The organism is Edaphobacter paludis (assembly GCF_039993895.1).
GTDB classification, from domain to species: Bacteria; Acidobacteriota; Terriglobia; order Terriglobales; family Acidobacteriaceae; genus Edaphobacter; species Edaphobacter paludis.
In genome coordinates, this window is sequence record NZ_CP121194.1 from 2990920 (window position 1) to 3048590 (window position 57671).

General features: G+C 57.8%; 49 protein-coding genes (2 of these 49 only partly in view). 31 read left to right on the plus strand and 18 right to left on the minus strand.

What is annotated here, in order from left to right:
• Together P4G45_RS12435 and P4G45_RS12440 are read right to left on the minus strand one after the other, a co-directional pair.
• On the minus strand, positions 1-540 hold the 5' portion of the coding sequence (locus P4G45_RS12435; RefSeq protein ID WP_348266799.1) for a deoxyribonuclease IV. It extends 330 nt beyond the left edge of the window; only the first 540 of its 870 coding nucleotides appear in the window; the start codon lies at positions 538-540; its stop codon lies beyond the left edge, outside the window.
• A gap of 30 nt (positions 541-570) precedes the next feature.
• On the minus strand, positions 571-2361 hold the full coding sequence (locus P4G45_RS12440; RefSeq protein ID WP_348266800.1) for a long-chain fatty acid--CoA ligase: 1791 nt from the start codon (positions 2359-2361) through the stop codon (positions 571-573).
• Positions 2362-2593: 232 nt separating this feature from the next.
• On the opposite strand from P4G45_RS12440, the gene P4G45_RS12445 reads away from it, so the two are divergent.
• Entirely contained in the window at positions 2594-3466 is an 873-nt protein-coding gene (locus P4G45_RS12445; protein WP_348266801.1) for a hypothetical protein, read from the plus strand.
• Positions 3467-3502: 36 nt separating this feature from the next.
• Here the strand turns inward: P4G45_RS12445 and P4G45_RS12450 are convergent, their stop codons facing one another.
• Both P4G45_RS12450 and P4G45_RS12455 read right to left on the minus strand, forming a co-directional pair.
• The gene (locus P4G45_RS12450; protein WP_348266802.1) at positions 3503-4108 is read right to left on the minus strand and encodes a TetR/AcrR family transcriptional regulator; all 606 of its coding nucleotides are present in this window, start codon (positions 4106-4108) and stop codon (positions 3503-3505) included.
• Between the two features lie 216 nt (positions 4109-4324).
• Positions 4325-8875 (minus strand): glutamate synthase-related protein, encoded by a 4551-nt coding sequence (locus P4G45_RS12455; RefSeq protein WP_373694111.1) that lies wholly within the window; start codon positions 8873-8875, stop codon positions 4325-4327.
• A gap of 190 nt (positions 8876-9065) precedes the next feature.
• On the opposite strand from P4G45_RS12455, the gene P4G45_RS12460 reads away from it, so the two are divergent.
• From P4G45_RS12460 to P4G45_RS12505, 10 genes are all read left to right on the plus strand, one after another.
• Positions 9066-9506 (plus strand): ArgR family transcriptional regulator, encoded by a 441-nt coding sequence (locus P4G45_RS12460; RefSeq protein WP_348266803.1) that lies wholly within the window; start codon positions 9066-9068, stop codon positions 9504-9506.
• 1 nt (position 9507) lies between these two features.
• Positions 9508-10620, plus strand: coding sequence for an N-acetyl-gamma-glutamyl-phosphate reductase (gene argC / locus P4G45_RS12465; RefSeq protein WP_348269257.1), 1113 nt, complete (start codon positions 9508-9510; stop codon positions 10618-10620).
• Complete coding sequence (argB, locus tag P4G45_RS12470; RefSeq protein ID WP_348266804.1) at positions 10617-11399, plus strand: acetylglutamate kinase; 783 nt, start codon at positions 10617-10619, stop codon at positions 11397-11399. The genes argC and argB overlap by 4 nt, the downstream gene beginning before the upstream one ends.
• The gene (locus tag P4G45_RS12475; RefSeq protein WP_348266805.1) at positions 11396-12649 is read left to right on the plus strand and encodes an aspartate aminotransferase family protein; all 1254 of its coding nucleotides are present in this window, start codon (positions 11396-11398) and stop codon (positions 12647-12649) included. The genes argB and P4G45_RS12475 overlap by 4 nt, the downstream gene beginning before the upstream one ends.
• Positions 12642-13739: an ornithine carbamoyltransferase gene (gene argF, locus P4G45_RS12480; RefSeq protein ID WP_348266806.1), complete on the plus strand. Its 1098-nt coding sequence runs from the start codon at positions 12642-12644 to the stop codon at positions 13737-13739. The genes P4G45_RS12475 and argF overlap by 8 nt, the downstream gene beginning before the upstream one ends.
• A 34-nt stretch (positions 13740-13773) precedes the next feature.
• Entirely contained in the window at positions 13774-15117 is a 1344-nt protein-coding gene (gene argG, locus P4G45_RS12485; RefSeq protein WP_348266807.1) for an argininosuccinate synthase, read from the plus strand.
• An 83-nt stretch (positions 15118-15200) separates the two neighbouring features.
• Entirely contained in the window at positions 15201-15542 is a 342-nt protein-coding gene (locus P4G45_RS12490) for a GIY-YIG nuclease family protein (RefSeq protein WP_348266808.1), read from the plus strand.
• Positions 15543-15645: 103 nt separating this feature from the next.
• Complete coding sequence (locus P4G45_RS12495; protein ID WP_348266809.1) at positions 15646-16050, plus strand: hypothetical protein; 405 nt, start codon at positions 15646-15648, stop codon at positions 16048-16050.
• A gap of 3 nt (positions 16051-16053) precedes the next feature.
• Positions 16054-17493: an argininosuccinate lyase gene (gene argH, locus P4G45_RS12500; protein ID WP_348266810.1), complete on the plus strand. Its 1440-nt coding sequence runs from the start codon at positions 16054-16056 to the stop codon at positions 17491-17493.
• On the plus strand, positions 17480-18097 hold the full coding sequence (locus tag P4G45_RS12505; protein ID WP_348266811.1) for a GNAT family N-acetyltransferase: 618 nt from the start codon (positions 17480-17482) through the stop codon (positions 18095-18097). The genes argH and P4G45_RS12505 overlap by 14 nt, the downstream gene beginning before the upstream one ends.
• A gap of 129 nt (positions 18098-18226) precedes the next feature.
• Here P4G45_RS12505 and P4G45_RS12510 read toward each other — a convergent pair whose 3' ends face one another.
• Positions 18227-19147 (minus strand): hypothetical protein, encoded by a 921-nt coding sequence (locus P4G45_RS12510; protein WP_348266812.1) that lies wholly within the window; start codon positions 19145-19147, stop codon positions 18227-18229.
• 731 nt (positions 19148-19878) lie between these two features.
• Here P4G45_RS12510 and P4G45_RS12515 point away from each other — a divergent pair.
• Positions 19879-22224, plus strand: a complete 2346-nt coding sequence (locus P4G45_RS12515; RefSeq protein WP_348266813.1) for an EAL domain-containing protein — start codon at positions 19879-19881, stop codon at positions 22222-22224.
• A 52-nt stretch (positions 22225-22276) separates the two neighbouring features.
• Here the strand turns inward: P4G45_RS12515 and P4G45_RS12520 are convergent, their stop codons facing one another.
• The gene (locus P4G45_RS12520) at positions 22277-22534 is read right to left on the minus strand and encodes a GlsB/YeaQ/YmgE family stress response membrane protein (protein ID WP_348266814.1); all 258 of its coding nucleotides are present in this window, start codon (positions 22532-22534) and stop codon (positions 22277-22279) included.
• 235 nt (positions 22535-22769) lie between these two features.
• Between P4G45_RS12520 and P4G45_RS12525 the strand changes: the two genes are divergently transcribed.
• Positions 22770-23633 (plus strand): hypothetical protein, encoded by an 864-nt coding sequence (locus P4G45_RS12525; RefSeq protein WP_348266815.1) that lies wholly within the window; start codon positions 22770-22772, stop codon positions 23631-23633.
• Between the two features lie 129 nt (positions 23634-23762).
• Complete coding sequence (locus P4G45_RS12530) at positions 23763-23966, plus strand: hypothetical protein (RefSeq protein ID WP_348266816.1); 204 nt, start codon at positions 23763-23765, stop codon at positions 23964-23966.
• Between the two features lie 71 nt (positions 23967-24037).
• Here the strand turns inward: P4G45_RS12530 and P4G45_RS12535 are convergent, their stop codons facing one another.
• Entirely contained in the window at positions 24038-25252 is a 1215-nt protein-coding gene (locus P4G45_RS12535) for a DUF763 domain-containing protein (protein WP_348266817.1), read from the minus strand.
• 287 nt (positions 25253-25539) lie between these two features.
• Between P4G45_RS12535 and P4G45_RS12540 the strand changes: the two genes are divergently transcribed.
• The 5 genes from P4G45_RS12540 (at position 25540) to P4G45_RS12560 (ending at position 29729) form a co-directional block, all read left to right on the plus strand.
• Positions 25540-25926, plus strand: coding sequence for a group III truncated hemoglobin (locus P4G45_RS12540; RefSeq protein WP_348266818.1), 387 nt, complete (start codon positions 25540-25542; stop codon positions 25924-25926).
• A gap of 75 nt (positions 25927-26001) precedes the next feature.
• Positions 26002-26145: a DUF3309 family protein gene (locus tag P4G45_RS12545; protein ID WP_325383055.1), complete on the plus strand. Its 144-nt coding sequence runs from the start codon at positions 26002-26004 to the stop codon at positions 26143-26145.
• Positions 26146-26307: 162 nt separating this feature from the next.
• Entirely contained in the window at positions 26308-27483 is a 1176-nt protein-coding gene (gene ribD, locus P4G45_RS12550) for a bifunctional diaminohydroxyphosphoribosylaminopyrimidine deaminase/5-amino-6-(5-phosphoribosylamino)uracil reductase RibD (RefSeq protein WP_348266819.1), read from the plus strand.
• A gap of 25 nt (positions 27484-27508) precedes the next feature.
• Entirely contained in the window at positions 27509-28171 is a 663-nt protein-coding gene (locus P4G45_RS12555) for a riboflavin synthase (RefSeq protein ID WP_348266820.1), read from the plus strand.
• Between the two features lie 199 nt (positions 28172-28370).
• On the plus strand, positions 28371-29729 hold the full coding sequence (locus tag P4G45_RS12560) for a diguanylate cyclase (protein ID WP_348266821.1): 1359 nt from the start codon (positions 28371-28373) through the stop codon (positions 29727-29729).
• 52 nt (positions 29730-29781) lie between these two features.
• Here the strand turns inward: P4G45_RS12560 and rho are convergent, their stop codons facing one another.
• The 3 genes from rho to P4G45_RS12575 form a co-directional block, all read right to left on the minus strand.
• Positions 29782-31032, minus strand: a complete 1251-nt coding sequence (gene rho, locus P4G45_RS12565) for a transcription termination factor Rho (protein ID WP_158910633.1) — start codon at positions 31030-31032, stop codon at positions 29782-29784.
• 166 nt (positions 31033-31198) lie between these two features.
• Positions 31199-31420: a DNA-directed RNA polymerase subunit omega gene (locus P4G45_RS12570; protein ID WP_348266822.1), complete on the minus strand. Its 222-nt coding sequence runs from the start codon at positions 31418-31420 to the stop codon at positions 31199-31201.
• A 446-nt stretch (positions 31421-31866) separates the two neighbouring features.
• Positions 31867-33459: a YifB family Mg chelatase-like AAA ATPase gene (locus P4G45_RS12575; RefSeq protein ID WP_348266823.1), complete on the minus strand. Its 1593-nt coding sequence runs from the start codon at positions 33457-33459 to the stop codon at positions 31867-31869.
• A gap of 107 nt (positions 33460-33566) precedes the next feature.
• Here P4G45_RS12575 and P4G45_RS12580 point away from each other — a divergent pair, with 107 nt between their 5' ends.
• The 4 genes from P4G45_RS12580 (at position 33567) to P4G45_RS12595 (ending at position 38413) form a co-directional block, all read left to right on the plus strand.
• Positions 33567-34535, plus strand: coding sequence for a HEAT repeat domain-containing protein (locus tag P4G45_RS12580; RefSeq protein WP_348266824.1), 969 nt, complete (start codon positions 33567-33569; stop codon positions 34533-34535).
• Positions 34536-35299: 764 nt separating this feature from the next.
• Positions 35300-35683, plus strand: a complete 384-nt coding sequence (locus P4G45_RS12585) for an MmcQ/YjbR family DNA-binding protein (protein WP_348266825.1) — start codon at positions 35300-35302, stop codon at positions 35681-35683.
• Between the two features lie 7 nt (positions 35684-35690).
• Positions 35691-37145 carry an L-serine ammonia-lyase gene (locus tag P4G45_RS12590; RefSeq protein ID WP_348266826.1) on the plus strand — a complete coding sequence of 485 codons (1455 nt, stop codon included), beginning with the start codon at positions 35691-35693 and terminating at the stop codon, positions 37143-37145.
• A gap of 89 nt (positions 37146-37234) precedes the next feature.
• Positions 37235-38413 carry an alpha/beta hydrolase gene (locus tag P4G45_RS12595; protein ID WP_348266827.1) on the plus strand — a complete coding sequence of 393 codons (1179 nt, stop codon included), beginning with the start codon at positions 37235-37237 and terminating at the stop codon, positions 38411-38413.
• A gap of 15 nt (positions 38414-38428) precedes the next feature.
• Here P4G45_RS12595 and P4G45_RS12600 read toward each other — a convergent pair whose 3' ends face one another.
• A complete protein-coding gene (locus P4G45_RS12600; protein ID WP_348266828.1) occupies positions 38429-39613 on the minus strand; it encodes an acetyl-CoA C-acetyltransferase in 1185 nt (394 codons plus the stop codon).
• 412 nt (positions 39614-40025) lie between these two features.
• Complete coding sequence (locus tag P4G45_RS12605) at positions 40026-40844, minus strand: hypothetical protein (protein ID WP_348266829.1); 819 nt, start codon at positions 40842-40844, stop codon at positions 40026-40028.
• A 127-nt stretch (positions 40845-40971) separates the two neighbouring features.
• Between P4G45_RS12605 and P4G45_RS12610 the strand changes: the two genes are divergently transcribed.
• Together P4G45_RS12610 and P4G45_RS12615 are read left to right on the plus strand one after the other, a co-directional pair.
• On the plus strand, positions 40972-42048 hold the full coding sequence (locus tag P4G45_RS12610) for an FAD-dependent oxidoreductase (RefSeq protein WP_348266830.1): 1077 nt from the start codon (positions 40972-40974) through the stop codon (positions 42046-42048).
• An 87-nt stretch (positions 42049-42135) separates the two neighbouring features.
• On the plus strand, positions 42136-43269 hold the full coding sequence (locus P4G45_RS12615) for a citrate synthase (RefSeq protein ID WP_348266831.1): 1134 nt from the start codon (positions 42136-42138) through the stop codon (positions 43267-43269).
• A gap of 57 nt (positions 43270-43326) precedes the next feature.
• Here the strand turns inward: P4G45_RS12615 and P4G45_RS12620 are convergent, their stop codons facing one another.
• The gene (locus P4G45_RS12620; RefSeq protein WP_348266832.1) at positions 43327-43929 is read right to left on the minus strand and encodes a DinB family protein; all 603 of its coding nucleotides are present in this window, start codon (positions 43927-43929) and stop codon (positions 43327-43329) included.
• Between the two features lie 125 nt (positions 43930-44054).
• On the opposite strand from P4G45_RS12620, the gene P4G45_RS12625 reads away from it, so the two are divergent.
• Positions 44055-45236 carry an aminotransferase class V-fold PLP-dependent enzyme gene (locus tag P4G45_RS12625; protein WP_348266833.1) on the plus strand — a complete coding sequence of 394 codons (1182 nt, stop codon included), beginning with the start codon at positions 44055-44057 and terminating at the stop codon, positions 45234-45236.
• Positions 45237-45238: 2 nt separating this feature from the next.
• Here the strand turns inward: P4G45_RS12625 and P4G45_RS12630 are convergent, their stop codons facing one another.
• Positions 45239-47113: an APC family permease gene (locus P4G45_RS12630; RefSeq protein ID WP_348266834.1), complete on the minus strand. Its 1875-nt coding sequence runs from the start codon at positions 47111-47113 to the stop codon at positions 45239-45241.
• A 130-nt stretch (positions 47114-47243) separates the two neighbouring features.
• Between P4G45_RS12630 and P4G45_RS12635 the strand changes: the two genes are divergently transcribed.
• The 4 genes from P4G45_RS12635 (at position 47244) to P4G45_RS12650 (ending at position 51375) form a co-directional block, all read left to right on the plus strand.
• Complete coding sequence (locus P4G45_RS12635; protein WP_348266835.1) at positions 47244-47810, plus strand: glutathione peroxidase; 567 nt, start codon at positions 47244-47246, stop codon at positions 47808-47810.
• A 115-nt stretch (positions 47811-47925) separates the two neighbouring features.
• Positions 47926-49035 carry an alpha/beta fold hydrolase gene (locus tag P4G45_RS12640; RefSeq protein ID WP_348266836.1) on the plus strand — a complete coding sequence of 370 codons (1110 nt, stop codon included), beginning with the start codon at positions 47926-47928 and terminating at the stop codon, positions 49033-49035.
• 24 nt (positions 49036-49059) lie between these two features.
• On the plus strand, positions 49060-50334 hold the full coding sequence (locus P4G45_RS12645) for a cation:proton antiporter (protein WP_348266837.1): 1275 nt from the start codon (positions 49060-49062) through the stop codon (positions 50332-50334).
• Positions 50335-50745: 411 nt separating this feature from the next.
• A complete protein-coding gene (locus P4G45_RS12650; RefSeq protein WP_348266838.1) occupies positions 50746-51375 on the plus strand; it encodes a PEP-CTERM sorting domain-containing protein in 630 nt (209 codons plus the stop codon).
• A 97-nt stretch (positions 51376-51472) separates the two neighbouring features.
• Here P4G45_RS12650 and P4G45_RS12655 read toward each other — a convergent pair whose 3' ends face one another.
• Positions 51473-53962: a 2-oxoglutarate dehydrogenase E1 component gene (locus P4G45_RS12655; RefSeq protein WP_348266839.1), complete on the minus strand. Its 2490-nt coding sequence runs from the start codon at positions 53960-53962 to the stop codon at positions 51473-51475.
• Positions 53963-54067: 105 nt separating this feature from the next.
• Entirely contained in the window at positions 54068-55579 is a 1512-nt protein-coding gene (locus tag P4G45_RS12660; RefSeq protein ID WP_348266840.1) for an altronate dehydratase family protein, read from the minus strand.
• 167 nt (positions 55580-55746) lie between these two features.
• On the opposite strand from P4G45_RS12660, the gene P4G45_RS12665 reads away from it, so the two are divergent.
• Positions 55747-56610 (plus strand): hypothetical protein, encoded by an 864-nt coding sequence (locus P4G45_RS12665; protein WP_348266841.1) that lies wholly within the window; start codon positions 55747-55749, stop codon positions 56608-56610.
• A 100-nt stretch (positions 56611-56710) separates the two neighbouring features.
• On the opposite strand, the gene P4G45_RS12670 is transcribed toward P4G45_RS12665, so the two are convergent.
• Together P4G45_RS12670 and cmk are read right to left on the minus strand one after the other, a co-directional pair.
• A complete protein-coding gene (locus P4G45_RS12670) occupies positions 56711-56911 on the minus strand; it encodes a cold-shock protein (RefSeq protein WP_013581125.1) in 201 nt (66 codons plus the stop codon).
• Positions 56912-57106: 195 nt separating this feature from the next.
• Positions 57107-57671: the 3' portion of a (d)CMP kinase gene (gene cmk, locus P4G45_RS12675; RefSeq protein WP_348266842.1), read on the minus strand. It continues 218 nt past the right edge of the window; 565 of the gene's 783 nt are visible here — the last part of the coding sequence; its start codon lies beyond the right edge, outside the window — the gene reads right to left on this strand; the stop codon is at positions 57107-57109.

Below are 57671 nucleotides of genomic sequence, written 5' to 3' on the forward strand. Positions count from 1 at the left end.
CACCGGAGCACACGCCTTCAGGCACTCCACCAACTCCGCCACCTGCTCCAGTTTCCCACCCAGCGAAAACTCCGCGCCGGCCGTATTTTCGATCAGAATCCGGAAGTTTTTCCCGGTGAAGTCGATGCCATCGATCGATCGCTCAATCGACTGCGCCGCCAGACGCAATCCTTCCTCTCGCGTCAGCCCCTTCCAGCTTCCCGGATGCAGTACGAGATACTCCGCCCCCAGCGCCAGCGCGCGCTCCACCTCTCCGCGAAATGCCGCCGTAGAGTTCTGCCGCACACTCTCCGTCTGGCTGCACAGATTAATTAAATAGCTTGCATGGATCGACACCGGCCCCACATCATGCGCCGCGCGTAGCGCCAGCATCTTCGCTGCATCCTCCGGCTTCACCGGAGAAGCCTTCCACATCCGGGGACTGGCGGAAAACATCTGGAACGTATTCGCTCCCGCCGCCGCCGCTCGTTCCACCGCCGTCCAACACCCGCCAGACGTCCCTACATGCACCCCAATCCGCTTCTTCACTGAATCTGCCATCCTTCAAGCCTACCCCACCCGCAGGCATGCCTACTTTACCTTCGAGGTCGCCTCATCGGCATAGAACGCGCCGATCTCTTTCTCATACTTCTTCTCCACCACGCGCCGCTTCAGCTTCATACTCGGAGTCAACTCACCCTCCTCCACGGACCACTCATCCGGCACCACAAACATCCGTTTCATGCTTTCATAGCTCGACAGTCCGGCATTTACCTTGTCCACAATCTCTTGATAGGCCTTCACTACCTTAGGATCTTTCACCAGGGCAGCATGATCTCCAGCCGTAACACCCTGTCCCTTCGCCCACCCTTCCAGCGCAGCAAAATTAGGCGAAATCAAGACGCAGGCAAACTTATGTCTGTCACCCACCATCGCTGCCTGGGCCACCAGCGTATTCGCCTTCAATTTATTCTCAATCGGCTGCGGTGCAATCAGCTTTCCTCCGCTGGTCTTCAGCAACTCCTTCTTCCTGTCCGTGATCGACAGAAACCCTTGCTCATCCAGCTTCCCGATATCACCCGTCTTAAACCACCCATCCGGCGTAAATGACTCCGCTGTCTCCTTCTCTTTCTTCCAATATCCAGGAAATATCGAAGGCCCCTTCACCTCCAGCTCGCCATCGGCGGCAAACCGGCACTGCACATTCGACAGCGCCTTTCCCACCGTCCCAATCCTGTGCGCGTTCGGATAATTCAGCGCGATCACCGGCGACGTCTCCGTCAACCCATACCCCTCGAATATCACAATTCCCGCATCCGCAAACCACCCAGCCGTATCCATTCCCAGCGGAGCGCCGCCCGAAATAAACACGTTCACCTCCCCGCCAAACGCCTCACGAATCTTGCCAAATACCAACTTGTTCGCCAGCTTCCATCCCATCCCTGCCGGGGTCTTCCCCTCCAGCGTCTCCTGTCGATGCCCCTTGCCTGTCGCCAGCGCCCAACTCAAAATCTTCGACTTCACCGGCGATGCAGCCGACTTCCCTTCCACCGCCTGACGAATCTTTTCGTAAACACGCGGCACCGCCACAAAGATCGTCGGCTTCAAAGCCTTCATCGCTGCTGGCAACAGATCGAACTTCGGACAATAGGCCACCGTTGCCCCATTGCACATCATCGCGTAGTCCAGGTGCCTGGCGGTCACATGAGACAGCGGCAAAAACGAGATACAGCTGTCCTTCTCCGTGAATCCAAAAGGATCGGTCGACAGATTCAAATTGCTGGCAAGGTTCCCATGGGTCAACATCGCCCCCTTCGGCTCGCCCGTCGTTCCCGAGGTATAGATGATCGTCGCCACGTCGTCTGCCCGTGCTCCCTTCACCATCGCATCGAACTCGACATCGCGCTGCTGCTTCCCCTCCGCGCCTTTCATCAACGCAGCAAAGCTCTCCGCATTACCGAAGTCGCCCTTATCCATCACGACCACGTGCTGCAGATCAGGCAGATCTCCCGCCGCCGCCAATTTCTCATACTGCTCCTTCGACGACACCACCGCCACCTTTGCCCCTGAATCCCGCAGCATGTACCCAATCTGCTCTGCAGTCAGCGTCGGATAAAGCGGCACGTCCACCCCGCCAATCGCCAGCGCGGCAAAGTCCGTCACCGCCCACTCCCAGCGGTTCTCCGACAGAATCACTACGCGGTCACCCTTACCCAATCCCCATCCACGAAGCACATCCGCCAAGGCCCGCACCCGCCCATAAAGCTCAACTGAGGAGATCGGTTTCCACTCCCCCGCGGCATCCTGCCACCTCATCACCGCGCCTTCGCCCCGCCCTGTAACCCGCGCCAAAACATCATTCAGAGTCGTCAGATCAAACATAAACCGTCCACCTCGGCCGCTAAAAGTCACTCCCCACGATAACCTACGCAAGCCTCAAATGGCATAGGGCCGCATGGATGCTGCTGCCGTACAAAGTGACCAGGCTGTTGGCATGAGTTCAATTGCTTCCGGTTTGCCATCATCCAGGAAATAGATTTTTTGGTATGCTCCAGAGTTACTCATTCACGGTTCCCAGGATGTTGCCGCTAAATTTGCTCCCCTAAGGACAACTGTGATGGATGAATACAATCTAAGCGAGATTCAGGAGCGCGTGAACGCCGCCAGGGATAATTTCATAGGCGCTCTCGAGAGTTACCGGTCTTATGACGGTCGACAAATCATTGATAGGTTCTTAGCGAAATTTAAGCATCGATCCGAAGCGACCGAAGCTATAGAGCGCGAGACTGAACAGCTCATCAGCGGCTTCAACTCGACAAGCGCATCCCTCGCGATGGACATCGACATCCTGCTTATGAGGATGCAGAATACCGCGCTCGGACTTACCGTCTACGTCATGAGGGGAGGAATCGAAAAAATGGGCGAGGCGGTTGAGGTTCCGCCAGGTACGTCTGCTTTGGATCTGGTTGTCGCCCAGATGGCAGGATTCAAAGAAGCGCAAAAAGCCTTTGTGGAATCCGGTGAGTGGGCGAAGAAGAAGGCATACCTGATAGGCGTGCACGCCGAGAGAGTTCAATTGATGGCCGCAGACATCATCCGCCTTCGCACGTTAACGCTACGTGGATTCAAGGACGAGAACGTCGGCACCTCATTCAAAGACCTGATTGAGCAGATCCGTGATAAGCAATATGCCCGGACCGGTATCGTTCTTTTTGACGCTGCTTTTGACCGAATACTAGACGTGATGAAAGAACTCGCACTATATGTGGCGGAAAAGAACCCCATGGTTGAGCTATGGAATCTGGCCAAAAAAATTGGAAAAGCTATCAAAGGGAAAGCCCCGGATACAAGTGGGGGAGGAACCGAACTGATGAATGAGCTGCTCAGCCAGTTGCGCCGTGAATCGACGATCCTTCAGGATCTAATGAATACGTTTAATGATGCGATGAAGGAGTTAGATAGCGTGGATCAGGCACTTCGCGCCTGACCGCTGCTCGCCGATTTTGCGTCATCAGGAAGCAGTTTAAGCCCCCGCAGTAATCCCATTCAGCAGCACATCCATCACCTGCGCCGCCGTCGACTTCGCATCGTAAACGCGCCCCGTAAACACAGCGGAGCTCAGCAGTTCATCGATCGCCCCGAACATGCAGTGCGCCACTACGCCATCGGAGACATCCCGCCGAAAGATCCCCTCATCCTGCCCCCGCCGAACCACCTCGCGGACCATCTGAATGTACTTCACCAGATGATGGTGCGAGAACTCCGCAATGAACTTCGCGCTCTGCCGCATCTCCGTCTGCATCAACACAGCCATGCTGCGGTTCACCGTACAACTCTCCAGATGCACCAGCGCAATATACTCAAGCTGCTCTCGCGGCCCCGCCAGCGTCACAAACGCATCCGCAATCTGCTTGTAGAACTTCTCGAACGTCCTGTCGATCGCCGTCCGCAGAACATCGTCCTTGCTCTTGAAGTAGAGATAGACGGTCCCATCGGCCACCCCGGCCCGCTTCGCGATCTCGCTCACCGGCGACTTGAAGTATCCCCGCTCGGCGATCACCTCCACCGCCGCATCGAGAATGCGCTGATACTTCTCGCATGTTGCCAACTCTTCTTCAGTCTTCTTCAAGGCGTCTCCTACTTTAATCCGCACTTCCTGTCAGGCATGGCAACAATGCTTTTTCAAAATTCAGATGCATTTTTATGCATTTATCTGTTTTCCACAGTTCCATCTCAAAAATGAAAGCCAGTCCCCCGGAGAGAACTGGCCCAATATTCACGAAAACAACATTATGACCATGGTCGTGCGGGACTATGATCGATCATCCCATTCGAAACTCCGACTTCAAGCCTGGGGCACCGGAGTCAACCGGACAAACGCCGCCGCATGCTTCGACCAATCCGCCAGCATCGCCTTTGCCAATCCGCTGGCAGACTCCTCCGCATGGGCCACAATCATCGACTTCAAAGCTTCCTGCGATTCGACATCGACCGCGTTGAACTCTTCCGCAGCGATGAACTCCGGGTGATATCGCTTGCCGCTTACGAACGACCCATCCGCGTCATAAACCCACGCCAAGCCGCCCGTCATGCCCGCGCCAAAATTCATTCCAACCCGGCCTAGAACAGCCACAACACCGCCAGTCATGTATTCGCAACCGTGATCTCCAACTCCTTCTACAACAGCAGTGGCACCGGAGTTACGAACCGCAAACCGCTCTCCAGCGCGACCAGCCGCAAACAGTTTTCCGGACGTGGCACCATACAACGCCACATTGCCCAGAATGACATGCTGCCCACTGTCTTTCGCCGCCAGACCGCAGGCACGGATGACGATCTCGCCACCAGACAGACCCTTGCCGACGAAGTCATTAGCCTGTCCATCCAGCACCAACTTCATGCCATCGACCGTAAAAGCGCCAAACGATTGTCCGGCCGTTCCATTCAGATTGAAGGTCACATCCGACGGGAAATCAGCCTGCGCACGCCGCAGAACCAGCTCTCCGGCAAGGCGCGAGCCGATAGCCCGGTCGCAGTTAGCAATCTTGGAATCCACAACATAAGGAACGCCCTGCTCAGCCGCCTCGAGCGCAGGTTCAACCCACGCCTCATCGAGGGGCGCGCTGACCATAGGCTGGTCGTTGCGAATTCCCATCCACCGGCTCGCACCTTCGGACACCTTCGCCAGCATCGGCTGAAGGTCGAGATTTCCGTCGAACCGAACCTGCTCAAGCAGGTCCGTGCGTCCAATGGCTTCGTCCAGCGAAGCAAATCCATACTTCGCCAGCAACTGCTGCAAGTCAGCCGAAAGCTCCTCGAAGAATCGGACCACATGCTCCGGCTTGCCGCGGAACTTCGCCCGCAACTCCGGCTTCTGCGTCGCAATGCCCGTAGGACAGGTATTCAGATGGCACTGCCGGGCCATATCGCAACCCAGCACCACCAGCACCGCCGTTCCAAACGCATACTCGTCCGCGCCAAGCAAAGCCGCGATGAGAATGTCATGCGCCGTCGCCAGGCCGCCGTCGGTACGCAGCCGAACGCGTCCGCGCATTCCGTTCTGCATCAGCACCTGCTGCGCCTCGGCCAAACCAAGCTCCCACGGATTGCCGGCATACTTGATGCTCGACAAAGCCGCTGCTCCCGTTCCGCCCACATTGCCGGCGATCACGATAAAGTCCGCATAGGCCTTGGCAACGCCCGCCGCAACCGTACCGACACCGCAGCCTGAGACCAGCTTCACACCGACCGCAGCCTTCGGATTCACGCGCTTCAGATCATAGATAAGCTGCGCAAGATCCTCGATCGAGTAGATATCATGATGCGGCGGCGGCGAGATCAGCGGGACGCCCGGCTGAGCATGACGCAGCCTGGCAATCATTCCGCTCACCTTGTGACCGGGCAGCTGACCGCCTTCACCGGGCTTCGCACCCTGGGCCACTTTGATCTCAATCTCTTCCGCATGGGCCAGATACTCAGCAGTCACGCCAAAGCGCCCCGAGGCAATCTGCTTGATCTTGTTGTTCAACGAAGTATGCACAGCAGGAGCTTCAACGACTGGCTCAGCCACGGCCGTACCGCCGCCAGAGCGTGCGCGCATGATCAACTCTTCATCCTGATGAATCCTTCCTCCATCAACAGAGTTGAGTTTGTAAACAGCACGGTCTTCGCCGCCCTCGCCCGTATTCGAGCGTCCGCCAAACATGTTCATCCCGGCCGTAATCGTCTGATGGGCCTCCGGGCTCAACGAGCCCAGCGACATGGCGCTCGAGATAAACCGCTTGGCCAGACTCGACGCCGCTTCGACTTCACTCACGGCCAGTGCCTGCCCAGCCGAGCGAATCTTCAACAGGTCGCGCAGTACAGCCGGATCGTGTTCGAGAACATCATGCGTAAAGATGGCAAAGGCGCTCGCCGGATCAGTAGGCTGCGGAACATTACGCGCCGTACCGACGACCGACTGCAGTGCTTTTACATTGGGCGGCTGCCAGGCATGGGGCTCAGAGACATTCGCCTTGCGGAATCGTACCCAACCATAGTCGGGCAGGTCTGCCGCGGCAGCTACGCTTCCCTCACCCACCTGCCAGGTCTGCCGAAGCTGACGCTCCACCTCGGCAAATCCAACGCCCGAAAGAGGCGCAGGCGTATCGACGAAGCAACGGTCCACCACGCTCGAATGCAGGCCGAGAATATCGAACAGATGTCCACCACGATAGCTGTGCACGACGGAGATGCCCATCTTGGACATCACCTTCGCCAGACCGGCATCCAGCGCCTTCAGCATCTTGCGCTCGTAGACTTCAGCGTCCGTACCGGCAGGAGCCACACTCAAAGCCGTCTCCAAAGCCAGCCACGGACATACAACACCCGCGCCATAGCCAATCAGCACGGCGGCATGGTGAATATCGCGGCAATCACCCGCCTCGACCGCTATTCCCGCAAGGGTACGCAGCCCCGCCGCAACCAGCGCCTGGTGAACTGCACCGGTCGCCATGGCCATCGGAATTGGAAGCCGTTCCGGACTCGCCGAGCGATCCGAGAGCATCAGAATGCGCGCGCCGTTCCGCACCAGTTGTATCGCCTGCATGCAAATGTCATCGAGTCCCTGAAGCAGCGTGTTCTCGGGTTTAAAGACGCACTGCAACTCCGCAAAATTCAACTCCGCCGCATGAGGATATTGGCGGCTCCGCAGAGCCTGAACCTGTCCCAGCGAGATGAACGGCGAAGACAGCGAAAGCCCAGGCAACGGCGAATTCTTATCCAGCAGATGGGCCCATGGGCCAAGCCGCGTATGCAGCGAAACCACGCACGCCTCACGCAGAGGATCGATGGCAGGATTTGTCACCTGCGCGAAACGCTGCCGGAAATAGGCATAAATCGGTCTCGGCGACCGCGCGAGGAAGGCCAGCGGAGTGTCGTCACCCATCGACCAGACTGGGTCCTTACCCTCAGTCGCCATCGGCTGAAGAATCATCTTCACATCTTCACGCGTATAGCCAAACCCGCGATGCGTGGCCGCAAGCGTAGCCGCGTCAATAGGCTCGAACGGCACTGTATCGAGAGGAGTATCTTCCACCAGCTTTGCGTAAGTGGCCCCCTCGTCGAACAACTGCAGCAGCGCCTCATTCTCATAAATCTCGTGCTTTTCGAGATCGACCAGGAACATCTCACCCGGCCCAAGACGCCCGCTATGCACGACCTCTTCCGGATCGAGATCGACCAGCCCAATCTCCGAGCCGGCAACCACTAAACCATCCTTGGTCACTGCAAAGCGGCAGGGACGAAGACCATTGCGGTCGAGAGCAGCGCCAACAACTTTGCCGTCGCTGAATGCCAAGGCAGCCGGGCCATCCCATGGCTCGGCGCAATCGATGTGGTAACGCAGGAACGAGGAGGTCTGATGCCCCTCGGACGCAGGCGGCAGCAGCATGCGGACCGCCTCGGCCAAAGTCCTTCCATTCTGCGAAAGCAGTTCAATCGCCTCATCGAGACTTGTCGAATCGGTGCCACCCTCGGTCAGCACAGGCTTGCACTCGACGGGAAGCGTGGAATCGCGTGCCGTCATCCGGGCGCGATTGCCCCAGATCGTATTGATCTCGCCATTGTGTCCCAGCTTGCGGCCTGGCTGCGCACGGTGCCATGTAGGCAGCGTGTTGGTGGCATACCGCTGATGAAAGACCGCGAACGGCGTAACGAACTCTTCCGATGACAGATCGGGGAAGAACTGCGCCAGAAAACTTCCGGCAACCATCGCTTTATAGGTAATCGTTTGCGACGACAGCGAACAGATATACCCGGTCACATCCCCACGCTCATGCGACCGTTCAAACTGCTTCCGTGCCAGATAGAGCCTGCGCTCCATCGTTCCCGGCTCGGCATTGTCTGAATCCACTACCAGTACCTGCCGGATCTTCGGCATCGTACTCAGAGCCTCTTCACCCAGCCACTCCGTACAGATCGGAACGTCACGCCAACAAAGCACCTTAAAATCGTGAGAGAGCAGACACCGCTCCAGCAAAGCCTCCGCGCGCGTCTCCTCCAGGGGCAGCAGCAGCATCCCCACACCGAGCAATTGCTTGTCATCAAGCTCGATATTCGTGGCACGCAGCAAAAGAGCTCGCGGAACGGCGGTCAACACACCCACGCCATCGCTGCTCTTTCCATCCGCCGCAGTGGCGCCACGGTGCGCCAGGCGGCCAAGAGCAGTCAAGGCCTGCTCTAAAATTTTATGGGAAGGCACTGAATTGACAGCCGCTACAAAGCCGACGCCACACGAATCATGGTCAAATTTCTCGTCAATCAGGGAGGCCGGAACATTCGACAGGCGCTGAGTAGGCAGGGTGGTGGCAGAGGTCAGGGCAGCGGGGTTTAACCCATTTGTAAAAAACTGTTCCATGCTTCACTATACGTCCAGCGACACTCAAGTGTCTCCAGAGATACCTTCCGTTTGGGGCACGCTAATGCGTCTAAACAAGCGCGCTATGCATAAATATACATGATCATGTATATTTATGCATAGGCGTGAACTTCCCGCTATCTCTTGACCTCACGAAACATTGCAGGCATTTAACAGGGAAAACACCCGCATGAAACAACAGCGTCATACCGTAATTCGAGAGCTTCTGGTAAACACGTCCGTTGCCAGTCAGGACGCGTTGCAGAAAAAGCTCGCCGAACGAGGTTTTCATGTCACCCAGGCGACGCTGTCGCGGGACATCCACGAGTTGCGGCTTTCCAAAGGGCCAGCCGGCTATTCCCTGCCTGGCGGTGACGATGACGACGAAGATGCTCTGCCGGGGATTCGCGAAGTCCTTCACAGCTTTGGACTTGAAGTGCGTCCAGCGGCCAATCTTCTGGTCCTGGTTACGACCACAGGAAGCGCCCAGCCGGTGGCTGCCGGAATCGATTACGAAGACTGGCCGGAGGTCGTTGGCACCATTGCGGGGGATGACACTATCCTTATTATCTGTCCCGATGAACAGCAGGCAAAGACACTGAAATCTCGAATTGAAGGGTACATTGGCTAATCTGGAAACACTGCAACCATCGACTGAAATCGCGAACGCGCCCACCAAGCCCGTCGCGCCGCAGATTGCTGTAGCAGGCGTCAGCGGCTACGCTGGCGGAGAACTGGCGCGTCTGCTGCTGCACCATCCCGCCCTGAGCGGAACCAGACCGATCTTTCTGGGCCGCGCCGGTGAAGCCGAAGTGGGGCCGTCCACCTCGCTGGAGGCTCTTCATCCTTATCTGACGGCTCCGGGCCATCACGCATCGACCCCCGTATTCCCTTTCACGTGGAACCGGATCGTCGATGCAGGGACGAAAGTACTCTTCCTTGCAACGCCGCACGAGCAGTCCCGAGAGTGGGTGCCTGAAGCCATCGAGCGCGGCATCAAGGTCATCGACCTGAGCGGCGCCTGGCGGCTGCAGGAGACGCGCAATCGCGACGTCTACCGCTTGACGGATGCAAATCCTAAACTCGCAGCAGAATTGCAGGCAGAGGCGGTCTACGGTTGCCCTGAGCTGCACCGCGACGCAATCAGAAGCGCCCGTCTGGTAGCGAATCCCGGCTGTTACTCCACATCCATGATTCTCGCGCTCGCTCCTCTGGTTCAGGCCGGCCTGGTGGACATCGACCACGGCATCATCTGCGATGCGAAATCGGGAGTAAGCGGAGCCGGAAAAGCGGCAACAGCGAAGACCCACTTCATGTATGCCGCCGATAATCTGTCGGCCTATAACGTCTTCGGCCATCGCCACACCGGCGAGTTGCTCGAGCAACTTCACCTGAGCGCAGACCAGATTCAGTTCACGCCTCATCTGCTGCCCATCCCACGCGGCATTCTCGCGACCAACTATCTGCGGCTCAAGCAGTCGACCGATTCTTCGACGATCAGTGCCGTGTTCTCGAACTTTTACCGGCATAGTCCGATGGTCCGTCTCTATCCATCCCCGCAGTTGCCGCAGATTCAGCATGTCGTTCGTACCAACTTCTGCGATATCGGCTTCGAACTGGCGAGCGATGGAAAACGGCTGGTCATCGTCTCCTGCCTGGACAATCTGTTGAAGGGTGCATCCGGTCAGGCAGTTCAAAATCTAAACCTGATGTGCGGCTGGAACGAACAGGAGGGCTTGCTGTGAGATTTGTCATCAAACTAGGCGGTGCGGCCCTTGAAAACAAGGAGATTCTGCATGGCTGCGGCAAGGCAATTGCCGACCTCGTAGCCGATGGAAACCAGGTTGCCGTCGTCCACGGCGGCGGCGTTCAACTCACGCGTACCCTGGCGCTGATGGGCAAGAAGAGCGAGTTCATCTCCGGCCTGCGCGTCACCGACGCCGAAACCCGCGACGCCGCAATCATGGTTCTCGCCGGCCGCGTCAACAAGTCGCTGGTCGCAGCCATCGGATCGCACGGTCAGGCCGCAGTCGGCCTCTCCGGCGGTGACGGCCACGTCTTTCGCGCGCGCAAGAAGAAGACGAACCCTGACCTCGGCTTTGTAGGCGAGATCGCAGGAACCGACTCCCGTTGGCTCGAAGCCATCTGGACCATGGGCGCAGTTCCCGTCATCTCGTCCATTGCCCTGGGCTTCGATGGCGAGTACTACAACATCAACGCCGATGAGATGGCCGCTGCCTGCGCCATCTGTACCCACGCCGACACCCTTGTCTTTCTTACCGATGTCCCCGGCGTCAAAGGAGCGGACGGAAATGTCATGCGATGGCTCACCCTGTCGCAGATTCCCGCGCTCGAAAAGCAGCAGGTCGTCTCCGGCGGTATGTTGCCAAAACTCAACGCCTGCCGCAACGCCCTGACGCACGGCGTCAAACGTGTACGTATTCTGCCTGCGGAGTCCGCAGCACTGCTGCCCGATCTCTGCTCGACCCGGGTCAACGATGGAACGGAGGTAATGGTCGCATGAAGCTGGCATCCATACAGGCCGCGGAGAAAAAACTACTTCTCCAAACCTATGAGCGTAATCCCTATCTCTTCGTCGGCGGACAGGGCGTCTACCTGCACGATGAAGAAGGTCACGATTTTCTCGACCTGTTGAGCGGCATCGGCGTCTCCGCGCTCGGCTATGGGCATCCCGCCATCGAAGCGGCCATTCAGGACCAGAGCAAGCGCCTGCTGCACACGTCGAACCTCTTCTACCACGAGGGAACGGCGAACCTCGCGCTCCGTCTGACCGAGATCAGCGGCCTCGATCGCGTCTTCTTCTGCAACAGTGGTACGGAGGCATGGGAGGCCGCGCTGAAGCTCGCCCGCTCCCACGCGCGTCTGCTGCGCGAAAAGGGCCGGAAGATCGGCACAACGTTTCTGGCCATGGAACACAGCTTCCACGGACGCACCATGGGCTCGGTTGCGACAACGCACAAGGAAAAATATCGCGAGCCCTTTGCCCCGGTCATGCCTGGCGTCGAGTTCGTGCGCTTCAATGACATCGCCGATCTGCGCGCAAAGTTCTCACAGGACATCTGCGGCATCTGCATCGAGCCGCTTCAGGGCGAAGGCGGCATTCATCCCGTCTCACAGGAGTTCTTCGCCGCGGCACGCGAGCTCTGCGACTCCACCGGAGCCTTGCTGCTCGCCGACGAGATCCAGAGCGGCCTCGGTCGCACCGGAAAGTGGTTTGCCTATCAGCATTACGGCATCCTGCCCGACATCACCACGCTCGCCAAGCCCATCGCGGGCGGCATCCCCATGGGAGCGATGCTCTGCACCGACGAAGCCGCACTCGGCTTCACTCCCGGCCAGCACGGCACGACCTTCGGCGGTGGTCCCCTCGCCTGCGCCGTCGCCATTGCCGTTCTCGACACGATGCAGCGCGAGAACATGCTGAAACACATCCATGACATCGGAGAGTTTTTCAAATCAAAGCTGCAGACGCTGGCGACACATCATGACTGCATCGTCGACGTTCGCGGCATGGGCCTGATGCTTGGCATCGAACTCAATTCCGCCGAGTTGGCAAAGCAGGTGGCCGCAAAGATGATGGAACGCCGCATCATTATCAACCGCACCAGCGAGACGGTGCTTCGCTTCCTGCCGCCATACATCCTCGAACGGAAGCATGTCGAGATCGCCATCAACGCGCTCGACGAAATCTTGAAAGATCTTGCAGCAACATACGCCGGAACCGCATCGGCAGGAGAAAAATCCCATGGGTAGCAAAACTGTAATCATGAATCCGAAGCCCGCGGAGGGCGAAGAGATTTCGCCGCGTAAGCCGACAGCAACTCTGGGCATCCAGTCCGACACCGCCTTCAGCGAAGCGGTCAGACGCCTCTGTGGTCGCGACCTCTGTTCCATCGCCGATCTCACCGTGCAGGAGGTAGCTGCGATCATGGAGCTCTCCCATGCGGTCAAGGCCAATCCGGAAGACTTCCGGCACGCGCTCGACGCCCGCCAGATGGTGATGTTCTTCGAGAAGGCCTCGCTGCGGACACGCGTGACCTTTGAAGCCGCCATCAATACCCTCGGCGGCAATGCCATCTTCGTCGACCAGACGCAGTCCCCTCTCGGCGAACGCGAATCGCTCTCCGACATGGCCCGCAATCTCGAGCGCTGGATGAATATTCTCGTGCTTCGTACCTACTCGCACGAGACCATCACCGAGATGGCTGCCTGCTCGAAGGTTCCCGTCATCAATGCGCTATCGGACCTCGAACATCCCTGCCAGGCTATCGCCGATTTCTTCACCCTTGAAGAGCGCTTCGGTTCAGCCCAGGGGCTTCGCTTTGCTTATGTCGGCGATGGAAACAACGTCTGCCACTCGCTCATGCTGACCGCCGCACAACTTGGCGCGCACTGCATCGTGGCTTCGCCAAAGGGCTTCGCGCCCAAGCTCGAGATCATTCACAAGGCCATCGAGATCAGCGAATCGACCGGCGGCAGCATCACCTTGATGCACGATCCGATCAAAGCAGTCACTGGCGCCGATGCCGTCTATACCGACGTGTGCACCAGCATGGGCTTTGAGCACGAAGCCACCAAGCGCGCACCCATCTTCAAGCCCTACCAGGTCAACGAAGAGCTGATGTCTCACGCCCAGCCGGATGCGGTCTTCATGCATTGCCTCCCCGCGCACCGCAACGCCGAGGTCACCGACGCTGTGCTCGACGGTCCGCAGTCTGTCGTCTTCGATCAGGCAGAGAACCGTATGCACGCGCAGAAAGCGCTTCTGCTGATGCTGCTTGGCGGCGCCAAACGGACCACTCACAGCCGCAGCCGATCCACCCAGCCCCGCAAACGTTCTTAAGCATTCAAGCCCAACCATTGAGGTCTGCATCATTATGTCCGTAATTCTCGAATCCCTGCCCGTCGGCCAGAAGGTGGGTATAGCCTTCTCCGGCGGCCTGGACACCAGCGCGGCCCTCCACTGGATGAAGCAGAAGGGCGCTCTGCCCTACGCCTACACCGCCAACCTCGGCCAGCCCGACGAAGCCGACTACGACGAGATCCCCCGCAAGGCGCTCGAGTATGGCGCTGAGAAGGCCCGCCTCATCGACTGCCGCGGTCCGCTCGTGCGCGAAGGCATCGCCGCCCTCCAGGCGGGCGCGTTCCACATCACCACCGCGGGCGTCACCTACTTCAACACCACACCCATCGGCCGGGCCGTAACCGGAACGATGTTGGTGACGGCAATGAAGGAAGACGACGTCAACATCTGGGGCGACGGCTCCACCTTTAAGGGCAACGACATCGAGCGCTTCTATCGCTACGGCCTGCTCGTCAACCCCAACCTCAAGGTCTACAAGCCTTGGCTCGACGCCGCCTTTATCGACGAGCTGGGTGGCCGCGCCGAGATGTCGGCCTTCATGCAGAAGTCCGGCTTCGCCTACAAGATGTCCTCCGAGAAGGCCTACTCGACCGACTCAAACATCCTAGGCGGCACGCACGAAGCCAAGGACCTCGAGCATCTCTCGACCAGCATGAAGATCGTTGCTCCCATCATGGGCGTCGCCTTCTGGCGCGACGACGTTGAGATCAAGCGCGAAGAGATCACCATCCGTTTCGAGGAAGGCTTCCCCATCGCCCTCAACGGTAAGGACTATGCCGACCCCGTCGCCCTGATGCTCGAAGCCAACGCCATCGGCGGCCGTCACGGCCTCGGCATGAGCGACCAGATCGAAAACCGCATCATCGAGGCCAAGAGCCGTGGCATCTACGAGTCCCCCGGCCTCGCTCTGCTCTTCATCGCCTACGAGCGCCTCATTACCGGCATCCACAACGAGGACACCATCGAGCAGTACCGCGACAACGGCCGCAAACTCGGCCGCCTCCTCTATCAGGGCCGCTGGTTCGATCCTCAGGCCATCATGCTGCGCGAAGCCGCCCAGCGCTGGGTCGCCAAGCCCGTCACCGGCGAGGTCACGCTTGAGCTGCGCCGCGGCAACGACTACACCATCCTGAATACCGACTCGCCCAACCTCACCTTCCACCCCGAGCGCCTCAGCATGGAGAAGACCGAATCCAGCTTCTCCCCACGCGACCGCATCGGCCAGCTCACCATGCGCAACCTCGACATCACCGACACCCGCGCCAAGCTGATGACCTACGCCCAAACCGGCCTCATCACCCTAAGCAAAGGCTCCGAGATGCCCCAACTCAATAGTTCCACAGAGGACAAAAAGTAACCACGTACATTCCTTTTGTTGTCATTCCCGAAGGGAATCTGCGTTTCGCCAGAAAGCGGCACGAAAGCAATCGGAGAGCACCAGTGAAAAGACGCGACGACTACGAGTTCTTCGTCTACATCCTCTCCAATCGCTCGCACGTTCTCTACATTGGAGTCACGAACGACCTCCGCGTCCGCGTCACTCAGCACCGCAGGCAAACACCGGGCAGCTTTACCGCCCGCTACAAAATTACTCGGCTCGTATATTTCGAGCGCTACCAGTACATCAACAACGCGATCGCTCGCGAAAAGGAACTCAAACACTGGACACGAGCGCAGAAGATCGCGCTGATTGAATCAACGAACCCGACCTGGGAAGAACTGTTGGCCGATGAGTCATTGCCTCAACAGACGCCTTGCAACGCAGATTCCCTTCGGGAATGACAAACAAAGGGGCACAGGAAACTCGGAAGTCTTATTTTGTTGTCATTCCCGAAGGGAATCTGCGTTTCGCCAGTATGACCGACACAGTAACCGGAGAGCCACGATGCCAAGACGCACGCAGCAGTTAATGGTCAAAGTTGCAGCCATATTGCCATTGATGGCTACGATGACCGGATGTCTCTCCAAGCCCGATAGCGTGAAAACATTTCCTTCGCCGAATAAAGAAGTTTTTTACACCGTCGAGACGTATCGTGGAATCGGCCTCGCAACGGGCGACGATACACGCGTTTATGCGCACTTTTCTCACGGCGGAAAGAGTAGAAAACAAGTCGTGCTTGGCGGCGAGAACATAGAAAATTTAGCCATTATTTGGACTTCGCCAACAGATGTCGACATGTGCGTTATAGATGGTTTGACAGACACGTTTCGCAATCAAGTCACATTAATTACGGGTGACGATCCATCATCTTCCTACACAATTCACAATCACTTCAGAGAGCACTGTTAACAAATGCCGAACGAACAACAACCCGCAAAGATGTGGTCCGGCCGCTTCCGCGAGCCACTCAACAAGACCTTCGAAGAGTGGCAGCGCTCGTTTCCCTTTGACTGGCGTCTCCTCCCGCAGGAGGTCGCCGCCTCCAAGGCCCACGCTCGCGCCATCGCCGCCGCAGGCATCCTCACCGATGCCGAACTGGCCACCATGCTCGACGGTCTGGACCAAGTCCTCGCCCAAACCACCCTCACCCCAGCAGTCGTCGCTGAGGCACCCGAGGCCGAGGACATCCACCACTTTACCGAGCTTCAGCTCACAAAGGTCATCGGCGACCTCGCCCTCAAGCTCCACACCGGCCGCAGCCGCAATGAACAGATCGCCACCGACATGCGCCTCTTCGTGCGCGACGCCATCGACGCCACCCTCACCGGCCTGCGCGAATGGCGTTCCAGCCTCATCGACCTCGCCGAGAGCGCAGGCGAAGCCGTCATGCCCAGCTACACCCACCTCCAGCGCGCCGAGCCCGTCCTCGTAGCCCACTGGCTGCTCACCTATGTCAGCCAGCTCGAGCGCGACTCCAGCCGCCTCGTCGACGCTCGCAAGCGCATGAACCTCTGCCCTCTCGGCTCCGGAGCCATCGCCGGAGCTACGCTCGCTCTCGACCGCACCATCGCCGCAAAGGCCCTCGGCTTCGACGGCCCCACGCCCAACAGCATGGACGCCACCAGCGACCGCGATTTCGCCCTCGAGTTCACCCAGGCCCTCGCCACTCTCGGCATCCACATCTCGCGCTTCGCCGAAGAACTCACCCTCTACTCCACCGCCGAGTTCGGCTTCCTCGACCTGCCCGAAGCCTTCTCCACCGGCAGCTCCGCCATGCCGCAGAAGAAGAACCCCGACCTCACCGAACTCATCCGCGGCAAGTCCGGCCGCCTGCTCGGTGCGGCAACCACCCTCGCTACGCTCATCAAGGGTCTGCCTCTCGCCTACAACAAAGACCTCCAGGAAGGACAGGAGCCGGTCTTCGACGCAGCCGATACCATCGCCGGCATGCTCAGCGTCCTACCTCCCTTTACCAGCTCGCTACGCTTCCGCTACGACCGCATGCAAGCAGCCGCAACTACCGGCTATCTCAACGCCATGGCCGCCGCGACGTATCTCACCCACAAAGGTGTTCCCTTCCGCAAGGCGCACGAGAAGATCGGCAACGCGGTTCGTTTTGGTCTGGAGACCGGGCGCGAACTAGGTGACCTGACGCTGGATGAACTGAGAAAATTTGGCGAGGAGTTCAGCGAAGACTTCTACGAATCAATTACCCTAGAAGCAACGCTGGACTGCCATGACGTCATCGGCGGTACAGCGCGGCACCGGGTCAGCCAGGCCCTCGCGGATGCTCGCGAGCGCCTCAAGGTTGAAGCCGGAAAGGTTGGAGACAGTCGTTATGTCAGTGTTTAGTCCGCTCTCGCCAGTAAGTGAGTCGACTTCATCATCGCGCCCTCGTGTGGGCGGAGCGACGGTGCGTACGGCCAAGCTGCAGGATGCGGTGAACATCTACGATCTGGTGAACTCGCTCTCTGGTGACGGCACGCTGCTGCGCCGCAACTACTCCGAGATCTGCGAGAACGTCAGGGACTTCAAAGTTGCTGAGTCCGAGAGTGGCATCTTTCTGGGCTGTGGTGCGCTGCATCTGTATGGCCCGCACTTAGCCGAGGTACGGTCCATTGTCGTGAAGCCCGAGGCCAAGGGTCAGGGCGCAGGGGGCAAGCTACTGCGCGCGCTGCTCGAAGAGGCAGAGAACCAGGGCGTAAGTGGCGTAAGCCTGTTTACCCGGATTCCCGACTTCTTCTTTCACTTCGGCTTCCGTGTAGTCGACCGCACCGCTCTCCCGGACAAGATCTACAAGGACTGCCAGAACTGCCCGCGCCTTTACGCGTGCGATGAAGTGGCAATGGTGCGTGGTTCTCTGCCGAAGATCGCGGTCCTTGGCCCGAGCAAGTTCGACCAGCCTGAACTGGTCAAGTTGCAGGCTGGCTCGCTCACTTCTAACTCCGGACATTAGCGCTTCCTAGAGCAAAGTAGCAGTTCGCGTAGAGTCGGACCTGCCTCTTGGTTGTCATTCCCGAAGGGAATCTGCGGTTGCCTTCCTCCACACCAAAAGCGATCCGATCCAGCTGAACTCCCTTTACACTCATTGCTGCAGTTGAGTGCCGGGACGCACATACGTCGCCGCATGGACTTTTGTTTTCGGAAGTTTGGTAGATACCTTCAGCTGCACCATACCTTTGCCCCCGGGAGCGATGAAGCTCGCGACATACGTCTCGGAGATGGCTTGCTGAAACTGCTTGAGATAAGGCTCGATGGAGACGGGATTGCCCGTGCCCTGGTAATAGGCCGTTCCCCCCGTACCCTCCGCTATCTGCGATAGATAGCTCTGTCCACTGAAGCTGGCACGTCCACCACGGAAGCCTGCGTCAGAGTAGTAGATGGAGGAGACCGCGACGCCGGCACGCTGCGCATCCCTGACCGCCGCATCGACGTAGGGGCTGTTCTGATTCATGATGCTGGTGCTGCCGTTGTAGGGATCGACACCGTTGGTAATCAGCAGGACGAAGCGGGCCTTCGAGGCGGGGCCGGAGCTCGCTTCCTCCGGCCAATGCTTCACAAAGTCGGAGAGGCAGAAGTAGGGACTGGCGCTAACTCCGGGAGAGCCGACAGGCATGCGCAGGCTCTGGGCTGCGGCATCGAAGTCGGTGGTGAAGTTCTGGCCAGCGAGAACCCGGCCGTTCTGCATGTAGCCGACGAACACCTCGGTCCCCGGACGAAGGCTCTTAATAAAGCTGCGCAGAGTGTCGAGTTCGCGGCTTACGCTGATGCGGAGGCCGTCGTCGATCAGAATGGCCACTTCTGCTCCCGACGCGTGGACCGGGGACAGGCCGGTAAGTTCAGCTTTACGGTTGTTGACCTTAACCGTGAGGTCGGTGATGGTTGGGACAGTAGGATTCCTGGAGTCAACGGTTACTAGAGCCTGCGTGGGGATGGGGCCTTCGTGCTGGGCTTGTGCTGCAATGGTGGTGGCAAAAAGAGTCAGAGCCAGAAGATAGCGGGTCATTTATGTTTCCCTTCAGATCGTTAGACGGGGTGAGCGTCGCTGCGGATAAGTCCGCAGTCGGTTGAACGATTCATCTTAGAGCCTGGCTGACCACTGTGCGAGACCTCGTTATGTACCTCAAACAAAAAACACGGTAGCCCAAGGTAGCGGCGCTATACCTAACGAAAGATACCGATCGCTTCCGTTCAACTAACGGTGAGGTGGAATGACACAGTAACAATAACCCGGGCGAGTTACCTGGCCTGGGCATCTGGCTTGCTAAGTATATATGCTGCAATAAGATAGGCTTGATCTTCCAGCGTGAATCGACGCATGCAGAGCGTTCGCCATTGTTATCCGACCCGCATGGCCCGCTAAAATTCTCCTGATTTCTGTTCCGCTCTCTGTTGAGTCAACCGAGCACAAACTCTTTTTGCAGCTTTGCTGAATTTAGCTTTTTATGAGACAACTTGTTTGCCTGCAGCATTTAGGAAGAAAACGGATCAACCCAGAACTTGACAAGAATGAACGGGCTCGGAGAGAAAGGCTAGCTTATAAGAACGAGATTCCATAAAGCTCGGATTCTCCGCCTGCCGGTAGATGCACCGCCGCCCGAAATGAAGAGGTGCGGGGATTAAGAGAAATATGGGGAAAAATTTTGTTTGGAACTCAAATTAAACGTTACTCTCGTAACTGGAAGTAACTTGCTTGCGTTTTCCTTCGTTATCGAAGTGTTTGATTGAGGTTTTTACTTGAAGGCTCGGGTTTCCCCGCGACTGCGGACTTGGAAGATTGGACTGCTCGCAGTGGCATCGGGCCTGATGTTGACGGAGTTCCTGCGCTTAGCTCAATGCGGTTATTTGGGCACGGTCGTCGGAGTCACCCTCGCAATGGGTGGAACGATGTTCGCCCTGGGATTTCTATGGCGTGGGCAAGAACGCGAAATCCGGCGCAAAGCAACTGAAGAAGCACAATCGAAATTCCTGGCTGCAGCCGAGACCAGTATGGATGCGTTCGTCATCTTCGAATGTGTCCGGGATCTCTCAGACAAGATCACGGACTTCCGGTTCCAATACGTAAACGCTAACTTCGAACGAATGATGGGTAAGCGGAGATCGGAGCTGCTGGGCCAGTTGCGGTCCGAGATCACCTCCGTTCCGCAAAACAGCATGCTGTTCGAGCGGCTGTGTGTCGTTGCAACGACCGGCGAGCCAATGTGCGAAGAGTTTCTGATTGTAGATCCCGCCATCAAAGCCACATGGCTGCGGCTTCAGGTCACCCGCCTGGGAGATGGTCTGGCCATGACCTGCTGCGACATCAGCGGCATCAAGTCGGTGCAGGAGCGGTACAAACATCTGCTCGAGTTCACCGATTCCGTCTTCCAGAATGCCCCGTTCAGCATTGTCGCCACCGATCTGCAGGGAACCATTACAGCCATGAATGTTGCAGCGGAGAAGCTCACGGGCTATAGCCGTGATGAGCTGGTAGGCAAAGCTCCGCTGACGATACTGCACGACGAGACGGAGTTGCTCGCAAGATCGGGCAACAGCGATTCCGTAAAGTCAGAGAGCGACGGCTTCCATCTTTTAACCTCTACGGCTGTCCTGGGCGAAATGGAAGAGCAGGAGTGGACGCTCGTGCGCCGGGACGGGTCACGCATCCCGATCAGCCTCGCGATGAGGGCAGTGAAATCTGACACGGGCGATGTGACAGGTTTTGTCGGCATCACGGTGGACATCACGGAACGCCAACAGATGCTGAACTATGTGACGCATCTGGCGACCCACGACCCACTGACAGGACTGATGGGCCGGGCGCTGCTCCGAGATAAAACAATGGAAGCGGTAGAGCGGGCGCGGCGCTTTGGAACCAAGGTCGCCGTCTTCATGGTCGACCTGGATCACTTCAAACGCATCAACGACTCGCTGGGACATACTTCAGGAGACCAGATTCTAGTGGAGGGAGCCAATCGCCTTCGCCGGTCGGTGCGCAGCACCGACATCGTGGCGCGGGCCGGCGGCGACGAGTTCGTCGTGGTGATGCCGGACATCACCAGTGTTGCCGACGTGGACCTTTGCGCCGCCAACCTGGTGCTCAAACTGTCGCCCGAGATCTTCGTCGATGACCACCTGGTAAAAGTGACAGCGAGCGTAGGCGTCTGCATCTATCCCGACTTTGCGTCCGATGTAAAACATCTTTTCAAACGCGCCGATGCGGCGATGTATGTAGCCAAGGAGAGCGGCCGCAACCAGCACCAGATCTTCAGCGAAGACATGCTGAAGGAGACCGCGGACCGGCTGATGTTAGAGCATGCGCTGCGTCACGCAATTGCAAATGGTGAAATGGAAATGCACTACCAGCCACAGGTCTCCCTGACGACCGGGGCCATCACCGGTATGGAAGCGCTGCTGCGATGGACCCATCCGCGACTGGGCAAGATCTCTCCCGCCCAGTTCATCCCGCTGGCGGAAGAGACCGGACTGATCGTGTCCATTGGCGAATGGGCATTTATGAGGTCCTGCTGCGAGGGCAAGGCGCTGCAGGATGAACTCGGAATGGATTTGACCATATCGGTCAATCTATCGCCCCGTCAGTTTCAGCAGAAGAATCTGGTCCAGGTAATCGAACACTGTCTTGCGAAGAGTGGATTGGCGGCATCTGACCTCGAGATCGAGATCACCGAGGGAATCCTCATGGTCAACTCACACGACAATCTCGATAAGCTGCAGAAGATACGCGAGCTGGGGGTGCGCATCTCTATCGACGACTTCGGCACAGGATTTTGCAGCTTCTCCTACCTGCTGCAATATCAGGTGGACCGGCTGAAGATCGATCAGAGTTTTGTGAGGCAGGCAGAGACGGATATTAATGCCGCGTCGGTGGTCAGAACGATTATTGCGATGTCGCATGGGTTGAACATCAAGGTGGTGGCCGAAGGCGTTGAGACCGACGAGCAGTTACGCTTTCTTCTCCGCAAGAAATGCGACGAGGCGCAGGGCAATTTCCTGGGGCTCCCCGTCGCGGCAAGGGATTTTGCTGCTGCCGCGAGATTGTATGGCAGCAATATGGGCTCACTCCAGGGCCTGGAAGTGCGATGAAGGATGTCCCATGATGCTCTCCGAAAAGAGGAAACATCCTTTACCGAAACGATCAGGCTGTCTGGCTGCGTCTGATCAAATGGTAGATGCCGAGCAGAATAAGGGCGCCGACAAGCGACATCAGGAAGCCTGCGGATTGATCCGGTTGGTAGTGGCCAACGGCACGGCCAATCCAGGTCCCAAGAAAGGCTCCCGCAATGCCAATCAGCATGGTGATGAAGATTCCGCCCGGCTCCTTGCCGGGAATGATGAGCTTGGCAAGCGCGCCTACAACAAGACCAATGATTGCCGTCCACAGCAGATGAAGCATAGCGATTCCTCCATAATTTTCCGGTGCTACCGGATGACTTACAAATGGTGCGGAAAGCATACTCCAGCTTTTAAAAGATGTGGAGAAATTAGTTCGCTTTTAAAGTTCGATTGAAGAAAGTTGCCATGACGCGGCCTACATTAAAATAAAAGACCGTTGGGTTCACCACCCAAGCCATAGAAGACCAAATAGCCCTCCCCCTGTTGTTGCATTCTTTTAGGAGAAATATCCCCACATGAAATTCCCCCTCGGTGTAGTTCTGTCGTTACTGCCCCTGTTCGTTCTTTCGGCCCACGCACAAACCGCTCCCCTGCTTACTCATCCATTCCTGTCTTCCGCTACAGGAGCGAGCTCCAGCACGGACATCGATGAAGCACAGCCCTCCGAACCCAGGCTTCTTACCGCATCGACGCAATCCGGCGCCATTGTCGCCACGCAATCGCCTCGCCATCTCGGTATCGCTACGCAGGTAGGCATCAACGGCGTGGGCGCAGATATCGCCGTGGCAGTGGCATCTCACTTCAACGTACGAATGGGAGCGCAATTTTTCGGATATTCAGATTCCTTCCAGGAACAGGGCGCCAATGTCAATGCGATGCTGCGCCTTGGAGGCGGCAGGGCCGCGCTCGACTGGTTTCCCTTCCACAATGGGTTCCACATTAGCCCGTTGGTTGTCTTTCTCGATCAGACCAACGTACGAGCCACGGTAATCGTGCCTTCTGGTCAGACGATCTCGCTGGATAACGGAGATTACGTCAGCAGTCACGCAGATCCACTGCACGGGAGCGCCTCCATCGGTGTCTGGAAGACGTCCCCCGGATTGACCATCGGCTATGGCAACATCGTTCCACGAAGCGGAAAGCACTTCAGCTTTCCGGTAGACGCCGGCTTCTACTACGTTGGTCAGCCTACGTTGAAAGTTGATTTCAGCGGAAGCGCTTGCGACCCATCCGAACCGGAGCCACTGGGCTGCCAGCCCGTCCAGCAGGATGCAGATTTTCAACGCGATCTTGCCGCATTCATCCGTCGCAACAACAACAATCTGAGCTACGCATCGTTTATTCCCATTCTCTCTTTCGGCGTTGGCTATAGCTTCTAATCGAATTGCAGATCCGTTGATCAACTGGACATTGAATGATGGATCTGCAAGCCCCCATGTGGAGCCACAAGAGTTCTTCACCGCAATAGCATTCTCTCCATTCAACATGCAGACGTGAGAAAATTCCGTATGAGCGATTTCATCCCTAAAGCAGGTACCGTAAAGATAGGCGGAATGGGCCGCGCCGCGCAGAAGCTTCAGGCAGCTCGCGAAAAGGCAGCTCACGTAAAGAGCGGCGCAAAGCCTCTTCCCGGAGCATCCATGACGTCGTTCAAGGCGAAAGATTCGTTCGCCAGCACCAAGAAGACCACCTTCCAGCGCAAAGCTGTCTAGCTGTGGAGTTTCGATAGGGGCGTCCCCTTCAATCCGGAACAAACTACTCAAGGATTGAAGGAAGAGAATTTTTAGAAGAGCGATTGCTGTCCCGTCGCCTTCGGACCTTTTCTTTCGCGGCGATCGTCAAAGACCGTCCTTCCGCCTACAGACGCGGAGATGCGGCGCTCATTCTCTATCGCCGCGCTAAAGTCAGCCAGCGGTTGTCGATCTTCCTCCACCGTTCGCGTCAGACGATCCAGTCGTTTGAAGCCTTCAACCTTTTCCGTATGTCCCAGGCGCGCCGCCTCCAGCGACCGCCGCAGTATCGCCAGCGATTCATCGTAGGTTTTAAGCGGCACCGGAAACGGATGCCCGTCTTTACCGCCGTGCGCGAAGGAAAAACGTGCCGGATCGGAAAAGCGGCTCGGCGCTCCGTGCACCACTTCGGCGATCAAAGCGAGGGATTGCAGCGTTCGTGGTCCCAGACCTTCCACCAGCAGCAGTGAAGCGAAGTCGCGAAGCTCTCGCTCATGTGCGACGGCAAGCACCGCCCCAAGCCGCTTCACGTCGACGTCCTTCGCACGAACGTCATGGTGACCCGGCATCGTCAGCTTGCGCGCTTCTTGCAGCGACGCCTCCACCGGCTCTTTCGCAATCGTCAGCAAAGCTCGCTGGGCCTTCTCAGCGCGAGCGTCTACCAGATTGAGAATCGTGCCCTGAGGCTTACCCAGAATTGCAGTATGCGGATCGGACACGAAATCTCGCACCGTCGTGGAGTGCCAATGGTAGCGACGCGCCAGATGATTCCCAGGATTCATTCCCTGCTGCACCACCACCCATTCGCCCGCCCTGGTCACAACGAACGAGTGCAGATAAAGCTGGAACCCATCGACCACAGCGTTGTTATCCACGCGAGCCGTAAGTCGGCTGGTGCGGGCAAGAGCGTCACCATCGAGACCGGTCTTCATCGAGAACGCGCGAAGCTCATCGGGAGTACGAACAGAATGCCGGCCACGCCCTCCGCACACCGCCAGACCAAGCTCGGAAAAACGCGAGTTCAGCCCCCGCTTTAACGCTCCCATCACCGACGTCGTGATGCCGGACGAGTGCCAGTCCATTCCCATCACACAGCCGAAAGCCTGAAACCAGAACGGATCACTCAACCGCGTCAAAAACTCACTCGGTCCATATTCAAGAACGATGTGCTCTGCAATCGCCGTACCCAGTTCTGTCATCCGAGCCGCGAGCCAGGGCGGCACTCGTCCACCGTGCAGGGGAAGATCGGCTGTTCCAGATCGTTTCATGTCAAGTCTCGAACTTAATATCTTCGCCCGATCTTCGCTTACAATCAAACCCGCCTCCGCGAACGCCCCGCGAAGAGCTTGACACCACTGATAAACTTAAAAGCAGAAGATAACCTTGGAAGCCCGGCAAAGCGCCGGGCTTTTGCCATCTGAAGTCATACCGAAGTCCAGACTTAAAGTCTCTACTTCGAAGACTTTATGACTAAAGTACGGGGGGGGGTACCTCCCGCAGCCGCATCATGGGAGTAAAGATCTGGGCGGAATAGGATAGAGAAGAGGCGATTGAAATGACGGAACAGAAAATTACCGAAGAAGAAATCTCAAAGCTGGTAGACCGTTTCTATGCCAAAGTTCAACTCGATCCCGAGATCGGCCCCATCTTCAATGAGAAGATCGAGGATTGGCCCACCCATCTGGCCCTCCTCAAAAACTTCTGGTCCACCGTCATGCTCACCACAGGTCGCTACAAGGGTGATCCGATGATGACGCACCTTCAGCTCCCCCTCGAGCCCAGCCACTTCAATCGCTGGCTTACCCTCTTCGCCGAGACCGCAAAAGAAGTCATGGCCCCCGAGCATGCCGCCAGCATCATCGCCAAGTCCGAGCGCATCGCCGGTAACTTCAAGGCTGGCCTGGCCTACCAGCGAAGCAGCTTCGCGTCCGCTAATTTGTAATTATTCGTTGCACATACCGGAAAAATTGCATCACACCTTCAGCGAGCGAACCTTCGCCGCCACGGAGACACGAAAATGCTGATTCTTCTTATTATCCTGATTCTGGTGTTCGGTTTTGGAGGCTATCGCCTGGGTCCAGGACTCGGTTATTACGGCGGTGGCGGCATCAGCCTCATCCTGCTTATCGTTCTGATCCTGCTTCTGCTCAGAGTCATCTAAACTGTGGTTTTCCAGGGATTGCTGTCCATTCGGTCGAAAACCGGCAAGCTGATATGCGAAAGCAAGAAGCTGGCTGGATAGACCGAATGGGCCGCTCACCATAGGTTCGTTTCGCGGAAGCCTCGATGACATTCAGATCCCACAAGATATCCTCATCAGAGTATGGCGAACGTACTCCACGATGAAGTCTTCATGCAGCGAGCGCTCATTCTCGCCCGAGAAACTGTCGCTCTCGCTTCACCCAATCCACAAGTAGGCTGCGTCCTGGTCAAAGGTGGAGAGATCATCGCCGAAGGCGCGCATCTCTACGCCAACCGCGACCACGCCGAGATCGCGGCCCTCAAACAAGCCCACGAACGTGGCGTCGATCCAGCCGGAGCGACCGCCTACGTCACCTTGGAACCCTGTTCCCACCACGGACGAACTGGACCTTGCGCCGACGCCCTCATCAAAGCCCGCATCAGCCGAGCCGTCATTGCAACCCAAGATCCTAACCCGCAAGTCAGCGGCCAAGGAATTGCGAAACTACGCGCCGCAGGAATCGAAGTTACCCTCGGCACTCTTCAACAGCCAGCCCGCGACCTCAACGATGCCTTCGCCCACTTCATCCAGCATCACAGACCCTTCGTCACCCTCAAAGCCGCCCTCTCAGTCGACGGCTACCTTGCTCCCGCCCAGCAAACCCGCACTCCCAACCAGCCTCACTGGCTCACTGGCTCCGCTGCCCGCGCCGAAGTCCAACGCCTCCGCCACGCCTCCGACGCCATCCTCACCGGCATCGGCACCGTCCTCGCCGATGACCCCGCCCTGACCGACCGCAGCGGAATTCTCGGCCCTGGCGGCCAGACCCGCCGTCGTCCCCTGCTCCGCGTCGTCCTCGATACTCACCTCCGAATCCCTCTCAACTCCCAGCTAGTCCGCACAGCGAACAGTGCAGGCGGCGATGCGTCAGACCTTCTCATCCTCACCGCTCCCTTCACCTCTCCTGAAAAATCCGAAGCTCTCCGAAAAGCCGGAGCCGAAGTCCAAACCATCTCCGAACAAGATGGCCATCTCAGTCTCCCCGCCGCACTCAAAATCCTCAGCGAACGCAGCATCCTCAGTCTGCTGCTCGAATCCGGCACTCATCTCAACGGCGCTTTCCTCCACCAGAACCTCATAGACAAAGCCGTCCTCTTCTACTCGGAGACCGAATTAGGCCCGCAATCCCTTCCCTTTGCCGAAGGCATCGCATCACCTTATCGCTTCCAGCAATCCCTCCATCGCATCACTCGCGCCCTGTTCGGTACCGATGCCTGCATCACCGGCTATCTCCACGATCCCTGGCCTGTTCCCTGATCGCTCTTCCCTGTACCCTGTACTTATGTTCACCGGCCTCATCGAAACCACCGGAACCATACTCGCTGTCACGCCTACGGCAGGAGCAACCCGCATCACCATTGCCGCGCCAACGCTTACCCATAAGCTCAACACCGGAGACAGCATCGCCGTCAGCGGAGTGTGTCTTACCGCACTGTCCATTGAGCCCAATGCCTTCCCGCCACGCTTCTCCGCCGATCTCGCCGCCGAGACTATCGCCCGCACCACGCTCTCGCACCTGCATCCTGGTTCCATCGTGAACCTCGAACTGCCGACTCCCGCAGGCTCGCCGCTTGGAGGTCACGTCGTCCAGGGACACGTCGATGGCACGGCCACGCTGGTGGCGATCGAACCCCTCGCAGATAATACCGATCTCACTGACTACCGTCTCCGCCTCACCCTCCCCGAACAGCTCCTCCCCTACGTCGTGGAGAAGGGCTCCATCACCGTCGAAGGCATCAGCCTCACCGTGGCTTCTATTCAGGGCACTCAAGTCGAGATCGCCATCATCCCCCACACCTACGTCTCAACCAGCCTCCGCACCCTTGTCTCCGGTGCACCTCTGAATATCGAGGTGGACGTTTTAGCAAAATACTCGGAACGCCAACAGCAGCAGACTGGGCGCTTTGTTCTGACCGCAGAGTATCTTCTGACGAACGGTTATTGAACTTTCAATTCGATGTGAGGCGGCAGGCAACAACGCAGACCAGGCAGTGATGATCGTGCCACAAGTGCAGGAACCCCCGGACTTTTCCTCACGCCCTACATCCTTTGTGGGCTATACGTGCCTGTGGCCGCTTTGATAATTTTCAGCAGGAAGCAGTCGCGCTCTTGAGCGACCTGTCCGATAAAGGTTGGCGACCACAATGACAATTACATATATGTACTGGCTCGTAGTGGCCTCGCTGGTCCTGGCGATCATTGCATCCTATGCGGCTTTCAGCTTCGCCGAGCGAATTACCGTATCGAAGGGAGCACGGTTCTGGGGATGGCTGACCGGCGGTGCCGTCGCAATGGGACTCGGAATCTGGTCGATGCACTACGTCGGCATGTTTGCGGTGCGTCTGCCGGTGCAGGTGACTTATCACGTCCCCACGGTTCTGGCCTCGCTTCTGCTTGCCGTGGTGGCTTCAGCCATTGCACTCTCTGTCGTGAGCCGGCCGAAACTGGGAGTACCCCAAATCGCTCTTGGCGGCGTGCTGATGGGAGCGGCGATCGGCGGCATGCACTATGTGGGCATGGCAGCGATGCGATCGAGTGCGATGCACCACTACAACCACGCATTGGTGGGACTCTCCCTTGTTGTGGCCGTTGCGTTTTCGTGGATGGCGCTATGGATCTCGTTTTTTCTACGGAAAGACCGCGTGCAGCAGGAGTGGCTGCGTATGGGCGGGGCAATCCTGATGGGCAGTGGCATCTCCGCCATGCACTATACCGCCATGGCTGCTGTAACATTTGTTCCCGGCGATATGGTTTACCGGTTCGCAGGTACGATGCGGGTATCAACTCTGGGCATCGTGGCCGTCGTGCTGACTACCGTATGCGTACTGTTTGGCGCATTGCTGACCGCATTTTTCGATCGCCTGACATACCAGAAGCTACAGGATTCTCACAATCGTCTCGTCGACGCCCAGGAGGCGCTCATCCAAAGTGAACTGGCCCTTCGCGAGGCGAACTTCACCCTTAGAAAACTCTCCATCTACGATGGATTGACGGGCGTGCATAACCGGAGACACTTCGATGAAACTCTCGAAGCTGAGCTCAAACGGGCGGCGAGATCGAAGCTCAACCTGTCTCTGCTCATGATTGACGTGGACTGCTTCAAGGCATTGAATGACCGCCACGGGCATCTGGCAGGGGACGAATGCCTGCGCAAAATCGCAGGCGAGTTTACCTCGAAGATCCGGCGGCCGCAGGATATCGTTTCCCGATATGGCGGCGAGGAGTTCGCAGTGATCCTTCCGGGCGCAAACGCCCAATGGGCGTTCGAACTGGCAGAATCGTTGCGTCTAGCAATTGAGAATTTGAAGATTGCCAACAACGGTTCGCGCGTGGGACCGTTCGTCACCGTAAGCGTCGGGCTCGACACGCGTGTGCCGGAGGTTGGCGAACCAGTCGATGAGATTGTCGCTGCTGCGGATGCGGCCCTCTACCTGGCAAAGACGCAGGGGAGAAACCGGACTCAATCCACGACGCAAATTGGCGAACGCGTCGAGAAAAAATAAAGGGAGCGCAGCCGTTAGCCGCGCTCCCTTATTTGATTCAACTTGCTTCGACCTAGATCGAGCTCATGTTGTGCAGAAACTCCTGATTGTTCCGGGTCTTTGCCAACTTGTCGGTCAATAGCTCCATCGCTTCAACCGGCGACAGTGGGTTCAGCACCTTGCGCAGAATCCACGTCCGCTGCAGGTCTTCCTTCGGAATCAGCAGCTCTTCCTTACGCGTACCGGACCGCTGAATATCGATTGCAGGGAAGACACGCTTGTCGACCAGCTTGCGGTCCAGAATGACTTCCATGTTGCCGGTACCCTTGAACTCTTCGAAGATGACCTCGTCCATGCGTGAACCCGTATCAACAAGAGCAGTCGCAATGATGGTAAGCGAACCGCCTTCTTCGATGTTGCGGGCCGCACCGAAAAACCGTTTCGGCCTTTGCAGCGCATTCGAGTCCACACCGCCTGAGAGCACCTTGCCCGACGGCGGAACGATTGTGTTGTAGGCGCGAGCCAGACGCGTGATCGAGTCGAGCAGAATCACAACATCGCGCTTGTGCTCGACCAGCCGCTTGGCCTTCTCGATGACCATCTCGGCGACCTGTACGTGGCGTGCGGCAGGCTCGTCAAAGGTAGAGGAGATAACCTCTCCCTTTACCGACCGCTGCATATCGGTTACTTCTTCCGGGCGCTCGTCGATCAGCAGAACGATGAGCACAACCTCGGGATGGTTGGTCGTGATGCTGTTCGCAATCGACTGCAGCAGCATCGTCTTACCGGTACGGGGCGGAGCTACGATCAAACCGCGCTGGCCCTTGCCCATCGGGGTGAGGAGATCCATGACGCGACCCGATATGTGCTCGCGAACGGTCTCCATCTTTACGCGCTCCTGAGCATAAAGCGGGGTCAGGTTGTCGAACAGAATCTTGTTGCGCGTCTCTTCCGGCGACTCGAAGTTGATCGCCTCAATCTTGACCAGTGCGAAATACTTCTCGCCCTCATGCGGAGGACGGACATTGCCACTGATGGTGTCGCCGGTCTTCAGGTCGAACTTGCGAATCTGGGATGGCGAGACGTAGATGTCGTCGGGGCCGGGGAGATAGTTGTAATCGGGTGAGCGGAGGAAGCCATAGCCATCGGGCAGGATCTCCAGCACGCCTTCGGCGAAGATGTGTCCTTCTTTTTCGCTCTGCGCCTGGAGAATCTTGAAGATCAGGTCCTGTTTCCGCAGACCGCTGGTGCCTGCGATGTCGAGACCGCGCGCAAGCTTACCTAGCTCCGCAATGTTGTGTTCTTTCAGCTCTGAAATGGTCATGTTTTACCTGGAATTTGATCAATAAGGAGGGATTGTTTGAAACTGAGGCGGGATCTGCGTGACGGGGAGTCGTGCGGAAGGCCAGAAATATGCGAACTTTGGGATGGGATTTTGAGGCGGATATTTGGTTGGGTTTAGTAGCTAAAGAATACAGGAAAAAGCCGCGCTATGCCGCGCGGCGTTCCTGTAATTCTACCTTCTTGACGACTGCATCTTCCGGTTCATTCATCGGAATCGTGTCCTTGAAGCGGTCGAGCACCTCGTTGGTCGTGTCCTGTAACCGCGTGTTCGGCTTGTGCAGCTTCCGCGTCGCCTTGGACGCCAGTTGGCACAGCTCGTAGCGGTTGGTTACATGAGTCAGTGCTCCAAAAATCAGATCTGAGCGCATCGTTTCTCCTCTTCTTTCGTAAAGCGTAAGCATCTTGCCAGCGCTCACTCGCTAAATTCCCAATTGCTGGATTTGAGTCTTCTGCTCTACCACTTCATTAGACGCAGAAAAACCTGCTTGAGACTCTCCATCTACTGTCATCATCTTTCAATTTAACTTCCGCCTGCTAAATCCAACAGACAAAAGCTCCCTGCGACCGGCCTGAACCGGCTACTTCAACGATCTGTCTTCCTCTGCGATTCACCGCGAAGGCATCGTGGCATAAAATAGAGGCCAGAATAAACCTTGGAAGCAACAACCGTTCATCGGCTGCCGAAGCAGCTCGACCCCATCACTTAAGATAGACGATCTAATGGGGCAGGTCAATACCTTTTTTGGGAATTTCCACACCTATAAATTCCAAAAACAGGATTTTAACGGATCTACCATCTATATCTTTACCTACTTTAGGACCAGTAACTCCTATCCAAGGTACGGTACTGAATTGCCTCGGCAATATGCTTGACCGCGATGTCCTGTTCCCCTCCCAGATCGGCAATTGTCCGGGCAACTTTTAAGATCCGGTCATGCGCCCGGGCACTTAACCCCTGTTGTTGCATCGCCCGCTCCAGCAAACGCTCCGCATCAGACGAAAGCTCGCAATAGATCCGAATCTGCTGGGTATTCATCTGCGAATTCGAAAAAATCTGCCGCGAAGCCCCTTTTGCCGATCCCTTCGTCCGCTCCGCCGCCTGGCTGAATCGATCATGTTGCCGATGCCTCGCAGCCAGCACCCGGGCCCGTATCTCTTCCGAACCCTCCGCCGCCGTTCCTCCCCGTAACTCCTTATATTGAACAGCCGGAACTTCAATATGAATGTCGATCCTATCCAGCAAAGGCCCGGAAACCTTGGAAACATAGCGTTGAATCATCGGCGGGGTACACATGCACTCGCGCGACTTGTCGTTGAAATACCCGCAGGGGCAAGGATTCATCGCCGCCGCCAGCATGAACCGCGCAGGAAAGCTAAGGCTCATCGCCGCCCGCGCGATCGTGACCATCCCGTCCTCGAGGGGTTGCCGCATTACCTCCAGAACGTTCCGCGGAAACTCTGGCAGCTCGTCCAGAAATAGCAATCCGTTATGCGCCAGCGAAACCTCACCCGGCCGGGGCATCATCCCGCCGCCAATCAACCCTGCGTCCGAGATGGTATGGTGCGGCGACCGGAACGGCCGATGAGTCACCAACCCCTGTTCCGCGTCGAGCACACCAGCGACGGAGTGGATCTTCGTCGTCTCCAACGCCTCTTCGAAGCGGAGCGGAGCCAGAATCGAAGGCAGGCGCTTGGCCAGCATTGTCTTGCCCGACCCCGGCGGCCCGATCATCAAAATATTGTGTCCGCCCGCCGCGGCAACCTCAAGCGCTCGCTTCGCCACATGCTGACCGCGGACGTCCTTGAAGTCGAATGGAAAGTGCTGCATCTCATTGAGCAGATCGGCTGTCTCCACCTGAAGCGGCGTCGCGGTGATTGTGCCAAAGGCTGCTGAGTTCAGCAGCTCGCGCACCTCCAGCAGACTCTTCACGGGATATACGTTCACTCCCTTTACTACCGCTGCCTCACGCGCATTGCTCGCAGGAATGATCAGGTTCGGAATGCCCTGCGCTCGCGCCGCAACCGCGATCGGTAACATTCCCTGCACCGCGCGAAGACTCCCATCCAGGCCCAATTCACCCACCAGAAGAAAGTTGCTCACATCCTTGATATGCAGCGCGCCATAGGCGCCGAGTATCCCAATCGCAATGGGAAGATCGAATCCCGAACCTTCCTTCTTCAGGTCTGCCGGAGCGAGGTTGATGGTGATTCGCGTCGGCGGGATGTCGAAGCCGGAGTTCTTGATGGCCGATCGCACTCGGTCGCGGCTCTCCCGCACCGCCGCATCCGGCAAGCCCACAGTGTTGAACTGCTCCTTGTCCAACTTGACGCCAGAAAAATCGACCTCTACATCGATGACGTGTGCATCGATGCCATAAACTGCTGCACTGCGAACCTTAAAAAGCATGTATGAGCCCGGTCAATCCTTGAGGCTATGAATTTTGGCCGAGTATAGCATTTCATCCTCTATAACTAATGCATCACTACATTCAACGGTACGACGGAGCAACAATCATGCCCACGCACGCACGCGTTCTTTGCCTCAGCAAAACAACTGCTCTCCTGATGGCTCTTCTTCTGCTCCCCTTGCACCAGGCCTGCGCGCAGAACAGCTCGACCACCGACAAGCAGCAAGTCGACGGCAAAATTGTAACCACCACGCAAGCGGAACAACCGACGCAGTCGGATCGCACTCATAAAACCGCCGCCGAGAATAACGAAGAAGCCTGGTCCATGCTCACTACAGCCGTTCAGGATCCGAAGCACGCCGACCTGCGAATCCAGGCACTCGCCGCTCTGGGTACGCTTGGCGAAAACGCTCGCGGCGAAAAACTGATCTCCGCCGCCATGCGGGACTCCGATGTTGACGTGCGCACCGCTGCCGTCCTTAGCGCCGGCCAGACTAAAAGCCGCAACCTTACCATCGGCATCCGCGCTCTGCTCGACGACAAGGAACCGCAGGTCGCCTTCGTCGCTGCCACCACGCTATGGAAGATGAACGATCGCTCCGGCGAAGACATTCTGGTGGCTGTGGTCAACGGCGACCGTAGCGCCAACCCCGGCATGGTGAACGGCACCATGCACAAGGTGAATAAAGAGATTCACGATCCGGGAGCGCTCGCCCGCATGGGCGCGCTCCAGGGAGCGTCCATGCTCCTCGGGCCGTTCGGCTTCGGCCTCACCGCAATCGAATACATGCGCAAGAACGGCGGCGACAACGCCCGCGTCTCGGCTATCGAGCAGCTCTCGCAGGAAAAGACCGCGCCCATCCGCGCCGAGTTGATCGCGGCGCTCACCGACAAAGATCCCGCCGTCCGCGCTGCCGCAGCCACAGCGCTTGGCAGCTATCGCGAGAGGTCCATTCCTAACGCGCTTCTGCCTGTCTTCGACGATGCCAAGGCTCCGGTCCGCCTCACTGCTGCTGCCGCATACATCCGCGCCACACATTTCGCTCCATCCCGCAAAAGACGGGCGGCTAGATAGCAGCCAAACCTTCCAGTTTCGCCTAATCAAGCTACGTTCCGCATCCATTCAGGCTTTCCATCAAACCCGAGGGGCGCCTTTTTCCATTGGCTGATGAACATGACGAAGGCAGGAGGATATCCAGCATGCTGATTGGATACGACGAGACGCAAATGGCAGGCTGCCGAAATCGACCGCGACTCTGCTTCGGTATTTTCAAATTTCTAATGTCGCTTTTCTTGATCTTGCCGGGGGTGTCTCTCTCTGCACAAACGCTCGAAATCATTTTGGTGGATGGTAGGAACGGACGCCCTATGGTGGGGGCGTCCTCCTATGTGAATGCTTGGGTAGGGACAGAGTGCAAGGAGGCAATCGCCATTCCGACTGATGGAAAGGGCGTTGCTCGACTACAGCTAACGCTCAATCCCGACGAAGTAAACATCCCAAACTCGAAGAATAGTGGATCAATCGTTGTGGAGCATCCTATCGTGAAGTACGATGAGTCCTTCCGGGTTAACGTTCCTAACGTATTGTGTGGGTCAGCGGGATCAAGTTATTCGTGGCTGAGGTCAGAAAGCTTCTCCACAAAAGAGATACTTAGTCACGGCTATGCTTCGCCAAACACATGCGGTAAAGGTACGGTCTCGCCGCACCCCGGACAAGTAATCCTCTTCGTTAGGCCATTAACGTGGTGGGAAAAACTAAAGCAATAATTCCTGCTCCGGCCACCGGTCTGCAATCGAATGCAATATTCGTTGGAAACAAGATAGGGCGGACTGTCACAGATGAAGCCTCGCGTTGATCTCTTTCGCCGACTGGCCCTCACTCTTCCTGAAGCCGTCGAAAGCTCGCACATGGGCCATCCCGACTTTCGCATCAACGACCGCATCTTCGCCACTCTCTCCGCGCAGGAGAGAGGGCGTGGCACGCTCAAGCTCACCATCGAGCAGCAACAAGCCTTTATCGCCGAGATGCCAACGATCTTCGAGCCTGTACAAGGCGGCTGGGGACGCATGGGCATGACCTTCGTCGATCTTGGACATGTTGACGAAGAGACACTGAAGGGCGCGCTCATCACCGCGTACAACAACGTGAAGCTCAAACAAGCAAAGAAGAAGGTCCCGGGCACCACCAAACGAGCGGGATACTCATCCACGCGCCTACAATAAGTCAGCCGTGAACACCAGTCTCTTCGAACTCTTCAAAATCGGCATCGGCCCCTCCAGCTCACATACAGTCGGCCCCATGCGTGCCGCTCTCCGCTTCGTCCGTTCGCTCGAAACTTCTGGTCTCCTCCCGCGTACAGGGTCCATCCGCGTCGATCTCTACGGCTCACTCGCACTTACCGGACTCGGCCACGGCACTGACCGCGCCATCCAACTCGGACTTCTCGGAGAAGCACCCGACACCGTCGATCCCGCTCTCGTCGAAACCGAACTCAACGCCATCCGCACCACCGGAACCTTGTACCTCCTCGACCTGTACGAGGTTCCCTTCACCGAGAGCCAGCATCTCATCTTTCACCGCAACCAGATGTACCCCGACTCCGCCGTCCCAACCCACCCCAACGGAATGCGCTTCTCCGCCTTCGACGACGCTGGCGCTCTACTCAGCGAAGAGATTTTCTACTCCATCGGCGGCGGCTTCATCCTCTCCGGCAGCGAGTTCGAGGCGCAGAGCACCTCATCGAGCGTCTCATCGCGCACCGTTCCCTACCCCTTTCGCAGCGCAGAAGAACTTCTCAGCACTGCCGCCGCCCACAACCTCACCATTGCGCAACTCCTGCTCGCCAACGAAGTCGCGCTCCTCTCCGACGCCAACGTCGCCATCAACCGGCCTCCGTCTGCCGAGCCTTTGCCGAGCGAAGCCAATCCTGAGCAAAAGATCAAAGCCAGCATCCTTAGCCTCTGGCACACAATGCAATCCTGTACCGCTCGCGGCATCGCCACCGAAGGCATCCTGCCCGGAGGCCTCAACGTCCGCCGCCGCGCTCCACGTCTCGCCAACCGGCTGGAGACCGAAGGCTCCAAAGATCCTCTGGCCCCTCTCGACTGGGTCACGGTCTACGCCATGGCCGTCAACGAGGAGAACGCCGCCGGAGGAAGAGTGGTGACCGCTCCCACTAACGGAGCTGCGGGCGTCATCCCCGCCCTCGCGCACTACTACATGCGCTTCGTAGAAGACGCCGACGAAGAAGGTCTCATCCGCTACTTCCTCACTGCTGCCGCCATCGGCATTCTCTACAAAGAAAACGCCAGCATCTCCGGAGCCGAGGTCGGCTGTCAGGGAGAGGTCGGCGTCGCCTGCTCCATGGCCGCCGGAGGTCTCGTCGCCGCGCTCAACGGAACCAACGCGCAGATCGAACACGCCGCTGAGATCGCCATGGAACACAATCTCGGCATGACCTGCGACCCCATCGGCGGTCTCGTCCAGATTCCCTGCATCGAGCGCAACGGCATGGGCGCAGTCAAAGCCATCAACGCCGCCCGCATGGCCATGCACGAGACCGGCGGCCACAAGATTTCCCTCGACCAGATCATCGCCACCATGTATCAGACCGGCCTTGACATGCAGTCACGCTACAAAGAAACCTCCCTCGCCGGACTCGCCCTAAATATCATCGAATGTTGATATTGTGACGCGCATAGCATCGTCATGTTCGATTTTGAACAGCGGCTTTCGCAAATGCGTATAGCTAAATATTGGCTAAGGAGAATCTAGTGAGAAAAACTGCTTGGAGTCACCCATACGCGCTGGTACTGGCTTTGACCGTCTGCCAGGGTGTCGCTCAGGCATCACAAAAGAGCCATCCCCCAACTGGCAGCGAACAACCTGAGCAGAAGATGTTTTCGCGGCGCGAGGTCATCGATATCATCGCTGCAACGCGGAAGATAGTATCGCCGAATGGCGTCGAAGAACTCTTGCCAATTCAGATAAACGGAACGACTCAATGGTTGTCGGTTCGGGGCAGCGACCGTCGCAATCCGATTTTGCTGTACCTGCATGGCGGGCCGGGATCTCCAACGATGCCGGAGGACTACACCTTCCAGACTCCGTGGGAGGATTACTTTACCGTAGTGCAGTGGGACCAGCGCGGCGCGGGAAAAACATATGCATCCAACGATCCCAAGTCGCTTGCCCCGACCATGACGATCCCGCAGATGACAAGCGATGCGGAGGAGGTCGTCCGTTACCTGCAGAAACGATATGACAAGCGGAAGATCTTTTTGCTGGGACACTCCTGGGGCAGCGTGCTTGGCGTAGCTCTCGCGCAACGTCATCCCGAGTGGTTCTACGCCTATCTGGGAGTCGGGCAGATGGTGAATATGGAAAAGAACGAGGTAGATGGCTACCAGTTTGCGTTGAACGAAGCCAAGTCGCACCATAACAGCGAAGCGGAGCGAGAATTATTGGCGCTGGCGCCCTATCCGGGCAACCTCACCTTTGAAAGGATTGGAGTGCAACGCAAATGGCTTATGTACTACGGCGGATTGACCTATGGGAGGACGGATTTCTCTTATGACAGTAACGCCCGGCGCCTCTCTCCGGATTACACGCAAAGGGACATAGACCTCGTGAACGAAGGCAGCCTTTACTCCGTGACCCATCTGCTCGGGCCGCTGGAAGCCGTCAATTACGACTCTGTCACCGACTTCAAATGTCCGATCTTCCTTTTTGAAGGAAAGCATGACTATGCCGTCTCCCACGCACTTTCGGCAGAGTGGTTCAGTCACATCCATGCGCCATCGAAGAAATTGGTATGGTTCGACAATTCCGCGCACATGATCATGCAGGAAGAGCCAGGACGATTTCTGTACCATCTCATCACCGATCTCTATCCCCTGGCGGTGCAGGCCGGAGATTTCGCCCCAGCCTCGGACCACACAGGCGGAGACTGATTCAAGGCGAACAACTTACCGCTCCACCGCCAGCGCCACCGAGTTCCCTCCCCCAAGGCAAAGCGCCGCCACGCCCTTCTTCACATCCCGCCGCATCATCTCGTGGATCAGCGTCACCAGTATCCTCGCCCCGCTCGCTCCAATCGGATGCCCGATCGCAACTGCTCCACCATTCACGTTCACCCTGGCTGCATCCAGTCCCAGTTCCTTCATCACTCCAAGCGCCTGCACGCTAAACGCCTCATTCAACTCAAACAGATCGATATCATCCATCTTCCACCCGGCACGCTCCAAAACTCGCCGCACTCCAATCACCGGAGCAAGCATCACCCACCGCGGCGCGACTCCACTCATTGCCTGCGCCCGGATCGTCACCATCGGCTCCAGTCCGAGTTCTTTCGCGCGTGAAGCCGACATCACCACAACCGCCGCAGCCGCGTCGTTCACCCCTGGAGCATTGCCCGCCGTCACGGTTCCATCTTTCTTGAAAGCCGGTTTCAACGCAGCCAGCGCCTCCAGCGAAGCATCGTCGCGCACGCTCTCGTCGCGCGAAAAGAGGACCGGCTCTCCACCCTTCTTCTTCGGAGGCAATGAAACCGGGACCACCTCCGCATCGAACCGCCCTTCCCTCCACGCTGCACTCGCACGGCGATGCGACTCCAGCGCATAGGCGTCCTGCATCTCCCGAGTGATCGAATGCTTCTCCGCGACGAGTTCTCCGGTCATTCCCATGTGCCAGTCCTCGCACGCGCACCATAGACCGTCTCTCACCATCGAGTCCACCACCGTGGAGTCACCCATGCGAAATCCTTTCCGCCCCTGCGGCAGAAGATATGGCGCGTTGGTCATCGACTCCATCCCACCGGCGACAACAATCTCCGCCGCACCCGTCATCACGCTCTGCGCCGCGAGCGCCACCGCCTTCAATCCCGAGCCGCAAACCATGTTGATCGTCATCGCCGCAACAGAGTCCGCCAGCCCTCCCCGCAGTCCCGCCTGCCGCGCAGGATTCTGTCCCAGCCCCGCCGGAAGCACGCATCCCATCACACACTCGTCGACAGTTGCGGCGTCAATTCCCGCTCTACGCGCAGCTTCGCGCACTACTATCGCGCCAAGTTCCACCGCTGTACTCTCACTCAGCGCTCCTTGAAACCTTCCCACTGGAGTCCGTACCGCAGACACGATCACAACATCATTCATCACAACACCTCGTCACGAAACCATTCGCAGATGAACTCTGCAGAAGACATCCCGAACGCGAAAGTATACGGCGCACGACATAGCGCTCGCATTCTTCGGCGCTTCAACCGACAAAACTCATTCATTTTTTGGAGACCATCGCGGTCGTCGTATCAAAAAAAAATTCTCAAACGTATCGATTTTTCTTGACAGTGAAATTACATGAATCTATACCTTCGTTAGCTGCAATGCAGCGTGTTGCAGCAACGATGTCTAATCAATAGGGAGAATAGACAAATGGCAACGAAAAAGGCAGCCACAAAAGCAGCAAAGAAACCCGCGAAGAAGGCCGCGAAAAAGAAGTAAACCCAACAAGGCAAACAAAACGGGGGACGCGATAAGCGTCCCCCGTTCTGCGTCTGCACTGCAATCGCTACTGCGCGGGCGTACCTTTCGGCGTCGAGAGGTATCCCGAAACGGTGTTCTTCTCGATGTCATTCACCACCAGCTCATACAGCACCGGCGTCTTGCCCGTATAGAACTGCACCGGCTCATCGAGGTTCTTGTCCTTCTTCTCGATGTTGCGGTCGTCGGCGCTCACGTTCAGCGTGTACCGCGAGTGTTTCATGTCCACCTTCTTCAATTGCAGCTTGATGCTGGAGAGAAGCAGCGGCTTCTCTCCCTTCTTCAAGGTGAACTCGATGTAGTTCCGGTCGCCCTTATGCTTCAGGACCTCAAGCTCGTCGTGGTTGGTCGCAATCAAGCCGCTCATCACGCCAGCATCGCCCACCACCCGATTCAGTTGCGACTTCGTCGCTTCCAGATCGGTCCGGGTCGTGGCGACATCCGTTTTCACTCCTCCGACATCCGTCTTCACAGTCGCCACGTCGGTCGAAACCGCGCCGATCTGCTCCTTGGTTGCGGCCTGCTCGCGCTCCAGCCTTGTTGTCGCCGCCTGCTGCGCGGCCAGTATGCTCTGCGCCCGCGTCTCAATCTGCTTCTGTGCGATGCCGACGCTCTGCCCAAGGGTTTCGCTCGTCGCCCGCAGCCGGGCATTCGTAGAGTCGAGCTTCTGCGCCAGATCAGTATTCTTCTGGATTGCCGCCCCCAACTGTTTCTGCGTATCGGTCAAACGATTCTGCAAACCATAGCACCAAACCAGCGAACCCAATGCAGCCAGTAACGCTACTACCAGGACTCCAAGAAATACTCCAGACATCGAACGCTCTGCTACATATCCTTCTTCACTCATCGAACTCTCCTCGGCACTGCACTTCGTTTCGCCTGCACCGGTTCTTCCGGAACAAGCTGCTCGTCAGTCTCTCAAACTTACAGGGCGCTGACCATACCTCTTTTGTGAATCGAACTAAACTGTTCCTATGCATCACACCGACATATGCATCGCAGGAGCAGGGATCATCGGCCTCTCGCTTGCCCTTGAGCTTCACCGCCGCGGTCTCAGCGTCACCGTTCTCGATCAGGGAACCCCTCTCGCCGAAGCTTCCACCGCCGCCGCCGGGATGCTCGCCGCCAGCGATCCCGACAACCCTGCATCCCTGCGGCCGCTCGCCGATCTCAGCCTCTCGCTCTACCCCGCTTTTCTCGATCGCCTCCACGCTCTATCCGGCACACAAGTTCCCTTCCACACCAGGGCAACCCTCCAATCGCATGCCGACGCTTCAGGTGAAACATTCTCACCGGAAGCTCTCAGCAAAATTCTCCCTCAACTCAAGCCGCGCAACCATCACTTCACCCTGATCGACGAGCATAGTCTCGAACCGCGCAATCTTGCCGCCGCGCTCCTCGCTGCCGTCAAGAGCACATCCATCGATCTGCACACCAGCACTCAGGTTCTCGCTGCACAATCGATCGGCGACTCCGTAGAACTCCACACCACGCGAGGCACCTTCCACGCGGCAAAGTTCATCAACTGTACCGGTGCGTGGGCCACTCACTCCTCCCTTGCCCCGGGCCTTGCGGTTGCGCCAAAGAAAGGCCAGATGCTGGCTGTCGCCATTCCGTCCACGCTCTCGCTTCCTCTCGTGGTTCGTACCCATGGCATGTACATCGTTCCCCGCACCACCGGTCCCAACGCGGGACGTGCAATCATCGGCGCAACCATCGAAGATGTCGGCTTCGACAAGATCGTCCACCTGGCCGATATCGCTCATCTCCGTGCACTCGCTGCGGATCTTATTCCAGCGCTTGCAGATGCGCCGCAACTCGAAGTCTGGGCTGGCCTTCGTCCATCAACGCCGGATGAACTTCCCTTCCTCGGACCAGCGCCCGACGCCCGCAATCAATTCATCGCTGCCGGACACTATCGCAACGGCATCCTCCTCGCTCCGGCAACCGCACACGTCATAGCGCAAATTCTCACTGGCGAACCCAGCGCCATCGACCTCTCCGCCTACTCACCGATGCGCCCTCTGCCCGCAACAGCTATCGCACACTGAAGGCGATATTCGCGCACTTCACCGTGACAACCCTTTCACGGCTGCGCTATAAACGATGTAGTTTGTTTAACCCTGGAGAAGTCGCGTATGTCCAATGTTGTCGCACCTAAAGGCTTGGAAGGCATCGTCGCCACCAGCTCTTCCATTTGCTTTATCGACGGTGACGCTGGCGTGCTCTCCTATCGCGGCATCGATATCCACGAACTGGCGCAACGCTCCACCTTCGAAGAGACCGCCTATCTTCTCTGGTTTGGCAAACTTCCGAACACCTCCGAACTCGCCAGCTTCGCCACGCAACTGGCCGGAGCGCGTCAGCTTAATCCAAAGGTTATTGATCTCCTGCGAAGCGTTCCCGCCACCGCCACGCCTATGCAGGTGCTCCGCACCGCCGTTTCTCTACTTAGCATCTACGACGCCGACGAGGCCGACTCCAGCCACGACGCAAACGTCCGCAAGTCCTTCCGCCTCACCGCGCAGATTCCGATGATCGTCGCTACCTTCGACCGCATCCGCAAGGGCAAGCCCGTCATCGAACCCGACCACAAGCTCTCGCACGCGGGTAACTTCCTCTGGATGCTCAACGGCGAAGCCCCCTCCGAGACAGCCACCCGCGCCTTCGACATCGCGCTCATTCTCCACGCCGATCACGAGCTGAACGCCAGCACCTTCGCCGCCCGCGTCATCGCCGCGACCCTCGCCGATATCCACTCGGCCATCACCGGCGCGATCGGCGCGCTCAAAGGCCCGCTCCACGGCGGAGCGAACGAGGCCACCATGCGCCTGCTCTACGCCATCGACAAGGCCGGTGCCGATCCCATCGAATACGTGAAGCAAATGTTCAGCGAAAAGAAGAAGATCTCCGGCTTCGGCCACCGCGTCTATCACACCGAAGACCCGCGGGCTACGCATCTCCGCCGCATGTCCGAAGAGCTGGGCCGCGCCGCCGGCAGCACCAAATGGTTCGATTTGTCGCGCAAGATCGAGCTCTTCATTAAAGAGCAGAAGAAGCTCAACGCAAACGTCGACTTCTACTCAGCCTCCACCTACACCACCCTCGGCATCGATATCGACCTCTTCACGCCAATCTTCGCCATCAGCCGCATCGCCGGTTGGGCCGCCCACGTCATCGAGCAGCACGACGACAACCGCCTCATCCGCCCACGTGCCGACTACGTTGGCCCTGCCTATCCTTCGCCGTACATTCCAATCGCCGAGCGGTAGGTCCCTGCCTCGCGCTCACACGCACCTCTTTACTCCTCGTCGCGTTCCACGCGCCAGTTACCTCTGGCTAGCCGGAGGTACGATGCCATTCATCCTCAAGTATTCGACCAATTGTCCGTAGTGGTCGAATCCATGTGCGACCACGAAACCCGCAAGACTGGCCCGAGTCTGGTCTCCGCGAACGCTCTCAAAGGCGTTTTGTGGCGTCAACGTACCAATCGCCTTATGCACAAAGGCGAACGACGCCTGCAGCGCTGCCACGAGCTGATCCTTGTCCGTCATGCTCCCGATCGCCTTTACATCGACATCCGGCTTCATTCCGCTCAACGAGCCGGCGTAGAAGTAATTCGCCTGTGCCACATGACCCACCATCGCACCAAAGGACCGGACGCCCTTATTGTCCGGTGACAGATAGTCCGTCTTTTGGTCCGGCTTGAAGATCGCCGCGCTCGGGGCGAAGTTATACTTATCGGCCGGCATAGCCTTCGCCGCGCCCATCATCTCCGACTCGAATCCGCTGAGCATCGCGTCGAACGACTTCGCGGGTGGGATCATCGTACCCGGAGCGACCGCCGGGGCTTTTGCGCCGCCCATCTGGGCCTGCGCGCCGAATGAACAACATGCAGTCAACGCCAACGCAACGACCATCTGCTTAATCATCGTCTGTCTCCAATCAGTCTTTTTGATTGCGCTGCCGATCCACGCAGCGACGCGCCCAGCCTATCAGATCTCGCTCATCCCGGGCACAATGCCCATCCATCCGTTGCCGGACGTAAAATAGCCCTATGCGCCATATCTACATGGACGCGAATGCCACGACTCCTCTTCTTCCCGAAGTCTTCGAAGCCATGCGCCCCTTCTGGATCGAGCACTTCGGCAACGCCAGTTCCATCCATCAGCAGGGCCAGTACGCCCGCGCCGCCGTCGATCACGCACGCGAATCCGTCGCCAAACTCCTCCACTGCCGCGCCTCCGAGATCGTCTTCACATCGGGAGGCACCGAGAGCGATAATCTCGCGCTCTTCGGCACGCTCAGCGAAGGTGCCCACCTCATCACTACGGCCATTGAGCACCATGCTGTTCTTCACGCTGCTGAATCGCTCGTCGCACGAAATATCGAGGTCACCTTTCTCCCCTGCACGCCGCAGGGACTTATCGAACCCGCCGCGCTCGAAGCCGCGCTACGCCCCAACACAAAATTAGTCAGCATCATGTTCGCGAACAACGAGACAGGCGTCATTCAACCTATCGCCGAGCTCGCCCGGATCGCCCACTCTGCTGGAGCGCTCTTCCACACCGACGCCGTACAGGCCGCAGGCAAGCTCCCACTCGACCTGAGTCCTCGCGGCCCGCTCAAGGACGTAGACCTGCTCAGCCTCTCCGGCCACAAGATCTACGGGCCCAAAGGCATCGGCGCTCTCTTCGTCCGCCGTAGTGTCCGCCTCGCGCCGATGCTCCACGGAGGCGCCCACGAGCGCCAGCGCCGCGCGGGAACAGAAAATGTCACCGGAGTTGTCGGTCTCGGCAAAGCCGCCGAACTAGCGCAGGAGTGGCTGCTCACCGATGGCCCGGCCAAATTAGCCGCACTCCGCGACCGCCTCGAACAAGGCATCCTTAGCCAGGTAGAAGAGTGCGGCGTCAACGGCGAGGGCGCACCCCGCGTCGCCAACACCACCAATCTCTACTTCGATCATGTAGAAGCGGAAGCGCTCGTCATCGCGCTCGATCTGAAGGGTCTTTCCGTCAGCGGAGGCAGCGCCTGCCAGTCTGGCGCCACTGAACCCTCGCACGTCCTCACCGCAATGGGCCTCACGCTGGCCCGCGCCCGCGCCAGCATCCGCTTCTCCCTCTCCAAACTCACCACCAAAGAAGAAGTCGACCAGGCCCTTACCCTTGTTCCTACCGCCGTGGCCCGCCTCCGTGAGCTATCGCCCACCTTCGGCAAAGCCGTAGCGGTGGTCGCCTAGCCTCACAGATACCAGGGAATATTCACCACTACGATCCTCTGATTTCCCTTCAGAAGTAGTAGCAGTTTCAACAACTGTACCCGCTGCCCATGCAGCAGGTTTTCCCACCAGTGCCGTACGACCATCTCCGGTAGGATCACTGCGACCTTACGCCCTGGATTCTCATCTTCCAGTTTGAGGATGTAATCCATCAAGGGAGTAATCACGAATCTGAAATTGGATGGGATCGTCACAAGTTCCGGCTCCTGCAATCCTTCTTTCTTAATCGGGGCCAGCACCTTGTCTTCCCACACATCATCGAGCCCTTCATCGCCCTCGCTGTCCGAGTGGATGTGCACCACCTTGATGTCTTTCGACAGCAGCAGCCCAAACCGCATCGCCTTCTCGGTAATTCGATCCCATCGCGCCATGGGTATAACGACGATCGGCGACTCCAGATTCACCAGGTTCAACGGAGTCATGTCCTTCATCTCCCGCTTCACCCTCGAATAGTGCCGCTTTACCCCAAGCATCAGCAGGATCAGCACCGGCACCAGCAACGCAGTCACCCACGCTCCGGCTGCGAATTTGGCGATCAGCACCACAATCGTCGTCAGCCCCGTCGCCAAAGCGCCAAAGCCATTCACGAACATGTGCCACCAGTGCTTCTTGTAGCCGCCTTCTGCCTTCTGCCAATGCACAACCATGCCCGCCTGCGACAACGTGAAGGCCAGAAACGCACCAATCGCATAGAGCGGAATCAATCTTTCCGTCTGTCCATCGAACAGAATCAAAATGACCGTCGTAAACCCGGTCAGCGCATAGATTCCATGCGAGAACAACAGCCGGCGACCGCGCAGAAGAAACACATGCGGCAACGAATCATGAGCTGCAATCGCGCGTACCAGTCGCGGAAAATCAGCGAAAGCTGTGTTTGCGCTAAGAGCCAACGCAGCCAGCACGGAGGCCATCGTCAGGTAGTAAAACCATCCACGCCCAAATACCGCGATTGTCAAAATACTCAATACGGTCTGAAAGTGTGGCGCATCCGACTCCATCGCCGTTACTCCATAAGCCCGTGCCAGATACGCGATTCCAAATAACAGAACAACGAGTATCCCGACAATGACGGACAGCGTAATCTGCGCCTTCTTGGCACGCGGATCCGCAAACGCCATCACTCCGTTCGAGACGGCTTCCACACCCGTCATTGCAGCGCATCCACTCGCGAACGCTTTCATCAACAGCCACAGCCCGAGATACTTTACCGTGGCGGGGAGCGCCGCAGGGGGCGCGACCACAGGCGTAGGATGGCCACCGCTCATAATGGTGTGGTATACGCCTACACCGATCATGACCAGCAGCGTACCCACAAACAAAAAGGTCGGCGCCATAAACGCCGCCCCAGTGTCCTTCACCCCTCGCATGTTCACAATCGCAAGGACCGCCAAAATCACTAAACATATCAGCAGCGTGTCTGACTGCAGTGCCGGCACGGCAGAGGTCAAAGCCTCAACGCCCGCCGATATCCCGACAGCGGCCGTCAGAATATAGTCGATCATCAACGCGGCGGCAGCCAGCAACCCTGCGCCCTCGCCCAGGTTCTCACCCGCCACGGTATACGAGCCACCACCATTCGGATAAGCCGCAATCGTCTGCCGGTAGCTGAAGAATACGATCCCCAGCAAAATTAAAATTGCTGAAATGATCGGGACAATATAGTGGACTCCCGCCAATCCCAGAGGAATCAGCAGCGTCATCGCCGCCTCTGGTCCATATGCTGCGCTGGTGAGCGCATCCAGGCCGAAAATCGGGATTCCCGCAGCGACGCCAATATGTTCGGCGCGCTCTTCACTTGTTGCTAACGGTCTCCCCAGAAGGGAGTCAACAAAAGACATCGTTTCTGTATAGTAACCCGACTGTCAAACCAAGCATCTAACTTCTTTTGCTGCCTTACCGTACCCTCAAACTGCATTCATCGCCTTTATCATCAAAATAAAAAAACCTAATCCGAAATCAGGAGTCCCCATGCCCTCGACCCTATACGACGTTCCCGTCACTCGAATTACCGGCGAAACCACTTCGCTCTCGGACTATCGCGGCAAAGTCCTGCTCGTTGTCAATGTCGCCTCGCAATGCGGCCTCACGCCCCAATACGACGCCCTCGAAAAGCTCTACACCCGTTTCAAGGATTCCGGCCTCGTCGTACTGGGCTTTCCCGCCAACGATTTCGGCTCGCAGGAGCCCGGAACCAATGAGGAGATCCAGACCTTCTGCCGCAGCAACTTCGGCGTCAACTTCCCCATGTTCTCGAAGATCGCCGTCACTGGACCCGGCATCCACCCCCTCTATAAGTCCCTCATCGAAGCCAAGCCCAAAGCCACCGGCGACGGCCGCGCCGCCATGCGCGAGAACCTCAACGGCTTCCTCGGCAAGAAGCACAACTCCACCACCAATCCCGAACCCGGCATCCTCTGGAACTTCGAGAAATTTCTCGTCGATCGCAACGGCAACGTAGTCGCCCGCTTCTCCCCCGAAGTCACCCCGGACGACCCAGCCGTCATCTCCGCCATCGAATCCGCTCTCGCCAAATAACTGCAAGGCTGGATGGGTGATCCTTTCTCATCCAGCCGAAATTCGACCGTCATAGTTCCGCTTGCCTTTACCCCTCTCTTCCATTCAAATGGCAGCAACATCCGAGAACCCCTCTATGCGCCTCGCAGCCCTAGCCCTCCTCTTCTCCTCTGCCATCGCCGCCTCAGCCCAAACCATGTCGGCCCCCACCGCGCAGACGCCTCCCGCCGCCACAACTTGGCCCACGCAGGACGGCACCTACATCATCAAAAACTTCCGCTTCGGCACCGGCGAAACCCTCCCCGAGCTGAAACTCCACTACCTCACCCTCGGCACGCCGCACCGCAACGCCGCCGGCCACATCGATAACGCCATCCTCCTGCTCCACGGCACTGGCGGAAGCGCCCACTCGCTGCTCGCGCCGCAGTTCTCTAACATCCTCTTCGGTCCCGGCCAGCCTCTCGACATCACGAAGTACTACCTCATCTTTCCCGACGACATCGGCCACGGCCAGTCCAGCAAGCCCAGTGACGGCCTCCACATGCGCTTTCCCCATTACGACTACGACGACATGGTCTCGAGCCAGCACACGATGTTGATGGATGGCCTCCACGTCGATCACCTCCGCCTCATCTTCGGCACCTCCATGGGCTGCATGCAGTCCTTTGTCTGGGGCGAAACCTACCCCAACTTCGCCGACGCCCTCATGCCCATGGCCTGCCTCCCCGTCCAGATCGCGGGACGCAACCGCATGATGCGCTACATGGCCATCGAAAACATCAAGAACGATCCTGGCTGGAAGAACGGTGAGTACCCCACCGAACCCACCGTCGGCCTTCGCACCGCCTACGAGATCTTCCTCATCATGGGCTCCAGCCCGCTCCAGATGCAGAAGAACGAACCCACCCGCGCCGAAGCCGAGGCCTATGCAGACAAGTACCTCGCGCGAGGCGTCGCCAACACGGACGCCAACGACTTCATCTACTACACCGACGCCTCCCGCAACTACGATCCCAGCGCCCGCCTGTCCACCATCACCGTCCCCGTCCTCTGGATCAACTCCGCCGACGACTTCATCAATCCGCCCGAGCTAGGCATCGCCGAAAAGATGGTGCCGCTCATGCCTCACGCCAAGTTCATCCTCATCCCCATCTCCGACGCCACCCGCGGCCACGGCACCCACACCCAGGCCGCCGTCTGGAAGGACTACATGGCCGACTTCCTGCGCCAGACCGACAAAAATTAACCCACAGCAGTTAGTCTGTGACTAGTGACCCTGACTCTCAACAATTTTTTTGGGCTCCTCGGCGGCCTGCTCGTCCTGGCCTTCGTGACCAACCGTTTCTCCCGTCGCACCCGCGTACCGGACGTCATTGTGCTGCTGGCCTGCGGAATCGTCCTCGGCCCGGTTCTCCATTGGATCAACGCGGACCGTTTTCCTGAACTCATCCGCGGCGTTGGCACCGTCGCGCTCATTCTGATCCTCTTCGCCGCCGGTCTGGAGCTTGACCTGCGTCGTGCCTTGAAGCAGTTCACCGCTGGCATGACGCTTGCCCTCTTCAGCTATGGCCTGACGCTCGCCAGCGTAGCCTGGTTCAGCATACATATCCTGGGCATGGCGCGAATGCCCGCGCTTCTGGCCGCGGCGGCGCTGGCCTGTATGAGCAGCTCCATCATCCTTCCTACTCTCGATCAGCTCGACCTTCGCCACGATCTCAAAACCACCCTCGTCATCGAAGCCTCCTTCGGCGACGGTCTCGGCGCTATCGGCGTAGGTGTTCTCCTCGGGCTCGCGGGCGATGGAAGCATCACCGCCAGAAGAAGCGGCAGCGCCATTCTCGGCGGCGTCTTCGCCCTCTTCGTCTTCAAATTCCTGCTGGCGTTTGTCGTCGCCATCGTCGCCGGATTCCTCTGGGTGCGATTGCTGCCGCGCGTCTCCGACAAGCAGTTCTGGCAGGTCCTCACCTTCGCCGTCGTCCTGATCGTGTACTCCATCACCGACGCCATCGGCGGGAGCGCCCTCTTCGCCGTCATGGTCTTTGGCGCGACACTCGCCAGCCTGCTCGATCCACAGAACTCCATGCAAAGGTTCGGATTCGAGATCCTGGCGGCAGGTCACAGCGACAAGATCCATTCCTTCCATTCCGAGCTGGCATTTCTCGTCCGCAGCTTCTTCTTCGTTCTGCTCGGTGCGATGATCCAGTTCAGCGGATTGAAGAAGCAGATCCTGCCCAGCCTGGGCATTCTGACTGTATTTCTGATTGCGCGCATCCTTGCCGTGTCGTGCAGCAGAATCGTGTGGCGGGGAACCTCCTACCGGGAGCTGGAGTTCGCCACCCTGCTGATTCCCCGCGGCCTCATCACCGCCGTCCTCGCCCTCGAAGTCATTCAGGCAGCCCCCACCGGGCTCGCCTACTTCCCTTCCTTGACCTTCGCTCTCATCCTGTTCACCAACGTTCTCGTTCTTCCCGCATCAATCCGAGCGCGGGCCCTTGCCATCATCTCTACCCCTACGCCGCCAACCGGCGAATTACCATCCTCTTAGGCGCTTCCAGCGAATCTCCTGCCTTCTCGATATTGTCATCCTCCGTCGCGTGCCAATGAGGGTGCTTCTAGGCGGGACAATGATTCTTCGAAGCGTTCCACAACCGCTACTGTCACAAGTCATTGAAGAACCAGCATCTTCTCCGAGCGGTTTAAATGATTCACAGCATAGGCAACCTTTTTCCCATTTGCAACACAATGCGAAGGCAACTTCCTAAGTTGCCGGCACAGATTTGCACATACTATCGAGTCGAGACCTTTCCGCTCGGCAGATATAGCCCTTCAAGTCACTGAAACAAATATATTTACAGAATTTATTCCCTGAAAATAATATCTGGCTGCCAACTTGCTAGTAGCTCAAGTGCATCAGGGACCCATAAATTCTGAATCTTTATATATAGAAAAGGCACACATGAAACTGAATAAGCGCATTCTCCTTGCCATTCCCTGCCTGGTAGCTTTCATAGCCGTAACAGGTTCTGCGCACGCATCAACCTTCAGCGGCACCATCTTTGAAAACTCAACCTCTTATCCCAATTCTCTGCCCGCCACGACCTCGGGACTCACTCCCTCCGCAACGTTTAGTGTGGATGGCATCAACTTCAACTCCAACAACGGAGCAGGCGACTACACCATCGCGGGCTTCCTTACCTCCGGCGGCAATACCGTCACCAACCAGTCTGCCAGCTTTGCCGGCATCGCGGGCGATACGCTGAACAACTCGATCATGGAGTTTACCGGTTACACCAACCTCGTCGCCGGTCAGACCTACAACGTCATCCACGATGACGGAGCCATTCTTTACATCAACGGCGTGCAGGTCTTCAATGCAGGCGCACCCACCGCGGCCGAGACCTCCAACTTCGTCGCCTCAGCCACTGGCACGTTCGCGGTTGACCTCCTCTATGCTGAGGTAAACGGAGCTCCTGCTGTCCTTACCTCTGACCTGGTTGCCACGACCCCGGAACCCAGCAGCTTCATTTTGCTTGGCAGCGGCCTTATCGGCGTAGCCGGTCTCGTTCGTCGGCGCATGGGCGTCTAACATCGCCATTGCGTCACCGAAACCAGCATCAAGGTTATATGCAATGACGGAGAAGCGGTTAGGAACAACTTCCTAACAGCTTCTCCGTCATCTGTATTTAAGTAGACTTAGCGCCAAACGCTAGATCGATCAGGGTCTTCTCTTCCATATCGTGCGCCTTCGCCGAGCCGGTGGCCGGAGTCGCGCTTGGACTTCGCTTTACGCTCAGCACCGCACGATCGCCGGCAAGACGCCGTAGCAGAGGCAGCACATAGAACGCCGCGCCCATGTTCGCCGGCTCTTCCTGTACCCAAACAATCTCCTCAGCGCCGGGATGCTGATCGAGCGCAGCCTGTAGTTCCTCCTCAGGCCACGGGTAGAGCTGCTCGACAAAGATGATGCCGACGCTCATATCCTTTCGCTTCGCCCGCTCCATACGCAGGTTGTGTCCGATCTTGCCGCTGCAAACCAGCAACCGCCGCGGATCAGTCACCTCGTTATCAGGCAGAACATTCTGATAACGGTCGCGGGCGAAGTCAGATAAGTGTGACGAAGCATCGGGATGACGCAACATGCTCTTTGGCGTAAACACGATCAGCGGCTTGCGCCACGGTCGCAATGCCTGACGCCGCAGCAGATGAAAATATTGCGCGGCCGTCGATGGCTGGCAGATCTGAATATTGTCGTTCGCCGCCAGTTGCAGATAACGCTCCAGGCGGGCGCTCGAGTGCTCCGGGCCTTGTCCCTCGTAACCGTGAGGCAGCAGCATCACAATACCCGAGAGCAGTCCCCACTTCATCTCGCTCGACGCGATGAACTGGTCGATAATGACCTGCGCCCCATTGGCAAAGTCGCCAAACTGCGCCTCCCAAAGCACCAGCGCCTCGGGATAGTCCCGAGCAAACCCATACTCAAAGCCGAGCACCGCAGCCTCGGACAACAGCGAATTATATACCTCGAACCGGGCCTGTCCCTCACTCAGATGGGCCAGCGGAATGTACTTCGTCTCGGTCTCCGTGTCGACCATCACCGCGTGGCGCTGGTTGAACGTTCCTCGCTGCGAGTCCTGCCCTGTCAGCCGGACCAGCGTTCCCGACTCCAGCAAGGAAGCATAAGCCACCAGTTCTGCCGCGCCGTAATCGAAAGGCCGCGTGCCAGCGCCCATCTCCACCCGCTGCTCAAACAGCTTCTTCACCTTCGGATGAATGTGAAAGTCGCTGGGATACTTCGTCAGGGCGAGCACCAGCTCATTGACGCGCTCACTCGGCAAACCGGTCGGGACATCGTCCTCTGGCAACAATTCCCCGCCCTTATAAGAGCTCCAGTAATCGGGCATCTCGCGCAACAGCGGCACGCGCTCGGCCTTGGTCGCGGCCTTCTGGTCGTCGAGCAGCTCCTGCTGGATCTGATGCACCTCGGCCGCTGGATCGACACCGATCCGCTGCGCATAAATCTGGTACAGCGGTGGATGGTCCTTGATTTTGGCATAGCGGCGCGGTTGCGTGACCGTAGGATCGTCAACCTCGCTATGTCCGTGCCGTCGATAACCAATCAAGTCCACCACAACGTCGGAGTGGAAGCGATGCCGGAACTCCGCCGCAATTGCAGCCACACGGACCACCGCGTCGGGGTCTTCGGCGTTCACATGGAAGATCGGAATGGGCAGTCGCTTGGCGACGTCCGACGAAAAGCGAGACGAGTTCGACTCTTCGGGAATCGCCGTGAAGCCAAGCAGGTTGTTGACGATGACATGCACCGTCCCGCCCACGTTGTACCCATGCAGCGTCGCCATGTTCAACGACTCGGCAAGAATGCCCTGTCCCGCGAACGCCGCATCGCCATGAATGATGAGCGGCAACACCGCATCCTTGCCACCCTTGCCGATGCGCTCCTGCTTCGCGCGCGCGCGTCCCAGCACAACGGGATCAACCGCCTCAAGATGGCTCGGGTTTGACGCCAGATGCAGGCCAATCACTTCACCCTTCGGCGAACGGTACTCGCCGGTGGCGCCGATGTGGTACTTCACATCTCCTCCGCCCATCGTGCTGCGCGGATCGACATCTTCGAACTTGGTGAAGATCTCCGACGCCTTGCGGCCAATCGTGTTGGTCATGACATTCAGGCGTCCACGATGACTCATGCCCATGACGCACTTCGTCACTCCAAGCCCTGCGCTCACCGCAAGAACTCGGTCGAGAAAAGGGATCAGAACGGTGAGGCCTTCAAGCGAGAAGCGCTTCGTTCCCAGATAACGGGACTGAATAACCTGCTCGAAGATATCGCCGCGAATAAGCTGGGTGAGAATAAGTTTCTGGTCAGCAGTAGGTGGCGTCTGCTCGATGCGTTCCTGCAACCACTGCCGCTGTTCCGGGCTGGGGATATGCATGAACTCGGCTGCAATGGTGCCGCAGTAATATTTGCGGGCCTCTGCGGCAGCTTCGCCTTCGGGTGCCGGGGTGGGAAACGGCTCAGGCGGAAGGTATTGACCGAGCGGATCGAGGGAGGCCTGAAGGTATCCCCAGCGGCGAAAGATATCGAAAACTGTTTCACGGTCTTGCTGTTCTGCTACGGGAGCCGGTGGGGTCACTACCCCTGCCTTGGTGGCCATTGCGTCCTCACTTCAGATCTATTCGCGATCGTTCGCGTGCTTCTTTTATGCTAGACCTTTCGGCGATGCACCGCACGTCCTTCATCAAACTTGTGCGATAGGCGACTACAAAGTTGCACTCTGCAGCCAGGGCTGGAACTCCTCGTCGCCAAATCCCAGCACCTCGCTTCGGGTCGGCTTGCCCGATGCCACGGCGAGCATCTCTTCAAATATCCTGGCGCCAGCCTCCTGCACCGTCTCATCGCCGTCGATGATCGTGCCGCAGTTGATGTCCATATCGTCGGCCATCCGGTTGTAAAGAGGAGTGTTGGAGGCCAGCTTGAGCGACGGTGTCGGCTTGCAGCCAAAGACAGAACCCCGACCCGTTGTGAAGCATAGAAGGTTTGCCCCGCTCGCAACCTGACCAGTGGCCGAGACCGGATCAAAGCCGGGGGAATCCATAAAGACGAGGCCCCTTTTATGGACTGGCTCGGCGTAACGATAGACCTCGATCAGGTTCGTTGTTCCGCCCTTCGAGATGGCTCCGAGCGATTTCTCAAGAATCGTCGTCAGACCTCCGGTCTTGTTTCCGGGCTGCGGATTGTTGTCGATGGAGCCCTTGTGGCGCGCGGTGTACTCCTCCCACCAGTGGATGCGCTCGATCAGCCGGGCAGCCACTTCGGGGCTGGCAGCTCGGCGGGTGAGAAGGTGCTCGGCACCATAAATCTCCGGCGTCTCAGAGAGAATGGCGGTCCCCCCGTTCCTAACCAAAAGATCCACAGCAGCCCCCAATGCCGGGTTGGCGCTGATGCCGGAGTAGGCGTCGGAGCCACCGCATTGCAGACCTACGATCAGATTCGAGGCGGAGACAGGAGTGCGGCTTACCTGGTTCGCCTGCTCCAACATCTCCCGGACGGTGACTATCCCGTTGCGGATGGCGGCAGCAGTGCCCCCCTCTTCCTGAATGGTGCTGGTACGGAGGTTGGAGGAGCGGCCGGTAAGAGCCACCAGACTGTCTATCTGATTGGTCTCGCAGCCGAGGCCGAGGAGCAGGACTCCCGCGAAGTTGGGATGGGTAGCGTACCCGGCAAAGACACGGCGGAGTAGGTCGGCGGGTTCGCCGTGCTCGGCCATGCCGCAGCCGGTGCCATGTGTGATGGCGACCACACCGTCGACATTCGGATAGGCACTGAGAACCTCAGGCGTGAAGTGCGCGGCAATGCGGCGGGCGACGGTGGCAGAGCAGTTGACCGTCGTAAGGACGCCGACGTAATTACGGGTGGCGACGCGGCCATCGGACCGGACGATTCCCTGAAAGATAGCTGCACTGGCGGAGTCGAAGAGTTCGGTTGAGTGGGCCTCGGTGCCGATGGAGTAATCGCGCTCGAAGTTTCCCGTGACGAGATTATGCGTGTGAACGTGCTCACCAACTGCAATAGGCTTACTGGCGAAACCTATGATTTGATTGAATTTTCGAATGGGGTGGCCAGTTGAAATGGCGCGGAGGGCTATCTTATGACCGGCAGGGATATCAGCTAGGGCTGTGATGTTCAGGTCAGGAATGGGGGTGTTCGCCGCGACCGGGTGCAGGGCGACGGCTACATCGTCAGAGTTGCCAAGGATAAGCATTTTAGGCATTGACTTTCCTTTTCCTCAGCACTGTAGCGAGAAATGCGCGACGCAGTGTTATTGGTACGACCACAGTCTACTCTATTACACGCAAACGATTTCCGATACTCTTGCCGCCAAGGCTGGGGAACTGTTCCCCATAAGATGGGGACATGGCGGGTGTCTCTTCGAGGATCTTGATTTTGACCGTGGCTTTGGGGTGGGGCGTGGCCGGTGGAAGAGCGCAGGGTCTGAACGCAGAAAAACCGCTGCCGGACATTCCCGCGCTGATGCATGAGGTGGAAACTCATCAAAAGGAGGCTGAGGCTGTTCAGAAAGACTACTTGTATCATGCGGTGGATATGGTGCAGCAACTCGACGGAAACGGCAGGGTGAAGAAGACTGAAACCGAGGAGTATGACGTCTTCTGGGTGGAGGGCGTGCAAGTCCACAAGTTAACAAAGAAAAATGGGAAAGAGCTAAGCGCGGGCGAACAGCAGAAACAAAACAAACGGATCGACAAAGAGGTGACCAGGGCCAGAGAGAGGCGAGCGAAGGCCGAAGCCGAAGGAAAGACGACCGATTCCAATGGCTATGAGGAGGTCACCGTATCGCGTCTGCTCGAATTGGGCAGCTTCAGCAACGCACGGCGGGTCATGCTGAATGGGCGGAAGACGATCGCTGTGGATTACGTGGGCGATCCCAAGGCCAGAACACGCAACCGTCTGGAAAACTTGATTCGCGATGTGGCCGGAACCGTGTGGGTGGATGAAGACGACGATGCTATTTCAAAGCTCGAAGGACATTTTCTGGATACATTCAAAATTGGGGCAGGGCTGGTGGTGAACATCCAGAAAGGCACGAGCTTTTCACTGGAGCAGCGGAAGATAAATGATGAGGTTTGGCTCCCAGTTGAGGTGGATGGCCGAGGAACGGCGCGGGTGTTTCTGCTCTTCAGATTTAATGGAAACTTTCGAGAGGTTGATTCGGGATATAGGAAGTTCAAGGTCACCAGTACGATCTTGCCGGGGATAGGAAAGCCTTCGGATCGCTCCCAATGAAAGAAAATATCCATAGAATCGCAGTGTGTTAAACGCGGAAAGGGACAGCCTGAGCCGTCCCTTTCGCAAATCTTTTTTGTTTCTGTGGTGTCTCTAAAGACTAGAGAGGCTGGACGTCAGACGCCTGCCATCCCTTGGGTCCTTTGACCACGTTGAATTGTACGGCCTGGCCTTCCTGAAGGCTTTTGAAACCGTTTGAATTGATCGCCGAGTAGTGTACGAATACATCCTCGCCGTTCTGACGGCTGATAAAGCCAAACCCCTTGGCATCGTTAAACCACTTTACTGTTCCCTGTTCCATTGTTTCTTTCCTTGTACTACTTATGAATTTCCGTAGATCCAAATCGGGGTTCTTACACTGGCTTGCGCTGCAGAAAACCAATCTGTTTCAAACGATGTGGAAAGGTTAGCACATTTGCCAAGTTTTTTAATCAAAAGCGGAAAATACTTTATTTACTCACTTTAAGGTGTAGCGCTTTTGACCATGCAAACAAAGCTATTTATTGGACGGAAGATGTGAGTGGACAATCTGTTCCGCCTGAGCGAGGACTTCTTCGAGGGTCATGGTGGTGGAATCGAGTACGACAGCGTCGGGTGCAGGTTGAAGGGGAGATTCGGCGCGGTGGCGGTCGCGGTAGTCGCGTTCCTTGAGGTCGCGGAGGATGGCTTCTTCGGCGACGCGCTGCTGCTCAGCAGATTGTGGCTCGGGGATCTGGCGGTCTGAGTTCTGTGGAATCGTGGGTGACTCCGTGGGAACGGTCTGACGGTAGCGGCGATTGCCGCGAACCTCAGGTGCGGCGTCGAGAAAGATCTTCACTTCTGCGTCGGGAAAGACGGCGGTGCCGATGTCGCGGCCTTCCATGACGACCCCGCCCTGCTCGCCGAGCGCGCGCTGCTGAAGCACCATCCAGGCGCGGAGGTTGTGGTGAATCGAGATCTGCGAGGCGGCGGAAGTGACGTCCTGATCGCGGATGCGGCGGGAGACGTCGATTCCGTCGAGCAGCACGCGGTTGCCCTCAAGCTGCGGTTCGAGAGTGATGCGGGTGTGATTAGCGAGCTCG

Excerpts from the sequence above, each read along its gene's own strand:
- P4G45_RS12440 (WP_348266800.1), bottom strand. The coding sequence starts at position 2,361 with ATGTTTGATCTGACGACTCTGAATGATGTTTTGGCGCGGGTTACAGGG.
- P4G45_RS12455 (WP_373694111.1), bottom strand. The coding sequence starts at position 8,875 with ATGGAACAGTTTTTTACAAATGGGTTAAACCCCGCTGCCCTGACCTCT.
- P4G45_RS12460 (WP_348266803.1), top strand. The coding sequence starts at position 9,066 with ATGAAACAACAGCGTCATACCGTAATTCGAGAGCTTCTGGTAAACACG.
- P4G45_RS12475 (WP_348266805.1), top strand. The coding sequence starts at position 11,396 with ATGAAGCTGGCATCCATACAGGCCGCGGAGAAAAAACTACTTCTCCAA.
- argF (WP_348266806.1), top strand. The coding sequence starts at position 12,642 with ATGGGTAGCAAAACTGTAATCATGAATCCGAAGCCCGCGGAGGGCGAA.
- argG (WP_348266807.1), top strand. The coding sequence starts at position 13,774 with ATGTCCGTAATTCTCGAATCCCTGCCCGTCGGCCAGAAGGTGGGTATA.
- P4G45_RS12495 (WP_348266809.1), top strand. The coding sequence starts at position 15,646 with ATGCCAAGACGCACGCAGCAGTTAATGGTCAAAGTTGCAGCCATATTG.
- argH (WP_348266810.1), top strand. The coding sequence starts at position 16,054 with ATGCCGAACGAACAACAACCCGCAAAGATGTGGTCCGGCCGCTTCCGC.
- P4G45_RS12505 (WP_348266811.1), top strand. The coding sequence starts at position 17,480 with ATGTCAGTGTTTAGTCCGCTCTCGCCAGTAAGTGAGTCGACTTCATCA.
- P4G45_RS12510 (WP_348266812.1), bottom strand. The coding sequence starts at position 19,147 with ATGACCCGCTATCTTCTGGCTCTGACTCTTTTTGCCACCACCATTGCA.
- P4G45_RS12520 (WP_348266814.1), bottom strand. The coding sequence starts at position 22,534 with ATGCTTCATCTGCTGTGGACGGCAATCATTGGTCTTGTTGTAGGCGCG.
- P4G45_RS12525 (WP_348266815.1), top strand. The coding sequence starts at position 22,770 with ATGAAATTCCCCCTCGGTGTAGTTCTGTCGTTACTGCCCCTGTTCGTT.
- P4G45_RS12530 (WP_348266816.1), top strand. The coding sequence starts at position 23,763 with ATGAGCGATTTCATCCCTAAAGCAGGTACCGTAAAGATAGGCGGAATG.
- P4G45_RS12535 (WP_348266817.1), bottom strand. The coding sequence starts at position 25,252 with ATGAAACGATCTGGAACAGCCGATCTTCCCCTGCACGGTGGACGAGTG.
- P4G45_RS12540 (WP_348266818.1), top strand. The coding sequence starts at position 25,540 with ATGACGGAACAGAAAATTACCGAAGAAGAAATCTCAAAGCTGGTAGAC.
- P4G45_RS12545 (WP_325383055.1), top strand. The coding sequence starts at position 26,002 with ATGCTGATTCTTCTTATTATCCTGATTCTGGTGTTCGGTTTTGGAGGC.
- ribD (WP_348266819.1), top strand. The coding sequence starts at position 26,308 with ATGGCGAACGTACTCCACGATGAAGTCTTCATGCAGCGAGCGCTCATT.
- P4G45_RS12555 (WP_348266820.1), top strand. The coding sequence starts at position 27,509 with ATGTTCACCGGCCTCATCGAAACCACCGGAACCATACTCGCTGTCACG.
- P4G45_RS12560 (WP_348266821.1), top strand. The coding sequence starts at position 28,371 with ATGACAATTACATATATGTACTGGCTCGTAGTGGCCTCGCTGGTCCTG.
- rho (WP_158910633.1), bottom strand. The coding sequence starts at position 31,032 with ATGACCATTTCAGAGCTGAAAGAACACAACATTGCGGAGCTAGGTAAG.
- P4G45_RS12570 (WP_348266822.1), bottom strand. The coding sequence starts at position 31,420 with ATGCGCTCAGATCTGATTTTTGGAGCACTGACTCATGTAACCAACCGC.
- P4G45_RS12575 (WP_348266823.1), bottom strand. The coding sequence starts at position 33,459 with ATGCTTTTTAAGGTTCGCAGTGCAGCAGTTTATGGCATCGATGCACAC.
- P4G45_RS12580 (WP_348266824.1), top strand. The coding sequence starts at position 33,567 with ATGCCCACGCACGCACGCGTTCTTTGCCTCAGCAAAACAACTGCTCTC.
- P4G45_RS12585 (WP_348266825.1), top strand. The coding sequence starts at position 35,300 with ATGAAGCCTCGCGTTGATCTCTTTCGCCGACTGGCCCTCACTCTTCCT.
- P4G45_RS12600 (WP_348266828.1), bottom strand. The coding sequence starts at position 39,613 with ATGAATGATGTTGTGATCGTGTCTGCGGTACGGACTCCAGTGGGAAGG.
- P4G45_RS12605 (WP_348266829.1), bottom strand. The coding sequence starts at position 40,844 with ATGAGTGAAGAAGGATATGTAGCAGAGCGTTCGATGTCTGGAGTATTT.
- P4G45_RS12610 (WP_348266830.1), top strand. The coding sequence starts at position 40,972 with ATGCATCACACCGACATATGCATCGCAGGAGCAGGGATCATCGGCCTC.
- P4G45_RS12615 (WP_348266831.1), top strand. The coding sequence starts at position 42,136 with ATGTCCAATGTTGTCGCACCTAAAGGCTTGGAAGGCATCGTCGCCACC.
- P4G45_RS12620 (WP_348266832.1), bottom strand. The coding sequence starts at position 43,929 with ATGATTAAGCAGATGGTCGTTGCGTTGGCGTTGACTGCATGTTGTTCA.
- P4G45_RS12625 (WP_348266833.1), top strand. The coding sequence starts at position 44,055 with ATGCGCCATATCTACATGGACGCGAATGCCACGACTCCTCTTCTTCCC.
- P4G45_RS12630 (WP_348266834.1), bottom strand. The coding sequence starts at position 47,113 with ATGTCTTTTGTTGACTCCCTTCTGGGGAGACCGTTAGCAACAAGTGAA.
- P4G45_RS12635 (WP_348266835.1), top strand. The coding sequence starts at position 47,244 with ATGCCCTCGACCCTATACGACGTTCCCGTCACTCGAATTACCGGCGAA.
- P4G45_RS12640 (WP_348266836.1), top strand. The coding sequence starts at position 47,926 with ATGCGCCTCGCAGCCCTAGCCCTCCTCTTCTCCTCTGCCATCGCCGCC.
- P4G45_RS12650 (WP_348266838.1), top strand. The coding sequence starts at position 50,746 with ATGAAACTGAATAAGCGCATTCTCCTTGCCATTCCCTGCCTGGTAGCT.
- P4G45_RS12655 (WP_348266839.1), bottom strand. The coding sequence starts at position 53,962 with ATGGCCACCAAGGCAGGGGTAGTGACCCCACCGGCTCCCGTAGCAGAA.
- P4G45_RS12660 (WP_348266840.1), bottom strand. The coding sequence starts at position 55,579 with ATGCCTAAAATGCTTATCCTTGGCAACTCTGACGATGTAGCCGTCGCC.
- P4G45_RS12670 (WP_013581125.1), bottom strand. The coding sequence starts at position 56,911 with ATGGAACAGGGAACAGTAAAGTGGTTTAACGATGCCAAGGGGTTTGGC.